Origin of the sequence: Streptomyces sp. NBC_00873 (genome assembly GCF_045207415.1) — a bacterium.
Lineage (GTDB): Bacteria > Actinomycetota > Actinomycetes > Streptomycetales > Streptomycetaceae > Streptomyces.
The window spans coordinates 5,039,346-5,097,016 of the sequence record NZ_CP108803.1 but is presented as its reverse complement, the minus strand read 5'-3'; the positions used below and the strand labels follow the sequence as shown (position 1 = coordinate 5,097,016).

The 57,671-nt window shown below is 70.4% G+C and carries 44 protein-coding genes, 1 tRNA gene and 6 pseudogenes (2 of these 51 cut by a window edge); 20 read left to right on the top strand and 31 right to left on the bottom strand.

All coding sequences use genetic code 11. The features are described from left to right. On the top strand, positions 1-815 hold the 3' portion of the coding sequence (locus OH809_RS23480) for a threonine/serine exporter ThrE family protein (RefSeq protein WP_406425028.1). Its footprint begins 913 nt before the window's first position; 815 of the gene's 1,728 nt are visible here — the last part of the coding sequence; its start codon lies beyond the left edge, outside the window; it ends in the stop codon at positions 813-815. Positions 816-845: 30 nt separating this feature from the next. Here the strand turns inward: OH809_RS23480 and OH809_RS23475 are convergent, their stop codons facing one another. After that, positions 846-1,562, bottom strand: coding sequence for a DedA family protein (locus OH809_RS23475; RefSeq protein ID WP_406420542.1), 717 nt, complete (start codon positions 1,560-1,562; stop codon positions 846-848). A 146-nt stretch (positions 1,563-1,708) separates the two neighbouring features. Between OH809_RS23475 and OH809_RS23470 the strand changes: the two are divergent. Beyond that, positions 1,709-2,112 (top strand): annotated as a pseudogene (locus tag OH809_RS23470) (YbjQ family protein). Between the two features lie 53 nt (positions 2,113-2,165). Here OH809_RS23470 and OH809_RS23465 read toward each other — a convergent pair. After that, a complete protein-coding gene (locus tag OH809_RS23465) occupies positions 2,166-2,924 on the bottom strand; it encodes a MerR family transcriptional regulator (RefSeq protein WP_406420543.1) in 759 nt (252 codons plus the stop codon). 156 nt (positions 2,925-3,080) lie between these two features. On the opposite strand from OH809_RS23465, the gene OH809_RS23460 reads away from it, so the two are divergent. Next, complete coding sequence (locus tag OH809_RS23460) at positions 3,081-4,358, top strand: ion channel protein (RefSeq protein WP_406420544.1); 1,278 nt, start codon at positions 3,081-3,083, stop codon at positions 4,356-4,358. 177 nt (positions 4,359-4,535) lie between these two features. Beyond that, positions 4,536-5,960: a glutamate decarboxylase gene (locus OH809_RS23455; protein ID WP_406420545.1), complete on the top strand. Its 1,425-nt coding sequence runs from the start codon at positions 4,536-4,538 to the stop codon at positions 5,958-5,960. A gap of 17 nt (positions 5,961-5,977) precedes the next feature. Here OH809_RS23455 and OH809_RS23450 read toward each other — a convergent pair. From OH809_RS23450 to OH809_RS23430, 5 genes and pseudogenes are all read right to left on the bottom strand, one after another. Then, positions 5,978-6,073, bottom strand: a pseudogene (locus OH809_RS23450) (ABC transporter permease); the annotation flags it as partial. 49 nt (positions 6,074-6,122) lie between these two features. Beyond that, the gene (locus OH809_RS23445; protein WP_406420546.1) at positions 6,123-6,764 is read right to left on the bottom strand and encodes a PadR family transcriptional regulator; all 642 of its coding nucleotides are present in this window, start codon (positions 6,762-6,764) and stop codon (positions 6,123-6,125) included. Positions 6,765-6,782: 18 nt separating this feature from the next. Continuing rightward, the gene (locus OH809_RS23440; protein WP_406420547.1) at positions 6,783-7,334 is read right to left on the bottom strand and encodes a DinB family protein; all 552 of its coding nucleotides are present in this window, start codon (positions 7,332-7,334) and stop codon (positions 6,783-6,785) included. Between the two features lie 103 nt (positions 7,335-7,437). After that, the gene (locus OH809_RS23435; protein ID WP_406420548.1) at positions 7,438-8,895 is read right to left on the bottom strand and encodes an aldehyde dehydrogenase family protein; all 1,458 of its coding nucleotides are present in this window, start codon (positions 8,893-8,895) and stop codon (positions 7,438-7,440) included. A gap of 54 nt (positions 8,896-8,949) precedes the next feature. Further along, positions 8,950-9,831, bottom strand: a complete 882-nt coding sequence (locus OH809_RS23430) for a helix-turn-helix domain-containing protein (RefSeq protein WP_406420549.1) — start codon at positions 9,829-9,831, stop codon at positions 8,950-8,952. A gap of 306 nt (positions 9,832-10,137) precedes the next feature. Here OH809_RS23430 and OH809_RS23425 point away from each other — a divergent pair, with 306 nt between their 5' ends. Further along, positions 10,138-10,662, top strand: coding sequence for an ATP-binding protein (locus tag OH809_RS23425; protein WP_406420550.1), 525 nt, complete (start codon positions 10,138-10,140; stop codon positions 10,660-10,662). A 60-nt stretch (positions 10,663-10,722) separates the two neighbouring features. On the opposite strand, the gene OH809_RS23420 is transcribed toward OH809_RS23425, so the two are convergent. Then, positions 10,723-10,965, bottom strand: a complete 243-nt coding sequence (locus OH809_RS23420) for a DUF397 domain-containing protein (RefSeq protein ID WP_406420551.1) — start codon at positions 10,963-10,965, stop codon at positions 10,723-10,725. A gap of 261 nt (positions 10,966-11,226) precedes the next feature. On the opposite strand from OH809_RS23420, the gene OH809_RS23415 reads away from it, so the two are divergent. After that, positions 11,227-11,700 carry a hypothetical protein gene (locus OH809_RS23415; RefSeq protein WP_406420552.1) on the top strand — a complete coding sequence of 158 codons (474 nt, stop codon included), beginning with the start codon at positions 11,227-11,229 and terminating at the stop codon, positions 11,698-11,700. Positions 11,701-11,722: 22 nt separating this feature from the next. On the opposite strand, the gene OH809_RS23410 is transcribed toward OH809_RS23415, so the two are convergent. Together OH809_RS23410 and OH809_RS23405 are read right to left on the bottom strand one after the other, a co-directional pair. Continuing rightward, the gene (locus OH809_RS23410) at positions 11,723-13,852 is read right to left on the bottom strand and encodes an FUSC family protein (RefSeq protein WP_406420553.1); all 2,130 of its coding nucleotides are present in this window, start codon (positions 13,850-13,852) and stop codon (positions 11,723-11,725) included. An 85-nt stretch (positions 13,853-13,937) separates the two neighbouring features. Further along, entirely contained in the window at positions 13,938-15,104 is a 1,167-nt protein-coding gene (locus OH809_RS23405) for a DUF2786 domain-containing protein (RefSeq protein WP_406420554.1), read from the bottom strand. A gap of 106 nt (positions 15,105-15,210) precedes the next feature. Here OH809_RS23405 and OH809_RS23400 point away from each other — a divergent pair, with 106 nt between their 5' ends. The 3 genes from OH809_RS23400 to OH809_RS23390 all read left to right on the top strand — a co-directional run bounded on the left by OH809_RS23400 (position 15,211) and on the right by OH809_RS23390 (position 20,072). After that, complete coding sequence (locus OH809_RS23400; RefSeq protein WP_406420555.1) at positions 15,211-15,993, top strand: ABC transporter ATP-binding protein; 783 nt, start codon at positions 15,211-15,213, stop codon at positions 15,991-15,993. After that, positions 15,987-18,140: an FtsX-like permease family protein gene (locus tag OH809_RS23395; RefSeq protein ID WP_406420556.1), complete on the top strand. Its 2,154-nt coding sequence runs from the start codon at positions 15,987-15,989 to the stop codon at positions 18,138-18,140. The genes OH809_RS23400 and OH809_RS23395 overlap by 7 nt, the downstream gene beginning before the upstream one ends. A gap of 237 nt (positions 18,141-18,377) precedes the next feature. After that, complete coding sequence (locus OH809_RS23390) at positions 18,378-20,072, top strand: bifunctional 3'-5' exonuclease/DNA polymerase (RefSeq protein WP_406420557.1); 1,695 nt, start codon at positions 18,378-18,380, stop codon at positions 20,070-20,072. 6 nt (positions 20,073-20,078) lie between these two features. Here OH809_RS23390 and OH809_RS23385 read toward each other — a convergent pair whose 3' ends face one another. Together OH809_RS23385 and OH809_RS23380 are read right to left on the bottom strand one after the other, a co-directional pair. Further along, positions 20,079-20,366 (bottom strand): hypothetical protein, encoded by a 288-nt coding sequence (locus OH809_RS23385; RefSeq protein ID WP_406420558.1) that lies wholly within the window; start codon positions 20,364-20,366, stop codon positions 20,079-20,081. A gap of 270 nt (positions 20,367-20,636) precedes the next feature. After that, complete coding sequence (locus tag OH809_RS23380; RefSeq protein WP_406420559.1) at positions 20,637-20,876, bottom strand: hypothetical protein; 240 nt, start codon at positions 20,874-20,876, stop codon at positions 20,637-20,639. A gap of 171 nt (positions 20,877-21,047) precedes the next feature. On the opposite strand from OH809_RS23380, the gene OH809_RS23375 reads away from it, so the two are divergent. Beyond that, entirely contained in the window at positions 21,048-21,728 is a 681-nt protein-coding gene (locus tag OH809_RS23375) for a phosphotransferase (protein ID WP_406420560.1), read from the top strand. Positions 21,729-21,967: 239 nt separating this feature from the next. Here the strand turns inward: OH809_RS23375 and OH809_RS23370 are convergent. Beyond that, a pseudogene (locus OH809_RS23370) lies at positions 21,968-22,339 on the bottom strand (ATP-binding cassette domain-containing protein); the annotation flags it as partial. Between the two features lie 1,191 nt (positions 22,340-23,530). Here OH809_RS23370 and OH809_RS23365 point away from each other — a divergent pair. After that, complete coding sequence (locus OH809_RS23365) at positions 23,531-23,692, top strand: hypothetical protein (RefSeq protein ID WP_406420561.1); 162 nt, start codon at positions 23,531-23,533, stop codon at positions 23,690-23,692. Positions 23,693-23,785: 93 nt separating this feature from the next. Here the strand turns inward: OH809_RS23365 and OH809_RS23360 are convergent, their stop codons facing one another. Both OH809_RS23360 and OH809_RS23355 read right to left on the bottom strand, forming a co-directional pair. Beyond that, on the bottom strand, positions 23,786-26,365 hold the full coding sequence (locus OH809_RS23360) for a DUF6397 family protein (protein ID WP_406420562.1): 2,580 nt from the start codon (positions 26,363-26,365) through the stop codon (positions 23,786-23,788). A 598-nt stretch (positions 26,366-26,963) separates the two neighbouring features. Further along, a complete protein-coding gene (locus OH809_RS23355; protein WP_406420563.1) occupies positions 26,964-28,415 on the bottom strand; it encodes an ATP-binding protein in 1,452 nt (483 codons plus the stop codon). Here OH809_RS23355 and OH809_RS23350 point away from each other — a divergent pair. Beyond that, positions 28,348-28,761, top strand: a complete 414-nt coding sequence (locus OH809_RS23350; protein ID WP_406515498.1) for a DUF2326 domain-containing protein — start codon at positions 28,348-28,350, stop codon at positions 28,759-28,761. The genes OH809_RS23355 and OH809_RS23350 overlap by 68 nt on opposite strands. Before the next feature lie 105 nt (positions 28,762-28,866). Here OH809_RS23350 and OH809_RS23345 read toward each other — a convergent pair. Both OH809_RS23345 and OH809_RS23340 read right to left on the bottom strand, forming a co-directional pair. Then, positions 28,867-29,088: pseudogene (locus OH809_RS23345) on the bottom strand (TrmO family methyltransferase); the annotation flags it as partial. Continuing rightward, complete coding sequence (locus OH809_RS23340; protein ID WP_406425030.1) at positions 29,058-29,402, bottom strand: hypothetical protein; 345 nt, start codon at positions 29,400-29,402, stop codon at positions 29,058-29,060. The gene OH809_RS23340 and the pseudogene OH809_RS23345, both read right to left, overlap by 31 nt. Positions 29,403-29,746: 344 nt before the next feature. On the opposite strand from OH809_RS23340, the pseudogene OH809_RS23335 reads away from it, so the two are divergent. The 6 genes and pseudogenes from OH809_RS23335 to OH809_RS23310 form a co-directional block, all read left to right on the top strand. Continuing rightward, positions 29,747-29,821 (top strand): annotated as a pseudogene (locus tag OH809_RS23335) (DM13 domain-containing protein); the annotation flags it as partial. 538 nt (positions 29,822-30,359) lie between these two features. Next, positions 30,360-33,098 carry an ATP-binding protein gene (locus OH809_RS23330; protein ID WP_406420565.1) on the top strand — a complete coding sequence of 913 codons (2,739 nt, stop codon included), beginning with the start codon at positions 30,360-30,362 and terminating at the stop codon, positions 33,096-33,098. Positions 33,099-33,455: 357 nt separating this feature from the next. Continuing rightward, positions 33,456-33,650, top strand: coding sequence for a hypothetical protein (locus OH809_RS23325; protein ID WP_406420566.1), 195 nt, complete (start codon positions 33,456-33,458; stop codon positions 33,648-33,650). A 125-nt stretch (positions 33,651-33,775) separates the two neighbouring features. After that, positions 33,776-34,582 carry an HlyD family efflux transporter periplasmic adaptor subunit gene (locus tag OH809_RS23320; protein WP_406420567.1) on the top strand — a complete coding sequence of 269 codons (807 nt, stop codon included), beginning with the start codon at positions 33,776-33,778 and terminating at the stop codon, positions 34,580-34,582. Further along, the gene (locus tag OH809_RS23315; RefSeq protein ID WP_406420568.1) at positions 34,567-36,843 is read left to right on the top strand and encodes an NHLP family bacteriocin export ABC transporter peptidase/permease/ATPase subunit; all 2,277 of its coding nucleotides are present in this window, start codon (positions 34,567-34,569) and stop codon (positions 36,841-36,843) included. The genes OH809_RS23320 and OH809_RS23315 overlap by 16 nt, the downstream gene beginning before the upstream one ends. A 46-nt stretch (positions 36,844-36,889) precedes the next feature. Beyond that, positions 36,890-39,706 (top strand): NHLP bacteriocin export ABC transporter permease/ATPase subunit, encoded by a 2,817-nt coding sequence (locus OH809_RS23310; protein WP_406425032.1) that lies wholly within the window; start codon positions 36,890-36,892, stop codon positions 39,704-39,706. Here OH809_RS23310 and OH809_RS23305 read toward each other — a convergent pair. Then, entirely contained in the window at positions 39,606-40,400 is a 795-nt protein-coding gene (locus OH809_RS23305) for an integrase core domain-containing protein (RefSeq protein WP_406420569.1), read from the bottom strand. The two genes, OH809_RS23310 and OH809_RS23305, sit on opposite strands and share 101 nt — an antisense overlap. A gap of 334 nt (positions 40,401-40,734) precedes the next feature. On the opposite strand from OH809_RS23305, the gene OH809_RS23300 reads away from it, so the two are divergent. Further along, on the top strand, positions 40,735-41,226 hold the full coding sequence (locus OH809_RS23300) for a hypothetical protein (RefSeq protein WP_406420570.1): 492 nt from the start codon (positions 40,735-40,737) through the stop codon (positions 41,224-41,226). Between the two features lie 194 nt (positions 41,227-41,420). Here OH809_RS23300 and OH809_RS23295 read toward each other — a convergent pair whose 3' ends face one another. Then, a complete protein-coding gene (locus tag OH809_RS23295) occupies positions 41,421-41,912 on the bottom strand; it encodes a hypothetical protein (protein ID WP_406420571.1) in 492 nt (163 codons plus the stop codon). Between the two features lie 715 nt (positions 41,913-42,627). On the opposite strand from OH809_RS23295, the pseudogene OH809_RS23290 reads away from it, so the two are divergent. Next, a pseudogene (locus tag OH809_RS23290) lies at positions 42,628-43,107 on the top strand (tyrosine-type recombinase/integrase); the annotation flags it as partial. Positions 43,108-43,154: 47 nt separating this feature from the next. On the opposite strand, the gene OH809_RS23285 reads toward OH809_RS23290, so the two are convergent. The 12 genes from OH809_RS23285 to OH809_RS23230 all read right to left on the bottom strand — a co-directional run. Next, positions 43,155-43,228 (bottom strand) — tRNA-Thr (locus tag OH809_RS23285). Positions 43,229-43,354: 126 nt separating this feature from the next. Continuing rightward, positions 43,355-44,884 carry an alpha/beta hydrolase gene (locus OH809_RS23280; RefSeq protein ID WP_406420572.1) on the bottom strand — a complete coding sequence of 510 codons (1,530 nt, stop codon included), beginning with the start codon at positions 44,882-44,884 and terminating at the stop codon, positions 43,355-43,357. 87 nt (positions 44,885-44,971) lie between these two features. Further along, complete coding sequence (locus OH809_RS23275) at positions 44,972-46,177, bottom strand: DNA polymerase III subunit delta' (protein ID WP_406420573.1); 1,206 nt, start codon at positions 46,175-46,177, stop codon at positions 44,972-44,974. Positions 46,178-46,296: 119 nt separating this feature from the next. Then, complete coding sequence (tmk, locus tag OH809_RS23270) at positions 46,297-49,395, bottom strand: dTMP kinase (RefSeq protein ID WP_406515497.1); 3,099 nt, start codon at positions 49,393-49,395, stop codon at positions 46,297-46,299. 152 nt (positions 49,396-49,547) lie between these two features. Further along, positions 49,548-52,403, bottom strand: coding sequence for a type I DNA topoisomerase (gene topA / locus OH809_RS23265; RefSeq protein WP_406420575.1), 2,856 nt, complete (start codon positions 52,401-52,403; stop codon positions 49,548-49,550). A gap of 334 nt (positions 52,404-52,737) precedes the next feature. After that, complete coding sequence (locus OH809_RS23260) at positions 52,738-52,935, bottom strand: hypothetical protein (RefSeq protein WP_406420576.1); 198 nt, start codon at positions 52,933-52,935, stop codon at positions 52,738-52,740. Positions 52,936-53,096: 161 nt separating this feature from the next. Further along, positions 53,097-53,945 carry an ABC transporter permease gene (locus tag OH809_RS23255; RefSeq protein WP_406420577.1) on the bottom strand — a complete coding sequence of 283 codons (849 nt, stop codon included), beginning with the start codon at positions 53,943-53,945 and terminating at the stop codon, positions 53,097-53,099. A gap of 57 nt (positions 53,946-54,002) precedes the next feature. Next, the gene (locus OH809_RS23250; protein ID WP_406420578.1) at positions 54,003-54,806 is read right to left on the bottom strand and encodes an ABC transporter permease; all 804 of its coding nucleotides are present in this window, start codon (positions 54,804-54,806) and stop codon (positions 54,003-54,005) included. Next, complete coding sequence (locus OH809_RS23245; protein ID WP_406420579.1) at positions 54,803-55,219, bottom strand: DUF4162 domain-containing protein; 417 nt, start codon at positions 55,217-55,219, stop codon at positions 54,803-54,805. Before OH809_RS23245 ends, OH809_RS23250 begins: the two co-directional genes overlap by 4 nt. Next, entirely contained in the window at positions 55,180-55,833 is a 654-nt protein-coding gene (locus tag OH809_RS23240) for an ABC transporter ATP-binding protein (RefSeq protein ID WP_406420580.1), read from the bottom strand. The genes OH809_RS23245 and OH809_RS23240 overlap by 40 nt, the downstream gene beginning before the upstream one ends. An 80-nt stretch (positions 55,834-55,913) precedes the next feature. Further along, positions 55,914-56,780 carry an ArsR/SmtB family transcription factor gene (locus OH809_RS23235; protein WP_406420581.1) on the bottom strand — a complete coding sequence of 289 codons (867 nt, stop codon included), beginning with the start codon at positions 56,778-56,780 and terminating at the stop codon, positions 55,914-55,916. Positions 56,781-56,958: 178 nt separating this feature from the next. Then, positions 56,959-57,671 carry the 3' portion of a methyltransferase gene (locus OH809_RS23230; protein ID WP_406420582.1) on the bottom strand. It continues 799 nt past the right edge of the window, so only the last 713 of its 1,512 coding nucleotides appear in the window; the start codon falls outside the window, past its right edge; its stop codon occupies positions 56,959-56,961.

Sequence of the window (57,671 nt, the reverse complement as noted above, 5' to 3'; positions counted from 1 at the left end):
GGCTCTGCGCCGGGCGCGGGCTGCCGGAGTTCTACCAGTTCGTGGTGGCGGCGATGCCCCCGGCCGCGATGGGGGTCGCGCTGACCCTCACCCACTCGACGGACATCCGGCCGTCCGCCGTCATCACCGGTGGTCTGTTCGCGCTGCTGCCGGGGCGGGCCCTGGTGGCCGGTGTGCAGGACGGGCTGACCGGCTTCTACATCACCGCCGCCGCCCGTCTGCTCGAAGTCATGTACTTGTTCATCGGCATCGTCGTCGGTGTGCTGCTGGTCCTGTATCTCGGGGTTCAGCTGGGCGCCCAGCTGAACCCCGAAGCCAGGTTCATCGCCCACGACCGTCCCGTGGTGCAGATCCTGGCATCGATGGCGCTCTGTTTCGCCTTCGCGATCCTGCTCCAGCAGGAGCGGTCCACGGTGCTTGCGGTGACCCTCAACGGCGCCGTGGCCTGGGTGATCTACGGAGCGATGGCCAGGACCGGCAACATCTCGCCGGTGGCGGCGACAGCGACGGCGGCCGGTCTGGTGGGCCTGTTCGGGCAGCTGCTCTCGCGCTACCGGTACACGTCGTCGCTGCCGTTCATCACGGCGGCGATCGGCCCGCTGCTGCCCGGCTCGGCCACGTACTTCGGTCTGCTGGGCATGGCACAGGGCAATGTGAACGCCGGGCTCGCCTCCCTGTCGACCGCGGTGGCGACGGCGCTGGCCATCGCGATCGGGGTGAATCTGGGAAGCGAGATCTCCCGGCTGTTCATGCGGGTGCCCGGAGCCGTCGGCGGGGCGAACCGCCGCGCGGCCAAGCGGACGCGCGGCTTCTGACCCGGGTACGGGCCCCGTATCGAGCAGCGGTCAGCGCTTGGCGTGGCGGCCGCGCTGGCCCGTGGACGGGGCGCCACCGCCCGCGATCGGGCCCCGGTCCTCGCTGTCCCCGGCGGCCGCTTCCTTCTTCGACTTGCTGCGGGCGCGCAGGAACTCGACAGCGATCGGCACCACCGAGATCAGCACGATGAGGATGAGCATCGCCTCGATGTTCTTGCGGACGAGCTCGATCTGCCCGAGCCCGGCGCCGAGCAGGGTGACCCCGACGCCCCAGAGCACACCGCCGATGATGTTGAACGTGATGAACGAGCGGTAGTTCATCCGGCTCACACCGGCGATGATCGGCGTGAACGTACGCACGACAGGCACGAAGCGGGCCAGGATCAGTGACTTCGGCCCGTACTTCTCGAAGAACTCGTGGGCCTTCTCGACGTTCTCCTGCTTGAAGAGGCGGGAGTCGGGGCGCTTGAAGAGCGAAGGCCCGACCTTGCGGCCGAAGAGATAGCCCACCTGGTCGCCGATGATCGCCGCCAGCGCCACCAGGACGCAGACCAGCCACAGCGGGGTGTGCAGCTTGTCCGTCGTCACCAGCAGACCCGTGGTGAACAGCAGGGAGTCGCCGGGCAGGAAGAAGCCGATCAACAGCCCGGACTCGGCGAAGACGACGACCAGCACACCAAGCAGTCCGAACTGCCCGATGAGATGGTCCGGGTCCAGCCAGCTCGGTCCGAGCGCAAGCGTATTCAAGGGTCCGGGCTCCAGGATCGGTCGATGGCAGCTGCGTGGCCGCCCAAAGCTATCAACGCCGGAGGCCAGCTTCGGGTTCCAGTGGACCGCGCGGGGATGCACACCGGGTGAACCGGGACAAAGCTGCCCCCAGGAGGTGCCACACGATGGGCATTGAGGATTACGGCGGCGGGCAGACGGCACAGTCCGATGTCCTGGTCGTCACCACGAACGACGCCCCCGGGTACCGGGTGACCCGGGTGATCGGTGAGGTGTTCGGTCTGACCGTGCTTCCCCGAGCTCTCGGCTGCGCTCGAGCAGGGGAGACCCCATTCGTCACCTCGGCAGCCAGATCGGCGCCGGGCTGAAGTCGATGATCGGCGGCGAGCTGAAGGGGCTGACCAAGACCCTCGTCCAGACTCGCAATCAGGCCATGGAGCGGCTTGTCGAGCAGGCGAGGGCGCGCGGCGCCAACGCGGTGCTGATGATGCGGTTCGATGTGACGGAGGCGGCCGACGCGGGCACGGAGGTCTGCGCGTACGGCACGGCGGTCGTCCTCGAGAAGGCCTGACCGTCCCGACGGGCACCGACGGGGCCGAGGCGCTCTCGCCCCCGTACCTGGAGTTACGCCCGGCGCTCCGCATTGGCATTGATCGCATCCCGCAGGTGTTCGGCCAGGCCGGGCCCGATCGACTCGTAGTAGGCGCGGAACTGCGGGTCGCTGACGTACATCTCGCCGAGCCCACGATGGATCTCGTAGGTGCACTCGTAGAACCATGTGGAGATGTGGAGCCGGTGTGCCTCGGCGAGCTCCATCGCCCGCTCCCCGGTGGCGGGTTCGCCCGCCTCCATCACCGCGGTGTACGCCTCGCTCCACTCGGCGACCTCGGCCTGCATCCGCTTCCAGTCGTCCTTGGTGTAGCGGGCCACCCGGCGCTGCGACTCCGCGTACGTGGCGGTGGAGCCCCAACGGCGCTCCGCCTCCTCCGCGTGCTCCTCCGGGTCCTTGGCCCCGAAGACCTCGAACTTCTCCTCGGGCGTGAGATTGATACCCATCTTCCGTGCCTCCATGGCTGTTTCGACGGCGGCGGCCATCTTCTGGAGTTCGGCGATCCGGCCGGACAGCAACGCGTGCTGGCGGCGCAGGTGGTCCTGCGGATCCGCTGCCGGGTCGTCGAGCAGCACCGCGATCTCTTCGAGCGGGAAGCCGAGTTCCCGGTAGAACAGGATCTGCTGCAGCCTGTCGAGGTCGGCGTCGCTGTAACGCCGGTGACCCGCGTGGCTGCGCCCGCTGGGCGAGAGCAGTCCGATCCCGTCGTAGTGGTGCAGGGTGCGCACCGTGACTCCGGCGAACCCGGCGACCTGTCCCACGGAAAAGACCACGGCTCTCCGCTCCCTTCTGCTTTCGCTCCGTACGTCGGTGCGTCGGTACGGACCCGAGCCTGAGCCCTGACGTGACGTGAGGTGCAAGCCCGAATTGCCCTCACACCCCGATGCCATGGGTGGGTTATACGGCTTTTGCGTAGTTATGGTGACCCGATGGCCTCCGACTCCGTCGCTCTCGCCCGGATCACCCCGGCGCGCCGGCTGCTGCTCCTCATCGTGCCCGCCCTGGTCGTCGGGATGGCCTCGGCCCTGATCCTGCTCGCTGTCAGCCTGCTCGCCGAGCAACTCCAGGCCGTGCTCTGGAAGACGCTTCCGGACGCGCTCTCCATCGGCCGCTACTCCTCGCTGTGGATGATCGTGACGCTCACCGCGACCGGCCTCGCCGTCGGGCTGGTCGTCCGCACGGTGCACGGCCACGCAGGCCCCGATCCGGCCACCACCGGGCTGGTCGATCCACCCCTGCCTCCGGACGTCATCCCCGGACTGCTGGTCGTGACGGTGCTGGCACTGGCGGGCGGGGTCAGCCTGGGGCCCGAGAACCCGATCACCGCCGCCAATATCGCGCTCGCCTTCTGGCTGGGCCGCCGGGCCGCCCCGGACAGTACGGCCGGCCTCTGGATCGCGCTCGCCTCGGCCGGGACGATCGGCGCCCTCTTCGGCACCCCGGTCGCCGCGGCCCTGATCCTCACCGAGTCGCTCACCGAGGGCCGCGGCGAACCGGGCGCGCTCTGGGACCGGCTCTTCGCCCCGCTCGCGGCAGGCGCCGCGGGGGCGCTCACCATGAAACTGCTGGCCCATCCCAGCTTCGACCTGTCCCTGCCGGCGTACCCGGGAGCGCACTGGGTCGATCTGCTCTCGTCGACCGTGATCGCCTCGGCGGGGGCGGCGCTCGGTCTGGCGGCGGTGTACGCGGTGCCGCACGCGCACCGGGCGTTCCGCGCGCTGCGGCATCCGGTCCTGATGCTGACCGCCGGTGGTCTGCTGCTCGGGCTGCTCGGCGCGCTCGGCGGGCATCTCACCCTCTTCAAGGGGCTGGACGAGGTGAAGGAGCTCAGCGCCGATCCGAGCGGCTGGTCGGCCGGGCAGTTCGCCACCATGGCCGTGGTGAAGACGGCCGCCCTGGTGATCGCCGCGACCTGCGGCTTCCGGGGCGGGCGGATCTTCCCGTCCGTCTTCGTGGGCGTCGCGCTCGGCATGTGCGCCCATGCGCTGGTCGACGCGGTGCCGTTGGCCCTCGCGGTGCCGACCGCGGTGCTGGGGGTCCTGCTGGCCGTCACCCGGCAGGGCTGGCTGAGCCTGTTCACGGCGGCGGTGCTGGTCAGCGACTCGGCCGTACTGCCGCTGCTCGCCTTCGCCTCACTGCCGACCTGGCTGCTGGTGACCGGACGGCCGCAGATGCAGCTGCGCGCGGACGGCACACCGCTGCGGTGAGCCGGAGCCCCTCCCGGTCCCGTCCGACGCGCCGGTCACGGCAGTTGTCCGTATCGTCGCATTCATATGGTCATGCCTCGCTTGCCCCACGGCGACGGCCTCGCGGCCGGGAGCTGCCCCCGGGCACCGAGCAGACCACCGCCAGAACCACCACCAGCTGAGAAGGGCTCTCCGCCGATGCCTCTCCATCAGGGTTCGAACCACGGCAGGGAACCGTCCGCGGAGCGCCGCAGGCTCGCCCTCAACCCCTTTTTCGGGGAGGCGGACCCGACTGCGGGTATGACGTCCGCACCGCCCAGGCATCAGCTGCCCGACGGTCCGCTGCCGCCCTCCACCGCGTACGGACTCGTCCATGACGAGCTGATGCTCGACGGCAACTCCCGGCTCAATCTCGCCACTTTCGTCACCACCTGGATGGAGCCCGAGGCCGGGGTGCTGATGGGCGAGTGCCGGGACAAGAACATGATCGACAAGGACGAGTACCCGCGCACCGCCGAGCTGGAGCGGCGCTGTGTGTCGATGCTCGCCAACCTGTGGAACGCCCCCGACCCGTCGACGGCCGTGGGCTGTTCGACCACCGGATCCAGCGAGGCCTGCATGCTCGCCGGCCTGGCGCTCAAACGACGCTGGGCGGCCAGGCACGCCGACCGCTACCCGGCGACCGCCCGGCCCAATCTGGTCATGGGCATCAATGTGCAGGTCTGCTGGGACAAGTTCTGCAACTTCTGGGAGGTCGAGGCCCGGCAGGTCCCGATGGAGGGCGGCCGCTTCCATCTCGACCCGCAGGCCGCCGCCGAGCTCTGCGACGAGAACACCATCGGTGTCGTCGGGATCCTGGGCTCCACCTTCGACGGTTCGTACGAGCCCATCGCCGAACTCTGCGCGGCCCTGGACGCGCTGCAGGAGCGCACCGGGCTCGACATCCCCGTCCATGTCGACGGTGCGTCCGGGGCGATGGTGGCGCCGTTCCTGGACGAGGACCTGGTGTGGGACTTCCGGCTTCCCCGCGTGTCGTCCATCAACACCTCCGGGCACAAGTACGGCCTGGTCTACCCGGGCGTCGGCTGGGCGCTGTGGCGCTCGCCCGCCGAACTCCCCGAGGATCTCGTCTTCCGGGTCAACTACCTGGGCGGCGACATGCCGACCTTCGCGCTGAACTTCTCCCGGCCCGGCGCCCAGGTGGTGGCCCAGTACTACACCTTCCTGCGGCTGGGGCGGGAGGGCTACCGGGCCGTTCAGCAGGCGTCCCGTGATGTGGCGAGCGCACTCGCCGCCCGGATCGAGAAGCTGGGCGACTTCCACCTCCTCACCCGGGGCGACGAGTTGCCCGTCTTCGCGCTGACGACCGCGCCCGATGTGCGGGCGTACGACGTCTTCGACGTGTCACGCCGGCTGCGCGAGCACGGCTGGCTGGTGCCCGCGTATACCTTCCCCGCCAACCGGCAGGACCTGTCGGTGCTCCGGGTGGTGTGCCGCAACGGCTTCTCCTCGGACCTCGCGGAACTGCTCGTGGAGGACCTGCGGCTGCTGCTGCCCGACCTGCGCTCCCAGCGCCATCCGCTGAGTCACGACCGGGACGTGCCGACGGCGTTCCATCACTGAGTCAGGGGGCGGGGGTTCTACCGGCCGAGCCGGGCGAACCTCCGCACCGCCAGCGGGAAGAACACCGCGATCAGTGCCGACGGCCACACCAACGCGAGAAGTTCCGCATGATCGCGTCCGCCACCCTCGCCGCACCCTCTCGTCGCCACCGGGGCATCTTGATTAGTCGAGGTCCCCGGGATCCGGGACACCGGTCGCGTACGGGTTCTCCTCACCCTCGGCGAGCACCCCGACGAACGGATCGCCCTCCCCTGCGAAGGTGTACGCGCCGCCCTCGATCCGCTCGATCAGCCCCCGCGTCCACTCGGCTCCCGCGTCCGCCGAGTGGACCCACATGTTCATGATCTCGCCGATGTGACCGAGCGACTCGGGCCCGCCCTCCGGCGTGTAGTACTCGGTGACCGACGCCCGCCAGGCCGCCAGCCCCGCCACCCGCTCCTTGAGCAGCGCGACCGCCTCGGACCGCTCCAGGTCGACGATGAAGCCGATGCCCGCCGACAGCACGTCCATCTTCTGGTCGTACGAGGTCAGCGCCGCACGTAGCAGGGCGAGGTACTCCTCGGTACCCTTCTCGGTGATCTCGTACTCGGTACGGGGCGGGCCGCCCGCGGTGCTCGGGGCGATCTCATGGGCGATCAGCAGCCCTTGCTTCGCCATCTGCTTCAGGGCGTGGTAGACCGAGCCCGGCTTGGCGTTGGACCACTCGTGGGCGCCCCAGTACTCCAGGTCGTTGCGGACCTGATAGCCGTGCGCCCGGCCGTGCTGACGCACGGCACCGAGGACCAGCAGCCGGATCGCGGACATCCCACCCACCCTTCCTATTCAACTTTGACTAGGGTAGCCCGCCTCCTCGGCGACCAGTTCGAACGCGGTCCGGCCGTCCAGGGACTCCCGGATGATGTCCGCGTGCCCGGCGTGCCGGGCGATCTCCTCGACGAGATGGACCAGCAGCCAGCGCATCGAGCAGCGCTCGTCCTTCGGGAACCAGGGCGCCTCGGGCAGCGGGAACGTGTCGCTCATGCTCTCCACCGAGTGGATGAACTCCTCGGTCTCCGCCGCGACCTTCGCCCAGAACTCCAGCATCTGCGGGACGGTCTCGTCCCCGACCAGCCGGAAGCTGTCCGCCCACGTCTCCTCGGTGCGGGCCTTCTCATTGGGCCGCTGCTGAGCGAGACGCAGCCAGTTCAGCTCGGTCTCGGCGACATGCTTGAGCAGCCCGGACAGGGAGAGTTCGCCGGCGCTGGGCCGACTCGCCGCCTGCTCCTCTGTCAGCCCGATCAGCGAGCGCCGGATCGCGCCGCGCTGGGCCTCGACGAAGGAGAGGAGCGCGCCGCGCTCGTCGCCGTGGGCCTCTGCGGGAACGTGAGTGACCATGATGTCCGCCCTTCGGAACTGTTCGAGCCTGCGCTCGGTGTCTTCCTGACACCGACCAAGCTACGGACCCTTGCGGACAGCTTCCGTCCTCAACAGGCGGGCATCAGAGCGAGAATTCGGTCCGGCCGTGCTGGATCGAGATCCACTTCTGCGTGGTGAACGCCTCCACGGTGGCTTCGCCGTTCAGCCGCCCGGTCCCGGAGAACTTCTCTCCGCCGAACGCCACCATCGGGTCGTCCGCGATCGTGGCGTCGTTGACGTGGAACATCCCGGTGACGATGCGCTGCGCGAACCGCACCCCGCGCTCGGCGTTCCGGGTGTGCACGGCACCGCTCAGCCCGTACGGGGTGTCATTGGCGATCCGCACGGCCTCCTCCTCGCCGTCGAACGTCATCAGCAGCGCCACCGGGCCGAAGATCTCCTGGACGAGCAGCGGCGAGTCGTCCGGGAGCCCCGCGAGGACGGTCGGCTCGACGAGATTTCCACGGGTACCGCCCCGCACGAGTGCCGTGGCGCCCTCGGCGACTGCCTGGTCCACCAGCGCGGTCAGCGCGTCGGCCTGGAAGGTGTTGATGACCGGGCCGATCTGGGTGGCGGGGTCGCGCGGGTCGCCGGTCCTGAGCGCGGCCACCTTGGCGATGAACTTCTCGGTGAACTCGGGTGCGACGGAGCGGTCCACCAGAATGCGGTTGGCGGCCATGCAGACCTGCCCCTGGTAGACGAAGCGGCTGAAGACGGCCGCGTCGACCGCGTAGTCGATGTCCGCGTCGTCCAGCACCACCAGGGCGCTGTTGCCACTGAGTTCGAGGATGGCCCGCTTGAGGAGTCCGCCCGCGGTCGCACCGACATGGCGGCCGACCCGGTCCGAGCCGGCGAAGGAGATCACCTTGGGCACAGGGTGCGCTATCAGCGCGTCGCCGATCTCGGCGATGTCGGTGACCAGGACGTTGAGCAGTCCGGCGGGCAGCCCGGCGTCCTCGAAGATCTTGGCGATCAGCCCACCGCCGACGACGGGAGCGTTCTGGTTGGGCTTGATGACGACCGCGTTGCCGAGCGCCAGGGCCGGTGCGACCGACTTCATCGTCACCAGGAAGGGGAAGTTGAACGGGCTGATCACGCCTATGACGCCGACGGGCAGCCGGTAGACGCGGTTCTCCTTGCCGTCCAGCGGGGACGGCAGGATCCGCCCCTCGGGGCGCAGCGCCTGCTGGATCGCCTCGCGCAGGAAGTCCTTGGCGCAGCGGATCTCGAACTCCGCCTTGAGCCGGGTGCCGCCCAGTTCGTCGATGATCGCCCCGATGATGTCCTCGGTGCGCTCCTCGGTGATCCGCAGGGCGCGTTCGAGGACGAGGCGCCGTTCGTACGGGTTGGTGGTGGCCCAGACCCGCTGGGCGCGCTCGGCGGCACGGTAGGCCTCGTCGACCTCCTGCGCGGTGGCGACGGTGATGGCGGCGAGCTTTTCCCCGTTGTACGGATTGAAATCGATGATGTCCCACGAGCCCGTGCCGGTCCGCCACTCACCGTCGATGTACTGGTTGGCCAGCTCGTTGAAGAAGGACATGCGATCCCTTACTGCAGGTGCAGACTCCTGTTGATACGTCATCGTACTGATGAATCAGGACAGTTGGAGAAGGCCGCGGAGCAGATCACGGCTCTCTTCGGGGCCCGGACTGTCGTGGTGGAGCCGCGTCATCGCCTTTTCGTACTGGGCGACTTCCTCGGCCTTGTCCAGATAGAGCGCACTTGTCAGCTGCTCCAAATAGACAATGTCCGACAGGTCGGATTCCGGGAATCGCAGCATTGTGAAGGAGCCGCTCTCTCCGGCATGCCCGCCAAAACTGAAGGGCATCACTTGAAGCGTGATGTTCGGCTGTTCCGACATTTCGATCAGATGCCGCAATTGTGCGCGCATCACCTCGCGTTCGCCGTACGGGCGGCGCAGCGCCGCTTCATCCAGCACGGCATGGAAGCTCGGAGCGCGTTCGGAGACGAGGACCTTCTGCCGCTCGAGCCGGAGTGCCACCCGGCGGTCGATCTCGGCGGCGGGGGCGCCGGACATGCCGCGGGAGACGACGGCGTGCGCGTAGGACTCGGTCTGCAACAGGCCGTGGATGAACTGGACTTCGTAGATCCGTATGAGCGAAGCCGCCCCCTCCAGACCGATGTACGTCTGGAACCAGCCGGGCAGCACGTCTCCGTAACTGTGCCACCACCCCGCCACGTTGGCCTCGCGAGCCAGGCCGAGGAGCGAGTCGCGCTCCGCCTCGTCCGTGACCCCGTAGAGCGTGAGCAGGTCCTCGACGTCCCTGGCCTTGAAGCTCACCCGTCCCAACTCCATGCGGCTGATCTTCGATTCGGAAGCACGGATGGAGTAGCCGGCCACCTCGCGGGTGATGCCGCGCGAGTCGCGCAGCCGCCTGAGCTGAGAGCCCAGCAGGATGCGCCGCACCACGGATCCACTCGACTCGCCTGCCGCCACTGGTCCAACCCTCCCCATCGCTTCCTGGGCATCGGGGCACCCCCGGAACCCCAAGAGCCGGATTCTGCCATCAAAATGCTTCAGCCCGTACTCATTCGATTACGGAAATGAGACGACTTCCGGAACGCCATGAAACTGTGTGCAGGGAGAAATGAGCAAGAACCGGCACGGGGTCGGACAGGTCCGGCGCGTGCACGTGCATCTGCCCTTGCATCTGCTCAGCGCATTCGGAACCATGGGCCCCGCGCACCTGCGTGCTCGTTCGTGTTGTGCCGCTGTACCACCGCAGTACCGCTACAGCCGCGAATCCCGGGAGTGCCTCGCATGGGGACGAATGGATCGACGATGCTCGGGCCGTTACGGCAGGGGCTTCCCCCCATTGACCCCTCAGCCGTCTCCGGATCGGCCACCTGCACCCTGCCGGTCCGGTACGAAGCCGTCGGCGGGGCCCGCCAGTTCACCAAGGCGACGCTGGCCCGGTGGGAGTTGAGCAACCGTTTCGACGACGTCGCCCTGGTCGTCTCCGAGCTCGTCACCAACGCGCTGCGGCACGCGCTGCCCGATGACGCCCCGAGAGACCCTCAGGAGGCTCCGGTAAGGCTGCACTTGATGCGCTGGTCCTCACGTCTGGTGTGCGCGGTGCGCGACCCCAGTCAGGCGAGTCCGGTGGCATCCGAGGCGGCGGACTCGGCGGAGTCGGGCCGCGGTCTGTTCCTGGTCGAGTCGTTCAGTGACGGCTGGGGCTGGCACCCGTCCCCCGCACTGGGCCCGGAGAATCCGCCCGCGGGTTCGCAGGCGCAGCGCGGCAAGGTGGTCTGGGCGCTGTTCCGGCTCTCCGACACCGTCTGACGCACGCGGCCCGGCGCGGCGCTCCGCGCGCACAGCCTGCGCTTTCCGCCCGTACGGCGGTCAGCCGCCCGCTACCAGGTGATCGAACTCCCCGTCCTTCACGCCGAGCAGCAGCGCCTCTATCTCGGCCGGCGTATAGACGAGGGCGGGCCCGTCGGGGTCGCGTGAATTCCGCATCGCCACACCCCCGTCGGGCAACTTGGCGAACTCCACGCAGGATCCCTGGGAGTTGCTGTGCCTGCTCTTCTGCCAGACGACTCCGCGAAGCTCTGTGGCGGTCATGCCGTTGTACACGTGGTGCACAGGACGCTCCCCGAGTTGCAAGGTGCAAGTGTCAACTGGGTCGGATCATAGCTGTGTTCACATGCCGATGCATGAGCAGATGCACGTGCACGCGGGGTGTTCTCTTGATTACAGCTTTGCCTTCGCCCGCCCGCCCGCTCGCACGGAGAGATAGACGAACGGTGCGTCTATTTGGCTCCCGGCAGCATGAGTTGCCCCGCAAATTGATCGGCACGCCCTGGTAACTTTGGGCGGTCTTTCGTCAACCAGGGGGAATTCCAGGTGCACCCACTCGTACGAACCGGCGCCGTCGCCGTCGCGGGTCTGGCCGCCGCGGTCGCACTGACGGGCTGCGGCAGTGACAGCGGGAAGAGCGACTCGGACACGGGCGCAGCCGACGGGTCCACCTCGGCACCCGCCGACGGCAGCGACAGCGGTTCCGCGGGAGACGCCGCGGCGCTCGACGGGACATGGGCCGGGGTGAGCGACGGCAAGGCCGTCGCCCTGTCGGTCACCGCCGGCAAGGCCGCGCTCGTCGCCGACGGCCACGTCTGCTCGGGCGAGGTGAAGGACATGGGCAAGGTGATGCTGGCACTGAAGTGCACCGACGGCGACACCACCCGCACCATGGGAGCCATCGCGTCCAACAACGGCAAGACGATCGTCGTTCAGTGGGACGCCGGCGGCAAGGACACGCTGGCCAGGACGGAGCCGGGTGCGCTGCCGACGGGACTGCCGGGCCTGCCCACCCCGTGACGCGGGAGCGCTGCCGGACCGTTCAGCTCCGTCCGGCACCGCTCGTCCCGGGCCGGGCGCCCGCGCCGCCGTCCAGCGCCCGGGAGAACTCCTCGAGGGACTCCAGCAGCAGATCGGCCCCGTTCCGTACGACCGGGTCGGATGTCCGCCCGCGCCGCCGGTCCTCCTCGTCCCACCGCTCCAGCGCCTCACGGACCGCGTCCCAGCGCGGTGCGCGGCGCTCCCGCACATCCTTCGCGCCCTGCTCGGTGGCCCGGCGCAGCGCGTCGGCGAGTTGCGCGGCGGGGACGGGAGTGGCATCGCCCTCCGGCAGGTGCGCCTCCATCAGCATCGCGGCCCGGCCCAGCTGGGCGAGGGTGTGCTGGGCGTCCTCGGCGGCCGTGCGGGAGAGGCCGCGGTGGCGCACGGGTTCGTGCTGGGCCCTCGCGACCGCCTCCTGCCAGGCCACGCGGGCTTCGCGGGAGGCGAGAAGCGCGGCGCGGACGTCCTCGGCGCCGCGCTCCGCCGGATCCGCGTACTGGTCGACGACGGCGGCGGCGTACCGCCCGCCGGCTGCCAGCCAGTCGCCGAGCCGGTTGCGCAGCCGAGGGGTTTCCCAGGCCGGGTAGACGGCGTACGAGATCATCGCGAGGAGCCCGCCCACCAGGGTGAGGACGACGCGTTCGGCCACGGTCTGCGACCAGACGTCGCCCGCCATGCCGAGCAGGAAGACGACGTACGCGGAGACGCACGCCTGGCCGACCACGTACCCGGTGCGCATCAGCAGGTACATCAGCAGGGCGCAGCCGACGGCGAGCGCGGCGGCGGGACCGACACCGGGATGGATGGCCCGGACGATGGCGGTGGCGACGAAGACCCCGACGATCGTGCCGCCGAACCGGCCCGCGGCTCGGGCGTACGTCTGGGAGAACTCGGGCCGCATCACCATGATGGCCGCCATCGGCGCCCAGTAGCCGTGACCGAACGGCAGGGCGGCGCCGACGAGATAGCCGACAGCGACGACGGCAGTGACCCGGACGGCGTGCCGCAGGATCGGCGAACCGGGGCGCAGTTCGGCGCGCATCGCCCGCAGGACGACGGGGACCAGCCGCAGCAGGGTGGGGCGGCGGCGGTGCGGGGTGATCGTGTCGGCCGCGTCATCGGCCTCCGCCCGGTCCTCCTTCGTCCCGTCGCCCTCGGCGGTCTCGATGACATCGGCGAGCAGCGCGCTGAGGCGGCGCGCGGCACGGCGCGCGGCTCCGGTGAGGATCGCCTCGGTGTCGGGGGTCTTCAAGGCGGCGACGGCGGGGGCGGGGAGGCGCACCGGGGTGCCGTGCCGGATGGCGCGGGCCGCGGCGTCCAGTACGGAGGCTGCGGCGGCGAGGAGTTCGCAGACCCGGCCGCGTTCCGGACCTTCGGCGGGGGCGCCCACCGCCGGGTCCGCGAGCGAGGCGAGCACCGGCCTGATCCGTTCGGCGACGCCGCGGGAGCCATGCAGTTCGGCGGGGCGGTGGCGGGCCTGGCGCGGGGTGACGGCGGCGGCGCTGCGGGCGGTCATCAGCGGGACCGGGTCGAACGCTGCGACCGGGTCCTGGCGCAGCCTGCGGGCGTAGTCGGCCTCCGCCGCCAGCGCGTCGGCGAGGGCGTCGCGCTGGGCGCCCCATCTGCGTACCGGAAACAGGACGATCAGCGCCGCCTGGACGACTCCGCCGAACGCGATCATCACAGCGTGTACGGCCGCCTCGGCAACGGAGGTGGGGAGGGTGATCGTGACCAGCATGATGCCGACATTGGATGCGGCGATGATGCCGCCGGTCGGCCCGGCCGCCCAGGCCAGCCCGGCCAGGAACGTCCAGAGGACCAGCAGGGCCATGAACAGCGGGAGATGGGCGCCGGTGAGATAGCCGAGGAACGTCGATACCGCGAGACTCGCACCGGAGACCAGGGCCAGGACGGGCCGGGGGCGCCAGCTGCGCTGGAAGGTGGCGATGGCCGCCTGGAACGCACCGAACGCGGAACTGGCGGCGACCACCGGCCCGAAGAAGGCTAGGCCGACCCCGATGACCAGGGCGAGTCCGGCCGCGCCACGGATCGCGATGAGCGGTTCGAGGCGCCGCCGCTCGATCGTCAACCCCGAGCGGGCGGTCTCTCTCAGCGCCCGGAGCCAGCTCATGGACCGAGCCTAGTCGGAATGCCCCTTATGCGGACTTTCCGGTCATTCGGTCGAAGGGGGGCGCCACCTGCTCGCGTACGCCCCGCTACCGGGAACCGTCGATGCCCGGCCGCCGCTCGCCCATCCGGGCCCGGTCGGCGGCGGCCGTGCCGTGCGCCCAGCCCTCGCCGTCCGTCACTCCGCGCACCCGGGTGCTGGTCGTCCGAGGGAACATCCGGTCCGCGGCGTCCGTGACCGCCACATCCCGCGCCGCCAGGACCGGCAGCAGATCGCCGTCGGCGGCGACTCCCTCCGAGACCGAGGCCGCGGTCACCCGGGCGGTGTCGGACGCCAGGCGCGCGCCCAGCCGCTGGACGTACGCCATCAGGAAGGACTGACGGAACGTCTTGGTCCGATTGCGCCCGCCGGCCCGCTGGCCCGCCTCGGCCTTCGCCATCGCCGCCGTGCCCTGGACCAGCAGGGAGGTGTACAGCAGCTCCACGGCCTCCAGGTCCGGCTCGAAGCCGACGACCGTCGAGAAGCCGAGCTCGCTGTTCCACACGGCACGGCAGCGGTTCGCGGAGGCGACGGCGTCGAGCAGGATCGCCTTCGCCGTCTCGTACGGGGCATCGACCCCGATCCGGCAGGCGCCCGGCGCCTCCTTGCTGTGCGTACGGGCGGCGAGGAGGGCCTCGTCGATGGAGTGCCGGGCCATCAGCTCCTGCGCCTTGGTGGTGAGGGCCTCCGCTTCCTCCGGGAACCCGGTCGCCTCCGCCTTCGCGAGCAGCGCGCGGATCCGGGTCAGCATGCGGGGTTCGTCGTGCGCGGGCGGCAGATCGAGCCGGCGGCCGGGGGCGCCGGGCGGCGGGCCGACCGGCTCGATCGAGGGGAGCCGGAGCAGCAGCCGGTAGAGACCGAGGAGGGCGGAGGCGTACAAGAACCGGTCGGGCCGGTTCCGCGGCGGCGGCGCGGGCAGCTCGGCCAGCTGGGACCGCCAGCGGGGCGGCAGCTGCTCGTACCGGCCGGTCTCCGCGGTGATCAGCGCGGCGGCGAGCCCGGCCCCGGTCTCATCGAGTTCGCGGCGGACGATCCGTACGACATCGGCGGGCTGCCAGCCACGCTCCCAGGCCCGGCGGACGAACTCCTCTCCGCGCCGGACCAGTTCCGCGTCGGCCGCCGGATCGGCGGCGAGGAGGGAGGCACCGGTGTCGAGACCGGCGTCGCCGTCCGAGTAGAGGGCTGCCGCGAATGCCTGGTCGATCACCGGTTCCATGAGGTCAGGGTAGGCAGGGCGGCGCGGCGGGGTAGGCCTGGCCCCACCCCGGAGACGGGTTCTGGTGGTCGTGTCCGGAGGTTCCGCGCGCGGTTCTATCGAAGACATGACCCCCACTGCTGCCGCCGACGCGGTACGGCTCCGCTCCGTACGACGCTCGTACGGGAACCTCGACGCCCTCGGCGGCGTCGACCTCACCGTCCGCCCCGGCACCTTCACCGCCGTCATGGGCCCCTCCGGCTCCGGCAAGTCGACGCTCCTGCACTGCGCGGCCGGGCTCGACCGGCCTACGTCCGGCACGGTCGAGGTCGGCGGGACGGCGCTGACCGGGCTCAGCGAGCGCCGGCTGACACTGCTGCGCCGGGACCGGATCGGTTTCGTCTTCCAGTCGTTCAACCTGGTCCCCTCGCTGACCGCCGCCCAGAACGTGGCGCTGCCCCTGCGGCTCGCGGGCCGCCGCCCGTCCCGTACGAGGGTGCGCGCCTCGCTCGCCCGGGTCGGACTCGCCGACCGGGCGGACCACCGGCCCACCGAACTCTCCGGCGGCCAGCAGCAACGGGTGGCACTGGCGCGGGCCCTGATCACCCGGCCCGCGGTGCTCTTCGGGGACGAACCGACCGGCGCACTGGACACCGCGACGAGCCAGGACGTGCTGGTGATGCTGCGGGAACTGGTGGACCGGGAGGGACAGACGATCGTGATCGTCACGCATGATCCGGTGGCGGCGTCGTACGCGGACCGGGTGGTCTTCCTGGTCGACGGGCACATCGCGGACGACCTGACCGGACTCTCCGTGGAACGGATCGCGGCCTGGATGACCGCAGCGCGCGCGAGCGCGGCCCGTACGGACGCTGCGGTCAGGGATTGCGCGGAGGCGGCCTCGTGCTGACCGTCGCCCTGGCCGCGCTGCGGACCCGCTGGACCACTCTCATCGGCACCTTCGTCGCGCTCGCGCTCGGCGTGGGGCTGATCGCGACCATGGGGCTGGGACTCGCCTCGACCTTCGACGCCCCTGACCGGAAGCCGCAGCGATTCGCCGCGTCGCCGGTGGTGGTGAGGGGCATCGACACGCTGACCGTGCGGGTGCGGCGCGGACCGTCCACCGCTCATGTCACCAGGAGACTCGCTCATCCACACCCTGTGGATATCAAACTTCTGCGCGACCTGACGGCGCTCGGCCCGGTGGCCCGCGACGGACAGGACGTCGGCGGCGGCCCGGACGCCGTGGGCGTGGACGCTCCCGTCGCCGAGGTCCGCCGCGTCGTGGGCGACCGCGCGGAGGTCCTCACCGGCGACGAACGCCGCCGCGCCGACCCGGTGACCGAGCGGGACGCCGAGGCGCTGCCGGCCGTGAACGCGCTGCTCGGCACGGCGGGCTCCGTCACCGCGTTCGTCTCGGTCTTCGTCGTCGCGTCGACGTTCGCCTTCGCGGTGGCGCTGCGCCGACGGGAGTTCGGTCTGCTGCGCACGGCGGGCGCCACCCCCGGCCAGCTGCAGCGAATGCTGCTGGTGGAGGCGGCCGTGGTCGGTACCCTCGCCTCGGCGGCCGGATGCGCACTGGGCGACCGGTGCGCACCGCACCTCGCCCGGCTGCTGGTCGACGGCGAGATGGCGCCCTCCTGGTTCGCCATCCGCCCCTCGGCCTGGCCGCTCCACGCGGCGTTCTGGACCGGTCTGGCCGTAGCGCTGACCGGCGTCTGGGCGGCGTCGCGACGGGCTGGCAGAACGGGTCCGGCCGAGGCGCTGCGCGAGGCCGACGTCGATACGGGCGTGCTGCCGCCCGTGCGTCGGCTGCTGGGCTTCGCACTGCTCGTGGGCGCCGTGTTCCTGATGACGAAGTCGCTGGTCACGGACCCGTCCGGGCTGCTGAAGCGGAAGACGTACATGACACAGCCGATGGTGCTGATCACCGGCGTCGCCCTGCTCGCGCCGCTGCTCGTACGCCCGTTGACCCGGCTGCTCCGGCTTCCCGGGGCGACCGGAATGCTCGTACGGGCCAATGCGGCGGCGTCCTTGCGCCGTACGGCCGCCGTGGCCGCTCCCGTACTGATCGCAGTGGCACTGGCCGGCTCGTTGCCGGGTTCCGCGATGACGGTGGCGCGGGCGAAGGGCGTCGAGGCGCGCGAGCACACCCGGGCCGATCTGGTCGTGACGGGCGCGGACCTCGAGGTACGGCCGGTCCCCGGGGCGACGCTGTCCGCGTCCGCGTCGACCGCGGTCTTCGTGCGGGAGGAGGGCACCGCGCTCATCGAGACGGAGGCGCGGGCCGTCGACGACGCGAAGACGCTCGCGGCCGTCGAGCGGCTGCCGGTGGTGGCGGGCGACGTCCGTGACCTCGACGACCGTTCGATCGTCGTGAACGAGGAGTGGGAGCAGCACACGGTGGGCGCGACGGTACGGGTATGGCTCGGCGACGGCCGCCCGGTGTCGCTGCGGATCGCGGCGGTGCTGGCCATCGGCACGGGGAACAACGGCGCATACGTGACGGCGGCGAACGCACCGACGGCTCCGGTGGACCGCATCGACGTACGCCTCGCCCCCGGCGCGGACAGGGCGGCGGTCGCCGCCGCACTGCACGGCACCGGCGGCACGGTCCGGTCGACGCAGCAGTGGCTGGCCGCCACGCATCCGCGCACGAGCCCGCAGACGCGGCTCGGTCTGCTGGTGGTGCTGGGCATCGCCCTCGTCTACACGGCGATCGCGCTCGCCAACACGCTGCTGATGGCGGGATCCGTACGGTCCGCGGAGCTGGGCGCACTGCGGCTGGCCGGGGCGACCCGCACGCGGGTCCTCGCGATCGTCGCCGGGGAGACGCTGCTCGCGGTGGCGCTGGGGGCGGCGCTCGGCATGGCCGTGACCGCGGTGAACCTGGCAGGACTCGGCGCCGCACTCGCCGCGCTGTCCGCACCGGTGACGGTGTCGGTGGAGTGGCCGGTGGTGGGGGGTGCGGCCGGGGCGTGCGCGGTGGTGGCGGTTGCGGCGGCGATGCTCCCGCGGGCCGTACGGCACCGGAGCTCGGGGCAGCGCGGGCTGTGACTGCCCATCTGACCCGGGCGCGCGTGCCCCTCATCGACCTGCACGAGGCGCAGAACCCCGGGCCCACCGAACTCCTCGAAAACGATTGCTTCCCTCGTGCACGGCTCCTGGGTACCTGCCCTCGGCTCGGACGGTCCGGCGTCGGTACTCACGGCTGTGAACGAACCCGGCCATCGGAACCCACGCCCTCCATGCGACCCCACCCCACTGTCAGTCCCACCTGCCAGACTCACACACATGACCGAACGCTGGGCTCTGGCCACCACAGAGACCGGCGGCGCCCGCCTCACCCCCCTGACTGCCGGCGGCCTCCCCGCCGCCCCGGTCCTGACCGAACCCGACCTCGTGGAGGCGGTCCGTTCCCGCCCGGACGTCATCCGCTGGGTCTGGCGGTCGACCGCCGAGATCTACCCCCGCCTGTTCGCCGCGGGCGTACGGATCGACCGCTGCTACGACATCGAGGCAGCCGAATCCCTCCTCCTCGCACACGAGGGCCGGCTCGGCGAACCCCGCTCCGCCGCGGCCGCCCACGCCCGCCTCCGTAACGCCCCCGTACCCCCCGATCCCCCCTCCCGCGCCGCGGAGCCCGGCTCGCAGTCCTCCCTCTTCGAGCCGCAGTCCGGCACGGACATCCCTTTCGAGGCGCTCCTCCAGGTGTACGCGGAGCAGCTCCGCCGCCACGACGCCACCGCCCACCCCGGCCGCATGCGTCTGCTGACGGCCGCCGAGTCGGCCGGCATGCTGGTCGCCGCCGAGATGAACCGGGCCGGCCTGCCCTGGCGGGCCGACGTGCACCGGGAGCTCCTGCACGACCTGCTGGGCGAGCGGTACGCCGGCGGCGGCGAACCCCGCCGACTGGCCGAGCTGGCCGAAGAGGTGTCCACGGCGTTCGGCCGTCGGGTCCGCCCGGACCTTCCCGCCGATGTGGTCAGGGCGTTCGCACAGGCCGGGATCAAGGTGAAGTCGACTCGCCGCTGGGAGCTGCAGGAACTGGACCATCCGGCCGTGGAGCCGCTGATCGAGTACAAGAAGCTGTACCGGATCTGGACGGCGCACGGCTGGAGCTGGCTCCAGGACTGGGTGCGGGACGGCAGGTTCCGCCCCGAGTACCAGCCGGGCGGCACCGTCAGCGGCCGCTGGACCACCAACGGCGGCGGGGCGCTGCAGATCCCGAAAGTGATACGGCAGGCGGTCGTCGCCGACGAGGGCTGGCGGCTGGTCGTCGCCGACGCCGACCAGATGGAGCCGAGGGTTCTGGCCGCGATCTCCCGCGACCCCGGCCTGATGGAGGTCGCGGGCCATGACGGCGACCTCTACACGGCGCTGTCGGACCGCGCCTTCCACGGCGACCGCGACCACGCCAAGCTGGCGCTGCTGGGAGCGATCTACGGCCAGACCTCGGGCGACGGCCTGAAGAACCTCGCGGCGCTGCGACGACGCTTCCCGCTTGCCGTGGCATATGTCGACGACGCGGCGAAGGCGGGCGAGGAGGGCCGTCTCGTACGGACCTGGCTGGGCCGGACCAGTCCGCCGGCGGCCGGGAGCGGGGACTACGACGAGGCCGGTATCCCGCAGGAGAGCGACGAGCAGCCGTCCGGGGAGGGCGAGTTCACGCCGGGCTACGCCTCGTCGAACGCCCGGGCGCGTGGCCGCTTCACCCGTAACTTCGTGGTGCAGGGCAGCGCCGCCGACTGGGCGCTGCTGTTCCTGGCCGCACTGCGTCGGTCCCTGGCCGCCGCCGGTCTCCGGGCCGAACTGGTCTTCTTCCAGCACGACGAGGTGATGGTGCACTGCCCCGAAGAGGAGGCCGAGGCAGTCGTGAAGGCGATCCGGGCCGCCGGTGACCTGGCGGGGCGGACCGCCTTCGGCAGGACGCCGGTGCGCTTCCCTTTTACGACGGCGATCGTGGAACGCTACTCCGACGCCAAGTAGCAGAGCTCACCCGTCGGGGCGCTCGGCCGCCTCCGTCCCGGGCTCGCCCTTCCGCAAGGGCTGCGTCGGCTGCGTGGGCTGTGTCGGCTGCGTGGGCTGTGTCGGCTGCACCGTCTCCGCGGGCGGAACGACGCGCCCGGTACCCGCACCCGGCCCGCCGAACCCGGCCAGCCCGTGATCGTAATGCACGGCCCGCAGATGCCGGTGCCGATGCCGGGAATTGAGCAGATGGATGACGTACGCCGTCAGCGCGATCATCGCCAGGACGACCGCCGCGGTGATCAAGGTGTCCATGAGAGACGGCCCCCTTCGCGCGCGCAGGCCGAGACTTCTCCAGGCTACTCCGCGAGCCCTCCGCACAGGTTGCCGGCCGAACGGGGAAAGCGGCCCGGACCAGGAACGTTTCCGTTCCGGCCCGGACCGGGGCGCGGCCCGCACCCTGGGTGCGGAGGCATCCGGGGCGCCCGCGCAGCGGTGGTGCGCGACTGCTGCGTGTCATGCAGTACGCGTCACCGACCCGCAGATCGGTGAACGTCCGCGGCTTCTCGCTCGCCCGACGCACCGTCACCACGTCGTGCCCGGATCCGGCGACGGCGAGAAAGGCCTCGCCCACGGCGGAACCGACCACCCGGGCCCGGCTCCGGCCCCGGTGATGCGGCGCAGTCCGCGGGCGTCGGTGGTGGCGACGGCCGGGAGACGGGGGGCGGGATCGGCGGAGACGGTGCCGGTCGTCAGCCCGGCCGGCGCGAGCGCGGCGGTGGCCACGGTGGCAGTACAGGCGGCCCGTACACGTCTATGAAGCACGGATCTCTCCACTCGCCGACCGCACCGACCAGTGCTTCGGCCACTACAACGGCCGGATCAGGGACGCCCGGGGCCAGGACATCGTCGTCGAGCAGCTCCTCGGCTGGGCGCAGGACGTCCATATGCGCTGGTGATCTCCCCGGCATCCGCCCACGGCAGTAGGTTCCCCTCATGCGAATAGGCCACCTGCTGGGCACGGGACGATCTGCCGATGTGTACGCGATGGACGAGGCATGGGTCCTGCGCCGCTACCGCGACAGCAGTGACGCCAGACCGGAGTTGGCCGTAATGTCCTACCTCTCGGCCTTCGGCTACCCGGTCCCCCGCCTCGGCCCGAGCCCGGCCGCCGCCACCCCCTCCGACCTCGTGCTGCAACGCCTGACCGGCCCGACCATGCGGGAGTCCCTGCTCTCCGGCGCACTCACCGGGGACGAGGGAGCCGCGATCCTCGCCGGTCTCCTCACCGACCTGCACACGATCCCGGCCAGGCTCTCCCCGGATCCCGAGGACCGGATCCTCCACCTGGACCTGCACCCGGACAACGTGATGCTGACGCCCGACGGCCCGGTGGTGATCGACTGGCGGACCGCCGCTGAGGGGCCTCCCGCCCTGGACCGGGCCATGTCGTCACTGATCCTGGCCCAGGTGGCGGTCGACCGCACCTCCCCGCAGGCAACGGGCGCCCGCTCCCTGCTCACCGCTCTGCTCCCCCGCCTCGCCGACCGGGGCGGCATCCCGGGCGCCCAGCTGGCCCAGGCGGTCTATCGCCGCGCGGCGGACCCGAACCTGACGCAGGACGAACGGGAGTTCATCGACGAAGCGGCGGACCTGATCAGCGAATGGGCAGGATGAGGACCGATCCGGCGACCGGTCGGTGATCAGCTGCACGCACGAAAGCAGCGACATCACCCGGTGCCCGTGGGGCAGGGTGGTGTCGCTTACCCTGCGCGCGAAGTTGCCGAAGCCCATCACCGAAGGCCATTCGGTCAGCAGCAGGCCCTTCTCGTCCTACAGCGGTCGCGCGAATGTCTCCTCGAAGACCGCAGTGATCAGGCTGCGGACGTCCTCGGAGACAGGCGAGCAAGATCTCCCCGCACGATCCGCTCGGCCGCTGCCTGGTCCCAGCGCGGGTTGAGCTCCTGCCCCATCCTGAGCGTCTCGGCGACGGTGAAGCGCTTGAACAACGCCTTCTCCTGGCCGAGGAAGGCGTATCGCGGCATGACGCCGGGCGAGTCCACCGACACCCCGAACATGCGCAGTTCGCCGACCGTGCCCTCCACCAGTCGGGTCGCGATGCCCAACAGGGTGCTCCTTCCTGCCCCGTTGGGCCCCACCAGTCCACAGATCCGCCCGGCGGGCAGCCTGAACGAACAGTCCTGAAGTGCCCATCCGCGCCGGTACTTTTTCCCCAGCCCTTGCGCCTCAAGGGCCCATGGGCTCCCGGCGGTGTCCGGAGTGGTCATGTCGGGCACACCCTCCCCCAGACTCAACTAGTCACCTAGTGGAATTACGGTCTTGGCCGCTCGTGGCTGTCAAACGCCGCCGGGCCGGACCCCGCGGCCGGCTCCGCATGCGCCCGCGCCCACGGACGCCTCAGCCCCGGCCCCCGAGACGGGTACCGATCTTGAGGAACGTGTCTGGCGCAGCGGCGCCCGACGCACCGAAGGCGACATGGCCTGGCAGCCGAAACGCACGACGCGGTCGAGCCCCGGCGGGACGAAGAGGCGCCGCCCGTGGATACCGCCGGCCATGAAGGAGCCGTACGGATCATTGGGGATCCACGACAGGTCGCGGTACGAGAGGGTGGCGGGCGCCGCGCACAACTGCCCCCCTCGTCCGGACAAGGAACAACCCCAGGTCACGGTGAGTGAGTCCTGGGGTTTCCCCGAGCCGTCTCCGGGATTCGAACAAGGGCCACGGACGCGCTGCCGGAGATCAGCTGACCAGCCAGTTCGGGGCGTCACGCGGCGTTTCGTCGGCTCATACAGACCGGGGCCGCACATACGGTGGCTCCCGGTGCCCCATATCGACCCGTCACCGTCAGTCGTCGCCGACGACTCCGATGTCGATACGTTGCTCTGCCGGGAGCCTAGCCAGTGGCCGAGGTGGGTGTCACTCGGGTCGATGGACGTCTCCATCGGCGGTGCGGCTCTCACCGGTTGCCTGGTGTATTAGTTAGCTTCCTCCTTATTTGCCCGTAGTCAAGAGAAGAAGCGGAAAAAATTCACCGCAGATGAGCGGACCGGCCACCGCACGCGCCGACGCACCCCGAAAAAAGCAAACGCCCCAGATCACGGCGAGTGAGTTCTGGGGCTTCCACAGAGCCGCCTTCGGGATTCGAACCCGAGACCTACGCATTACGAGGCCGCTGGGGATCGTGCCGGGCTATGCCGTGCGATCACGCCAAATCCCGTTTTCCCAGATCAGAGCGCATGCCGCGGTCCATCTGTTCGCGCCTCGTGTTTCACCGTCCAAAGGCGTCCGCGCTCCCCTTGCGCTCCCCCGGAAGGTCAGTACGGGGGCAGCGGCCACGATCGCCTGCCGTCAGCAGCATGCGGGCGGTCAAGTCGTGACGACGAACTGCTCGCCCGCGCGGGGGCGGGTAAGTCCGTGGTCCCGCTGTCGTCACGGTGGCATTCCCTCCGCAGCCTGCCGTGCCGGCCATTCCCCGATCTGTCCTCGCCGACGCTCTCGCCGACGTGACCAGGAACCCGGTGCCGCCGAAGGTGTGGCGCAACTGGCTCACCCTCGGCGCCGCCAGCCTCCAGCTGGGTCTGGGGCCGGACGGCCGCCGGTACCCGTACGCGCAGGAGTAGAGCGGCTGGTGGCCCTGCGAGCCGACGGAGACCGACCCGTTGATCGCGCTCGCGAGTGCGGAAGAAACGGGAGTGGCCAGAGCCGTACCGCTCTCACCAGTCGAGCCACCCGGTGTCATGGCGGGAGAAGCGGGCGGAGTGGCAGGCATCGCAGTGTGTGTACCAGGGAGCGCAGGGTTCGCCGCAGGAGGCGCAGCTGCCATGCGTGGCCAGTGGCCGGGAGGCGGCGACCAGTTGGTTGATCCGTTCGGCGGCCGCCTGCTCGCAGGCAGCCACTTCCTCGGTGCTCAAGCCACCGCATTCACGGCCGAAGGCCAGGACGGCGATGCGCAGGTCCCGCATGGTCGCGGCGTACTCCTCGGCTTGGGGCAAGGTCATTCGTTCGATGCCTGTGAGCGGACGGGTCAGGTGGTGCAGGGCCACGCCACGCAGGACCGCTCGGCAGATGGCCGGGTAGGCCGGGCGGTCCGCGTCGATGGGCAGGGTGATCAAGCGCCAGACGGTGTGCCCGTCGCGTGGCCAGCAACCGTCGACGTCCGGCGGTGCCCCGACGGCTTGGCGTGTTGCCAGCAGCTTGGCGTGGACCTCGTCCACGGGCATCGGCCGCAGCCATGAGCGCTCTTGGGTAGCCGTACGGGCCGCAGCGGTCCAGCCGGCCAGAGCGTGCGGGATCTCTCCGGGCTCCGGATGTCCGAGGTCGGCCCAGGTGGGGCGCAGCCGGGCCGTCGTGACGCAGAGGCCACCGGACCGCGCTCCATTGGCTGCCTGAACGGCGTGGTCCAGAAGCCGGGCCGTGACGGTGAGGCCGGGCAGTCGGCTGCGGTAGGCGCCCACGAGCCCCTCCCCCGCCTCATGGCCCCGTCGGCCGGCCCGGCCAGCAATCTGGGCGGCCTCCCAGACCAGCAACTCCCGGCGGGATCTGCCGTCGTACTTGCTCGTTTCCGCGAACGCCACAGCACGCAGCGGAAGGTTGACGCCGTGACCGATCACATCCGTGGTGACGATCACGTCGACCTCGCCCTCGGACAGACGCCGGATCTGCTCGCGGCGGGCCACGGGCGGCATCGCGCCGTAGAGAACTGTCGCCGATCGGCCCGCCCCGAGTAGTTCGCGGTGCAGAGCAAGAACGGCTTTGCGGGAGAAGGCCACCACCGCGCTTGCCGTCGGGAGGGTCGCAGCCCGGAACTCCTTCGTCCGGCTCAGTGTGCCGTGCCGGGTGTGGCGGACCACGGTGATGTCCGTGCCCAGGGCGAAGAGCTTGCGCAGCAGGTCTTCGGCTTCCGGTGCGGCACAGACGTGCACGTCGGTTTGGGATCCGCCCAGCAGCAGGCCGGTCCAGGCGTGGCCGCGGCCTTCGTCGGCCAGCCAGTGCGCTTCGTCGACAACCAGGAAATCGCTGACGGTGGGCGCCGCCTCAGCTGTGCAGCACAGCACCGGCGCGTCCGGATTGAGATGCTCCTCACCCGTGCGCAGACCAACCCGCTCCGCACCGAGCCGGGTGCGCAGCCGTTCGTAGATCTCAAAGGCAAGCATGCGTAGTGGCGCCGCGTACACGCCGGTCCGGCCGGCCTCGGCGTGGGCGGCCAGCAGAGCAATGGCGTCATGCGTCTTGCCGGAGTTGGTGGGGCCCAGGTGGAGGGTCACTCTGGGGACGGCTGTCCGTTCCGGGATATGGGCGCGGGCACGCGCGGCGGCTGCGCGCTCGCGCTGCTCGCGCAGCCGATTCGCGGCCCGTTCGGCCTCCCGGGCCGCGTGCCGCTCGTCCTTCCGACGCTGGACGACCTGCCGTGTACGCGCTTCCGCGACCCGCGCGGGGGTGGGCACCGTAGCCAGGCCGTCGGCCACGCTCTGCTCGAGTAGATCTACGGGGACGCCGCGGTCACGGTAATCGTCCGGGATCCGCTCCACGGTGCAGCCCAGGCGTGCCGCCGCGTCGGAGGAGGCGACGAGCTCGGGCGCCGGGCGGCTGCGCCTGGCCCTGCGTAGCGCGGTCGCAAACTCCCGGGCGGCTTCTGCCTGCTCCTCGGGGGTGACAGGATTCGTGTGCGAGCCCAGCGCATCCCTCAGCCTCTCCTCCACCGCACGCCTGGCGAGATGGACCACCTCGGCCTGGCTGATCTCCGTGTGGTCGATGGACGGCTGCGCGAAATGCAGCCAGTGCGACCAAGCGGCAGCTCTCGTCCAGGGGTCATGCAGCATGAGCAACGCCTGGGCACGGAGCCGCGAGCGGTAGCCCTCGGCCCGGCGGTCGGCGCCGGACGCCAGTTCGACCAGGAAGGGGCCGGGCAGCCGCGTACCGAGCAGTTCGGGACAGCGCTCGGGCAACTGGCGGGCGTCGGCGGCCGAGTACTGCCAGACCTCGGCGTGATAGCGGTTGGTGTACGACCGGACCGGGCGGATGACCCCGGCACGCGCCAACTGGTCGAAGCGGTGCCTGCTGATTCCCGCGAGCCCAGCGGCCTCTGCCGCGTGCACCAGGCGGGTGAGCTCGGCAAGTTCACCGGGGCTCGCGCACCACCGGGCCACCTCGCCTGCTCTGATGCACAGCTCGTCCCCGCTCCAGCACGTACGGATCACGCCGTGCTCGATCCCCAGACCGAACTCGTCTTTCCACAGGCCGAGTTCCCTACGCGCCGCTTCGAGCGTGAGGTGCTTTGCCGTCGTACTGGCCATGCTGTTCCTCCCCCGTGGTCACCATGCTTCACACTGTGACACGAGGGTCTGACAATCGGTGATCGAGCCGTCACCGGAGGTGAGCTGATACAGCGCCGCAGTCATCGCGGCCTTCCGGCCCACAGGTGATCCGGAAGGGGAACCAGCGATATTCCACCTCTCCTGACATCACATCCAGCTGCGGCCCATCCGCCCGTTGCCAGGATCCGCTGTCCCGGGCCGAGCCCGACGCCCGGCTCACCCCAGCCCGGGGCCGCCGCGACCGGTGATCGAGGTCCGGTCCGCAAGACCCGGCTGCTGCCTGCCCATTCCAGCCGCTCCAGTGCCCGTCCAGCCGACCCACCGCAACCGGCTCAACGAGCCGTGGCCCGTTCCCACCCTTTCGGCTATCCGCGGGCTCCGGAGGACCCAAGGGCGACTTCCGGCGCTGACCGGCACTCCTGCGCCGCTGCCCACCCGACGTTCGCCGGAGCCATGCCGCAGGAATGAAGACCTGGACCCTTCGGCCCATGCGCCTGCAGGGAAAACGACGACCACAGAGAGGCCCGGCGGTTCGCCGATAGAGGCGAACCGCCTCCCCCGAGTTGCCGAACGGCAGTCATTCTCCGTGGTAGAGGCGGGGCAGGTCGATCAGTTGGATCGTGCGGTCGTCCTTCGCGAGGTAATGCAGTTCATCGGTGAAGCCGGTGCCGCTGAAGCAGTGCAGCCGGGTTGCCTCGGTGGCCGCACCGCGCGTGGTCAGGAGAGAGCGGATGTGCCGGAGGCGTTCCAGTTGGCCGACCCCCATCACGTCGTTCCACTTCGCTTCGCCGATGGCGAGCAGCGCCTGGCGGCCCTCGTGGGTCTCGCCGTGGACGGCGACGTCGACTTCATGGCTGGCCTTGGCGGCGGGGTCGTTGACGGTGCCGCCGGCGACCCGCGTGACGTGTCCGCCGTGGGTGTCAGGCGCCGCGTGCCAACGAGCCCATTCCCGGCAGACCTGCTCGAAGTGCGGGCCGACGACTTTGCTGCGGAAGGTGGACTGGGCGCGGCGCCATACGGCGGGCGCCCGCCCAGGCCGTTCCAGGTCACCCCAGGCCGGGCGAATGACCGCGTGGTAGAAGGTGACGAGTGGTTCGGCAATACGGTAGGCGGAGCGGTTGCGGCGAAAGGCGTCCGCTTCATGGGTGATCATGCCGACGTCCTGGAGAACGCTCAGCGGGTGGGCGAGGTCGGTGGACTTGCGCCCGAGGTAGTCGGCGATGCCGCCACGGACGGCGTTGCCCGCGGCGATGGCGGCCAGTACCGAGTGGTACAGCGCGGTGTCGTGGAGTTCGGGCTCTTCGGCGAGAAGGTAGCGCGCTTCCCGGAAGAGCGGGCGCGCCGGGTTGAGGACGGCGCGGATGACCCAGGCGTCGAAGTCGTCCGGCCCGGCTGGGGTGTCGCCCTGGGTGAATTCACGGCGGTATGCAGGTGTACCACCGACGATGGCATTGGTCAGCAGCGCGGTGCGCAGGTCGGCGATCTGCCAGAACTCGGCCGCGAGGCGGAAGTCCAGGGTGGGGACGACGAGTTCGAGGCCGGCTCGGCCGCGCAACGGAGCGTTTCCGGACAGCAGTTTGCCCATGAAGAACAGTGCGGAGCCGCACAGCAGCAGACGTACGGGAGTGTTGGTGTGCTGGGCGGCAGGGTCCAGGGTGCGCTGGATGATCGAGGGCAGGGAGGGGGAGGCCTTGGCGAGGAAAGGGAACTCGTCGATGACCGCCACGGTGGGGCCGCCCGCGTCGGCGATGCGCATGAGTTCGGTGACGGCCTCGTCCCAGTGCGCGAAGCGGAACGGGGTGGGCTGGCCGCGATAGCGGGCCAGTGCCTCGCCGAACTGTCGCAGGGCGTCGGCTTCGGTGGTCTCCGTGACGGTGTACATGAAGCCGCCACTGGCACGGGTGACCGCATCGAGCAGGAAGGTCTTACCCTGCCGGCGGCGGCCGGAGACCACGCCGAGCGTGGCCCGCGGGCCGGGCAGGGTGGCGAACCGGGTCAGCTCGGCCGGGCGGAGCAGTCTGAAGATCACGCCGAAGATCAGCAGCGACGTGAGTCAGGGCATCAACAAGATGTCGATCTTCTGTTTCGACCTCACCATGGCGGTCATTGCCCACCGAGAAGGGCGTGCGCCCGACTTCCTGGTCCATGACAGTCACATCTTCGATGGAGTCGATGACCGTCAGCTGACTCGGGCGCTCGAGATCGCGGTGGACGTCACGGCGGCGGAAGGCATGCAGTACATCGTCACAATCAATGAGGATGACCTCGCCAAGGCCCGCAACCTTGGTTTCAACCCGGCGCCTTACCTCATTGAACCGTTGCTCACCGATGCCTACGAGGGCGGAGGGCTTTTCGGGTTCCGGTTCGAACGGTAGATGACTTGGAGACCGCCCCTTCATGAGGACCAACCTGTCCGGCCTGGGGCAACGCCTCCGTACGGCAAGCGGCTCGAACAACTGCCGCCCTCCATCGGCACCGGCTCAGCGCTCGCGCGCATCCCTCCAGTAGTCCTGGAGCATCTCGGTCGGCCACGAGGGCTGTGTGACAGGGCCGCGAGGGAGTATCTCCTTGAACACGGCCACGAAGTCGATGATCGGTGTGCCGTCGACGGCGTCGAGGTCCGTCACGTGGAGGTCGCGTCCGTCCACTTGGAGCAGCCGCGGGAACGACGTCACAATCCGGGCGGGGCGCCGGAGGTTGCGGGGGCGCGTTCGGTGGATGTGTGTGTGGTCGCGACCCAGCTGCGGAGCAGGTCGAGGGCGTCAGCAGAGGCGGTACCGGCGTCGGTGAGGTAGGTGACGATCCGGACGTCGGGGGTCGAGTCGAGGGTCAGGGTCTCGTAAGCGACGGTGAGTTCGCCGACGACGGGGTGGCGGATCGTTTTCGTTCCGGCTGTGTGGATCGTCACCGTGTGTCCTGCCCACCAGGTGCGGAACTCGGGGCTGTGGGTGGCGAGCTCGCCGACGAGGGCCATAAGGGCGGGATCGGAGGGGTCGCGGCCGGCGATGAGGCGCATGGCGGACACGACGTGGCGGTGTGCCGGACCCGGAGAGGTGGGGTCCGCTGCCGGATGAGGGGATGCTGGGTATCTGGGATCTTCCGGCAGCAACGCAGACCGGCTCCGCTGCTTCGCCGACACACACGACGCCACTGCCAAGACCCTCGAGGAGGTCCTCACGTGAACTCGCTTCCGGTCGCCTTCCCGTACGGATTACCGGCCGCAGCGCCACGGTGTCCGCTCGTCGATCCTGCCGGGGGCGGTCTCCCTGCCCCTGATCACCGGGTCCAGCAGATCGACGGCGCCGAAGCCGGCGAGCTCGGGCACCGCCACGTCGGCCAGGTCCTGCGCGGTCTGTCGACCGGTACGGCAGGGTGAGCATCTGGTGTGACCGCTTCGACGTGTCTTTCGGCGCCGCCGCGCTCAACCGGGTCTGAGCAGCGCAGAGTTTCCCTTCCGGACGAGAATGGCCCACGCTCGCCTTCTTCGCATCAACGACTGATTCGCGACGGCGACCTGGAGTCCGGACGGCGGACCGGCCGTCGGGGCTCCTGCCCGCCCCCGTCTCCGCATGCGGTCCGATGAGCATTAGTGTTACCCACGGGCGGAGGCCCCAGAGGCCCCAAAGGGCCCCACAGTCCCCGCAGACCCCTGACCCGTCCACTGATACGCGGTGTGTGAGCGATGGCACGACCCGGCAACAGGTGTCGAAGACCCGGCCCGGAACCTTCACGCCAGGCTTGTCCCTCAATCAATCGGGGCCGGGGTGGCGGCGTGGACGACCAGGTGGCATGGTCCGGGGCTCGCGTGGCCTAGTGCCGTGACCGGCAATGTCTGCCCGTAAGCGAGCGTGCGTGCTGGGCGGCGCGCGACAGGGCAAAGCTTGCCGGGAGGGGGCACTGGCCCGCCGTTCCTGCTGACGACCGCTCGTCATCCGTCCGCGTCATGACACCCGGCCGCGGGAACGGGTATCGCATGAAGACGGCTCCGTCGGAACTGTTCGGCCGCGACAGGGAGATCGCCGAGATCGAGGCGATGCTGGCCGGTGCGGCTGAGCACGCCGGGCGCGTGGTGGTGGTCAACGCCGGTGCGGGGACGGGCAAGACGGCCGTACTCGAGGCCGCGGTTCACCGGGCCCGGCGCAGCGGGTTCACCGTGCTGACGGCCCGGGGCAGTGCACCCGAACGGGCCCTGCCTTACGGCCTGGTGAGCCGATTGTTCGCGCCCGTGGTGCCGGAGTTCGCGGAGCTGCCGTTCGCCGGGCCGGCCGACGAGCCGTCGCTGGCCGAGCTGTGCGCTGTGCACCGGGCGCTGTCGCAGCTGGCATCCCAGGCCCCGGTGCTGGTGGCGGTGGACGATCTGCAGTGGCTGGACCGGCAGTCGCTGCGCTGGCTGAGTACCCTTCCGCAGCGCGTCGATCAGGCACGGATCGCGGTGCTGCTGACCATCTGCCCCGGTGAGCCGTGCGCCGATCCCGACGTCCTCGACGAGCTGCTGGCCGTCAGCGCGGTCGAGCTCCGCCCGGCCGAGCTGAGCGTCCCGGCCACCTCAGCGCTGATCGAACGCACCCTCGCCGCCACCCCGGACCGGTCCTTCGTCGCCGCGGTCATGCGGGAAGCGGGAGGCAACCCGCTGTACGTGACCGAGCTGGCCTCGGTGTTGAGGGACCAGGCGGTCACGCCCACCGCCGACTCGGCGGCAGTGCCCGGCAACACCGCCGTGTCCAGGCTCGCTTCCGGGGTGCACGCCCGCCTGCGCCGGATATCGCCGTACGCCCTCGATGTCGCCAGAGCCGTCGCCGTGCTGGGCGCCGACGCGGACCTGCCCCGCGTCACCGGAGTCTGCGGTGTCGAGCCGCCGGTGGTCATGGAGGTGACAACGGCGCTCAGCCGGGCCGGACTGCTGCGCGTGTCGGATCAGTCCGTGGCCCTGGCACAGCCGATGCTGCGCAACACGGTGATCCAGCAGGTGCCGTTCGCCGACCTGCAGACGCTGCGCACCAAGGCGGTCCGGACCCTGCGGGCCACCGGAGCTCCCGAGTGCCGGGTGGCCGAACAGCTCGTCGCCACCCCGCCGCTGGCCGAACCCTGGGTGGTCGCCCGCCTGCTCGACGCGGCCGCAGCCGCCATCGGCCGAGGCGATCCCGACACGGCCATCGCCTACCTGGGCAGGGCTCTGCACGAGCCCGTGCCGGACGCCCTCCGGACGCGGCTCCTGACGGAGCTGGGCCGGGCCGAGGGGTACGTGGACCTCGGCGCGGCGATCCGCCGGCTGACCACGGTCTCGGAGCGGCAGGCCGGCGTCGTACGGGAACTGGCAGAGCACCTCGCCGTGGCCGGGCGCCACCAAGCCGCCGTTGAGCAGCTGGACGCCGACGACCAGGCGCTGTGCTCGGCGGAGCTGCAGTTCGACAGCGAGGCGACCGCGGGAGCCGCGGCGGCGCTGCTGACCCGCCTGCCCGCGCCGGTGAAGGGCAGGGCGGACGAAGGGCGCCACCTGAGCCTGCTCGCCATGCGCACCGCATGGGCCGGCCGTTGCCGGAGCCGGGCCGTGGCCCTGGCCAAGGAGGCGCTGGCGGTGCTCCCGGTCAACCCCGACGCGATGCGGCCCACCCTGCGCGCTGTGCTGGTGCTGGCCCAGGCCGGGCGGACCGAGGAAGCCCACGAACGCTGCGACGCCCTGGTGGGCCATGCGCTGCGCTGGGGCCACCGGCCGTCCCTGGCCGCGGCCCGGTCGCTGCGCGGAGTCGTCGCCCACCGGCTGGGCCGGATGCCGGCCGCGGCCGAGGACGCCCGGAGCGCGCTGGAGCTGCTCATCGGCTGCGGGGCGCCCCGGCAGCGGGGCGCGGCGGTGGAGTTCCTGGCCCGGCTGGTGGAGATCCTGGTCGACCTGAGCGACCACGACGAGGCGGCGGGCCTGCTCGAACGGTCGGAACTGTGCGGCGATGTGCCTCGGACCTGGGCCGGCACGGCCCTGCTGCTCGCCCGGGGCCGCCTGCGGGTCGCCGCCGGAGTGCCGGCCGAAGGGCTCCGGGATCTGCTCGGCGTAGGCGATCGGCTTCCGTCCTGGAAGGTGGAGAATCCCGCGGTCGCCCCGTGGCGGTCCGAGACCGCGACGGCTCTGCTGGCGCTCGGTGAGACGGCCGACGCCCGCCGCCAGGCCGCGGAGGCGGTGGAGCAGGCGCGCCGGTGGGAGGCGTCCGGCCCGTTGGGTGCCGCGCTGCGGACGCAGGGCGTGGTGACCGGTGGCGCCCAGGGACTGACCACGCTGGAGCAGTCGGTCTCCGTTCTGGAACGGTCGGCCGCCAAGCTCGACCTGGCACGCTCCCTGAGCGAGTACGGTACGGCGCTGAGCCGGGCCAAGCGCTCGGTTCCGGCTCGCCGGGCGCTGCGCGGTGCGGTCGAACTCGCCGAGGAGTGCGGCTGCGCGGATCTGGCGCGACGTTCGCGTATCGAGCTGTCCGCGTCGGGTGGCCGAGCGCCGAAGTCCGCCGGCGCGGAGGGAGTCGCCGTACTGACCGCCGCCGAGCTGCGCACCGCGATGCTTGCCGCCGAGGGCCGGACCAACCGGGAACTGGCCGACATCCTGCGGGTCGGGCTGCGCACCGTCGAGGTCCATCTCACCAACGCGTACCGAAAGCTCGGTATCGAAGGACGCGACCAACTTGCGGCCACCCTGCACGGCCATGTGCCGGCCCGCACCGGGTCGCGATGAGCAATCCCGCACATGGTGCACACACAAGGTGCACACGAGGCTGACCGGATCGCGGCCGGCCGGATGCCCGGAAGCCTTTACCGCAGGTATGTCCCAATCGGCGTCGGCGACGGAACGTTCCGCTGAAAATCAGCCGTTGAAATTATGTGAAGAAGTGGTCATCGTTCACTGGGTAATGCTGCACAGCAGCGTCTTGCGGTACCGAAATGTTGACCGAAAGAAACTGGGGCCGAGGTGGCCTGTCGACCCGTCGGCGTACTAGCGTCTTGCCCGAACCGAAGTTATGAAAATGTGTTCGGTTTATTTTCGAACGACACTTTTCAAAAACCCCCAAGCCATTGAAGAGGAGCGCAATTCATGCGTAACTTCATCGAGACCCGCGAGATCGCCGACAACGACCTGGACAACATCTCCGGTGGCATCAGCGCTGGAGGCGGTGTCTACGCCGGCCCGATCGACGTCTCCGGCGGTGTCGCTGTCGACGGCGTCGAGGGCCTCATCGGTTCCACCGCCTCCCTGGTGCCCGTCCCGTCGGCCATCGCCGGCCTCTGACGGTCTCATTTGCCGCGAGGCGTAAAATCCATGGGCCCCGGAACATTTGTTCCCGGGCCCATGGATGCTGTGGGTCGGCGGCCGTCGGCTGTAGCCACGATGAATGCAGTTGAAGGAATACCTCCGTGCAGTTCCGGCAAAAGGCGCTTTCCAAGCTGCAATCGCCTGAAGAACTCGACGTACCGGTGCGCTTCGCCCGGCCGCAGGGCTGGCTCGTGCTTGCGGTAACGGCCGTCGTCATGGCCGGCGCGTGCTTCTGGGCCGTGACCGGCTCCGTGTCGTCCAAGCTGACCGCGGCCGGGATCCTGACCCATGCGGAGGGCAGTTACATAGTGCAGAGCCCGGTCGCGGGTCAGGTCACCGCTGTCTACGCCGATGAGGGCGACATGCTGCCGGCCGGCGCCCGGCTGCTGAGCATCCGCACGGACCAGAAGGTCGAGACCGTACACGCGGTGGCCGCGGGCCGGTTGAACGCCCTGCTGGCCAAGATCGGTGCGGTGGTGGCCACCGGGGCGGATCTGGCGACCGTGGAACGTATCGACGCCACCGACGACCCGTTGGTGGCGGTGTTGTACGCGCAGGACAGCAGCGCATCGACGATCCCCATGGGTTCGTCGGTGGACCTCACCGTCCAGTCCGTGCCCGCGCAGCAGTACGGGGTGTTGCGGGGCCGGGTCCTCGGGGTCGGCCGGACTCCCCAGACGCGGCAGCAGATCACCAGCTTCCTCGGGGACAGCCAGTTGGGCGAGCAGTTCTCGCAGGGCGGCCAGCCGCTGGCGGTCGTGGTCCAGCTGGACCGGTCGGCGGGCACGAAGTCCGGGTACGCGTGGTCGTCGACAGACGGCCCGCCCTACACGATCGACTCCACGACGCTGGTCAGCGGCGCCATCCACCTCGCGGCGCAGCGCCCGGTCGAATGGGTCCTCCCGTGACCGCGCAGCACGATCCCGCCGGGCGCGGGAGACACCGCCCCAACCACCCCAACCGCCCGGCCCAGCAGCCCGATCGCCGACGGCGCAGGCACGAGCCGAAGCGGAAGAAGCAGAGGACCGTCCGCAGCCCCACCGTGCTCCAGATGGAAGCCGTGGAGTGCGGCGCCGCCTCGCTGGCGATGGTGCTCGGCCACTACGGCCGCCATGTGCCCCTCGAGGAACTCCGGATCGCCTGCGGGGTGTCCCGCGACGGCTCCAGGGCCAGCAATGTACTCAAAGCGGCACGCGGCTACCGCCTGAACGCCAAGGGCATGCAGATGGAAACGGCCGCCCTGGCCGAGGTACCCGCGCCGGCCATCCTGTTCTGGGAGTTCAACCACTACGTCGTCTACGACGGGATGGGGCGCCGCTTCGGCCGGCGCGGCGTGCACATCAACGACCCGGCCAGGGGCCGCCGGTTCGTCCCGACGGAGGACTTCGACACCAGTTTCACCGGCGTCGTGCTGACCTTCGAGCCCGGCGATCGATTCCGCCCGGGTGGCCGCCGGCCGGGGATCATGGGCGCCCTGCCGGCGCGGCTGCGCGGCACCGCGGGCACGATGCTGGCCGCGGTGATCGCCAGCTTCCTGCTGGTCGTGGTGGGCATGGCGGCGCCGGCTCTGAGCCGCGCCTACATCGACATGTTCATGTTCGGCAACGAGACGTCCCTGCTGCCGCTGATCTTCTCGTCGATGGCCGCCACGGTGGTGCTGACCGCCGTGCTGGTCGCAATCCAGCAGGCGAACCTGCTGCGCGGGCGGATCATCTCCTCCACACTGAGCAGCGCCCGCTTCCTGCGACATCTGCTCAGGCTGCCGGTCACCTTCTTCGCCCAGCGCAACCCCGCCGACCTCGTCCAGCGGCTGCAGTCCAACGACTCGGTCGCCGAGACCCTGGCACGGGACCTCGCTGCCGCCGGTGTGGACGCCGTGGTCGTGATCCTCTACGCGGTCCTGCTGTGGAGCTACGACCCGCAGCTGACCGTCATCGGGGTACTGATCGCGCTGCTCAACGTGGCGGCGCTGCGGATGGTGACCCGGATCCGGGGCACCGGCGTCCAGAAGCTGCGGGCGGACAGCGCCCGGCTGACCAACACCTCGTACAGCGGCCTCCAGCTGATCGAGACGATGAAGGCCACCGGAGGCGCAAACGGGTACTTCCGCCGCTGGGCCGGGCAGCACGCGACCACGCTGGACGGGCAGCAGCGGCTCGGCGTGCCGAGCGCGGCGCTGGCCGTCGTCGCGCCCACGCTCGCGGCACTCAACAGCGCGCTGATCCTCCTGATCGGCGGGGTGCGGGCGGTGGAGGGCCATATCTCGATCGGTCTGCTCGTGGCCTTCCAGTCGCTGGTGACCAGCTTCACCGCGCCGGTCGCCCGGCTGAGCGGGGTGGCCGGCCGGATCCAGGACTTCGCGGCCGACGTGGCCCGGCTCAAGGACGTCGAGAGCTTCCCGGTGGACCCGCTGTACTCGCAGGACCGGCCGGCCGCGAGCACCCGCAGGCTCAGCGGGCACGTGACGCTGGAGGGCATCACCTTCGGGTACAGCCCGCTCGACAAACCGCTGCTCACCGACTTCTCGCTGTCGGTCGGACCAGGCCGGCAGGTCGCCCTCGTCGGCGGCTCCGGCAGCGGCAAGTCCACGGTGTCCCGGCTGATCTCGGGCCTGTACAAGCCGTGGGAGGGCGAGATCCGCATCGACGGGCAGCGGCTGGACGAGATCTCCCGCAGCTCGCTGTCCGCCTCGGTCTCCTTCGTCGACCAGGATGTCTTCCTCTTCGAGGGCACCGTCCGCGACAACGTGGCGCTGTGGGATCCCTCGATACCCGACGAAGCCGTGATCGCCGCCCTCAAGGACGCCGCAGTCCATGACGCCGTCGCCCGGCGGCCCGGCGGCATCCACAGCCGGGTGGAGCAGGACGGCCGCAACTTCTCCGGTGGTCAGCGGCAGCGCCTGGAGATCGCCCGGGCACTGGTCCGTCGGCCCAGCGTGCTGGTCCTGGACGAGGTGACCAGCGCCCTGGACGCCGAGACCGAGCAGCTGATCATCGACAACCTGCGGCGGCGCGGCTGCGCCTGCGTCGTGATCGCGCACCGGCTGAGCACGGTGCGCGACAGCGACGAGATCGTCGTCCTCGACCACGGAACGGTCGTGGAGCGCGGCCGGCACGAGGACCTGGTCGCCGCCGGGGGCCCGTACGCCGAGCTGGTCAGGGAGCACTGACGTGACGTCATCCGTACACGACACCGTCGACGTGGTGGTCGGCGCCATGGGCGGCCTGGGCCTGCCGGTCGACTCCACGAGCACCCGCAGCCTGTCGCTGGACGGGCCGCACGTCCTGTGGCTGGTGGTGGACGGCGCGATGGACCTGTTCGCGGTCGACGCCGTCAGCCAGGGCCGCTGGCACTTCCTCGGCCGGCTCGAAACCGGCACCCTGCTGCTCGGCCCGGTCGAGGGCCCGCAGCACACACTGGTCGGCAGGCCCCTGGAGGGGTGCCGGGTGCGCCGAATACAGCTCCGGGAGCTGTACCGGCCCGAGTACGGATACGAGCACGGCTACGGCTACGGTGACCAGCAGGTCAGCCTCAGCCCGCTGGAGGACGCCTTCGCCCGCGGGGTCGGCCGCAGCCTGCGCGTACTGTTCGAAGGCCCCCTCGACGGGCAGCTGGACGGCCAACTGGACGGCCAGGCCGAGCCGTACGAATCGGGTGACGACAACATCCTGTGGATGCCGGTGGCCCCCGGCAGCGTGCAGTACGGCGCCGCGTTCAGCACGGAGGCGGCCGCCGACCTGCTCATCGACGGTGCGATGTGGCAGCAGATGGTCAACCAGCAGTCCCGGCTGCTGTTCGCGCTGGATCGCTGGATAGAGCGGCTGGAGCGCGCTCACGAGGACCGGACGGCGGCCGGGATCAAGGCCGGCGAGGCCGTACGCGCACAGGCCGATCAGGCGCTGCTGGCCTCCATCAACAGGCCCTCCGCCAACCGGCCGGGAAAGACCGCGGCCGTTCCGGCCGACGGGATCGACGACGCCACCCTCGCCGTCTGCCGGCTGGTCGCCGACGCCGCCGGGGTCACCGTCTCGGCGCCCCTGGAGGGCGGCGACCTGACCGACCGGATGAGTCCGGTGGAGCGCATCGCGGTGCACTCACGGCTGCGTACCCGGGTGGTCAGGCTCACCGGGCGCTGGTGGCGGGAGAACTCCGGTCCCCTGGTGGGCCACCGGGGAAAGACCGGAGCGCCGGTCGCGCTGCTGTGGCGCCGTGGCGGGTATGAGGCGGTGAACCCCATCACCGGCGCACGGATGAGGATCAGCAGGGCCAACTTCGACGAACTCCAGCCCCGCGCCATCATGTTCTACCGCCCGTTGCCCGAACAACCGGTGTCCGCCTGGCACTTGCTCCGCTTCAGCGTGCACGGCACCGGGATGGACATGCGCAACCTGGTCCTGGGCGGGCTGGTCGCGGTCGGCCTCGGGACGCTGGTACCGATCGCCACCGGACAGGTCCTCGGTGTCTACGTACCGAACGCCGAGAACAGCCTCATCGTCTCGACCTCCCTGGCGCTCGTGGCCACCACCGTCGTCTCGACCGCCTTCATGCTGCTGCAGAACATCTCCATCCTGCGCATCGAAGGACGTGCCGAAGCAACCCTGCAGCCGGCCGTCTGGGACCGGCTGCTGCGGCTGCCGACGAAATTCTTCGCCGAGCGCTCCACCGGAGAGCTCGCGAGCGCGGCGATGGGCATCAGCGCCATCCGCCGCGTACTGTCCGGCATCAGCTCGGTCACGCTGCAGGCCGGCATGGTCGGCGCGGTGAACCTCGTCCTGCTGCTCTGGTACAGCGTCCCGCTGACGCTGATGGCGCTGGCCATGCTGGTGGTCGTCGCCGCGGTGTTCCTCGGGCTCGGCCTGTCGCAGCTGCGGTGGCAGCGCCGGCTGATCGTGCTCAACAACAAGCTCAACAACCAGGCCTTCCAGACGCTGCGCGGCCTGCCCAAACTGCGCGTCGCCGCCGCGGAGAGCTTCGCCTACGCCGCCTGGGCGCGGGAGTTCGCGCACAGCCGCGAGCTGCAACAGCGGGTGGGCCGGCGCAAAAACCTGATCACCGTCTTCAATGCGGTCTACCTGCCGTTCTGCACCCTGGTGATGTTCATGCTGCTCGCCGGGCCGGCCCGCGGCACCCTGTCGGCGAGCGGCTTCCTCACCTTCAACACCGCCGTGACGATGATGCTGACCTCGGTCACCCAGCTCACCGGCGCCCTCATCTCGGCCGCCTCCGTCCTGCCGCTCTTCGAGCAGGTCAAGCCGATCCTCGACGAGGTCCCCGAGGTACGCGGGGGCAGCACGGCCCCCGGCACGCTGTCCGGCGCGATCGAGGCCAAGGGCCTGTCCTTCCGGTACGCCGAGGACGGGCCGCTGGTGCTCGACAACGTGTCGTTCCAGGTGCGGCCGGGCGAGTTCGTCGCGATCGTCGGAGCCAGCGGCTGCGGCAAGTCGACCCTGCTCCGGCTGCTCATCGGCTTCGACCGACCGGCCTCCGGCAGTGTGCTCTACGACGGTCAGGACCTGGCCGCCCTCGACCAGGCCGCCGTACGCCGTCAGTGCGGAGTCGTCCTGCAGAACGCCCAGCCCTTCTCCGGCTCGATCCTGGACTGCATCTGCGGCGCCGAGCTGTTCAGCCTGGAAGAGGCCTGGGCGGCCGCCGCGATGGCAGGCCTGGCCGAGGACATCAAGCGGATGCCGATGGGCATGCACACCGTGCTCTCCGACGGCGGCGGCGCCGTCTCCGGCGGGCAGCGGCAACGCCTGATGATCGCCCAGGCCCTGATCCGCCACCCGCGCATCCTCTTCTTCGACGAAGCCACCAGCGCGCTGGACAACGAGACCCAGCGCGTCGTGATCGAGAGCACCCGCGCGCTGCGCGCCACCCGCATCGTGATCGCCCACCGGCTCTCCACTGTCATGGACGCCGACCGGGTCATCGTCATGTCGGACGGCCAGGTGATCCAGCAGGGACCGCCCGCCGAACTGCTCGCCGACACCAGCGGCCTCTTCCACGAGCTGGTCCGCCGGCAGGTACGCTGACCCGCTTTTGCCGCTCCTCAGTATGGGAATCACCGATCATCCCCATAGCCGAGAAGGAGTCGCGGTCCCCGCGATGGACGAACCTCCCAGTACCTGCCGTGTCAGCCCGCATGAGATCCCCGAGCACCTGGGGAGCGGGACGGGGGTGACACGGTGATCGAAGTACTCCTTCTGCTGCTGGCCCTGTTGCTGACGCTGTCAATCCCCTGGAAACGTAGAGGCGTTCCTTACGCGGCTTGGTGCTTCTGAGGGTGCTCGGCGCGGGCTTCGCTGATGGTGCGTTCGAACTCGTTCGGCGGTAGGCCGGCGCCCCCGCTGTGGCGGCGGCACTGTAGAAGTCCGTGATCCAGCGAGCGATCTTCAGGCGGGCCTCAGCCCGGGTCGCGAAGCGATGCCGGTGGATGAACTCGACCTTGATCAGCGAGTTGAACGACTCGGCGGCGGCGTTGTCCAGGGCCGATCCCACCCGCCCCATGGACTGCACCACGCCCAGCCTGTCGCACAGGCTGTTGTATGCCTCGCTGAGTCGGCGACACCCAGTCAACTTCCGACCTACGCATTGCGATGCGTAGACCGCAAGTGTCCGATTGGCCCGACTTCCAAGGTCGACCAAAAGAAAAAACCGCAGGTCAGAGGCCTGACCTGCGGCTTTCCATGGAGCCGCCTTCGGGATTCGAACCCGAGACCTACGCATTACGAGTTGTCCGATCTCGGTCCGCGGGTGCCCACCGTCGTCCGCCGTGTTGCCCGCATGGCTGGTCAGGGGGTGATTCGTACTGTCACGGACGGTGGCGGACCGCTCCGGATCGGTCGGCTATCGAGACCACAACTGAGACCGGCGCGCGCACGCCAACCCAGTCAGTCCGCCGAGGCAGAGTGGAGCAAACTCCCTGGCCACAAGTTGGCCACGGGCAGTGATCCGGATAGCTGAAAACGAGCAGCAGCCCGTATGCGGTCTCGGGCACATGGGTCACGGATCTGCCCAACGTGGCTGCCTCTCGGTCCGGGCTCGGCTCAGAATGCTGCCCATGGTCGACAAAGAGCGTAATGAGACAGAAGCACCCACGTTCCTGTCAGCTGCAGTCGAGGTGGCTCGGCTGATGGACCTCGACAACGCGGCCAGCGTGCCGGAGGACCAACGTGCGCGGCACCTGGCGCATGCAGTGCGCAAGCCGCTGCTCGAACGCGTCAGCCTGCCCGAGGAGTTCTTCTCATCGTTGATGACTGCAGCCGTCTACGACCCTGACCCCAGCTTCTGTCGGTGGTTCATCGAGCCGGCGGTCTACGTATTCGGGCGCCGTCGGGTCATGACAGCACTGCTCAACTATGCACAGACAGGCACAGACGCTGAGCAGGCGGGCGCAAGGCGGGCCTGGTACTGCGCCCACGTACCGTTGCGCGCGGACCGGTCTCCGGCATACGCACCTGGTGGAAGGCGCGATCCTGCCCTGGACGAGTCCCACGACGTGGTGGACAAGTGGCTGGAGCATGCAGCCTCACTGGACCGCAGCGAAGCCTGATCCAGCACACAGGATTACGGGACAAGTTTTAGGCGTCGCGGAAGTCGCCGTCCAGGTTGGCCGAGCACACCTGTCGACGACCTCTTCGTCCCGAAGCAACTTGGGTGGGAGCTCTGCCTGGGGCCGGCCAGCTCCTCACCTGCGCCGATGGTCCGCAGGCGTCCGCGCTCGTCCGCTGTCGTACGTCGGCGTTGTCACGCAGTACCGGGCTGCCGTACCGATGAATAGAGGTACTGGCCCTTCCCCAGGGGTTGCTCCGGAACGCGCCCTCGCCACAACAGGACCCCGTGACGTCTCTCCCAATAAATCCCGTACGCCCCCTTGATGAGCCGCTCCGGCAAGAACAGCAGAGACCACAAGGCCATGACGGGCACCCATATCAGGGAAAAGACCAGACCGAACAACATCGCGAAGACAACGAAGCCCCAGTCAAAGCTGCGACGGAAAGACTCCCGGGGCGTGGGCAATACCGAGTCGGGGTTCGCCAGGGGAACCGCATCCTCGAACTCCCGTTTCTCACCGCCCAGCCACCTCAAACGGGTACAGGCGAGCACCCCGTTTACAGCGCTGAACGCTGCGAGGAGCGCAAGACACCACCATTCGCCCTCGTCCCTGGGAACGCCACGCACACCGAACACCACGGGCGCGGTGACAACCGTCGCGCCCACCGCCTCGGCGGCGGCCATCAGCTCATGGTGGACATACCTGCGCACGCCTCTCCCCCTAGGCCCCGCTCCCCACGGCTGCCTGCCGCACCCCAACTATCCACACGGTGCTCACCCCGACAAGCGCCTCGCCCGCAGAACCCCCAAACCGGCAGCTGCCATTGGCCTCCCGTTCATACAGTCCTGGATCCGGAACCGATGATCGATGGGCGGCCCTCCCACGCCCTGGCGGAGGTGACAGGCCTTGAACTTGTGGCCTCATCCTTATCAGGTCGATCACGGGGAGCCGTCAACGTCGGCCAACTGGCTGGAGCCCCCGGCTGGTGGTCCGTCCAGGTTCGGCGCTGACCGCTGCTGTCCGCGCCTGTTGGTGTCAGACGTTGATGTCAGCTGTTGAGTGCGGGCTTGACACGATCGTCGCAGGCCGGTCAGCGAATCACCTACTGTTGCTCGCACCTGCGCGCTTCCCGGCGGTCCCGGGCCTGCCTGTTGTCGTCCTTGATGGCCTGGATCTCTCTCCAGACACGGAGAGCGAAGCAACAAGCAAGTATTGCGACGGACACGCAGCCGATCACCAACGAAACAACTGAAGTCGTGTCGCGAAGGGCCACCCACGCCTCGATGCCCAGAAAGATGACACCGAACTGGGCAAGCCGCCGCTTCATGGGCCTCCTCCTGGTCAGCCTCCTGTCGGAGACCGAGGACGTACATGCTCGCAGGTCGTGCTCCGACGTGCCGGAACGCCGTCCCGATCCCGCCTGTCTTCGTCCCGTTCCTCCGTGACCACAGGGCTGCGCAGGAGAAAATGCGGGCCACAGCCGGCGAGCTGTGGGAGGAACACCACGTCGTCTTCTCGCGGCCGGACGGACGCCCGCTCGACCCGCGTGCCGACTACGAAGAGTTCACGGAACTACTCACGGAGGCGGGGATCGACGACCGCCGTCTTTACGACGGGAGCCGCCACACAGCCGGAACGATCCTGAACGAGTTGGGTGTCGACATGCCCACGATCATGGAGATCCTTCGGCATACGCAGATCAGCCAGACGAGGCGGTACGTGAAGGGCAGATCACACCTGTCGAAGGACGCGATGCGGCGCATGGGCGAGTTCTTCCTACCCGACCCGGCGGAGCCGGTGCCGAGCCCCACTGAGACCAGGACTGAGACCACCGGCAGTCGGGCGGCCCGCGCCAAGCGCCGCCGCCGTATCCAGTAAAAGCAAAAGCCCCAGGTCACGGCGAGTGAGTCCTGAGGCTTCTACAGAGCCGCCTTCGGGATTCGAACCCGAGACCTACGCATTACGAGTGCGTTGCTCTGGCCAACTGAGCTAAGGCGGCACGCCCTGTCGCACTATGGTGCGAGCAGCAGCGTCGCTAAGTTTACACAGTTTCGGAGGGTGCTCCGCACCACCCGCCTCCGGAGCAGAATGCGCAGGTCAGGGGGGTGGAGGGAGCCGCGGGAGGTCAGGAGCACTTCGTGCCGTCGGCCGGCGGGGCGCCGTCCAGGAGGTACGTGTTGATCGCCGTGTCGATGCAGTGGCTACCGCGGCCGTACGCGGTGTGACCGTCGCCCTCGTACGTGAGGAGCCTGCCCGAGGAGAGCTGGGCGGCGAGGGACTGGGCCCACTTGTACGGGGTCGCCGGGTCACGGGTGGTGCCGACCACGACGATCGGGGACGCGCCCTTCGCCGTGATGCGGTGCGCGGTGCCGGTGGGCGCGGCGGGCCAGTGGGCGCAGTTCAGGGCAGCCCAGGCGAAGGCTTTGCCGAAGACCGGGGAGGCCTTCTCGAAGCTGGGGAGGGCCTGCTCGACGGCGTCCGGGCCGGTGAAGGCCGGGGGCGCGTCCAGGCAGTTCACCGCGGCGTTGGCGAACATCAGGTTCGCGTACGTGCCGTTCGGCTTGCGCTCGTAGTAGCTGTCGGACAGGGCGAGCAGGCCGGACCCGTCGCCCGCCCGGACGCCGGCGAGGGCGCTACGGAGCTGGGGCCAGGTCCCCTCGTCGTACATGGCGGCGATGACACCTGTGGTGGCGAGGGACTCGCCGAGCTTGCGGGAGTCGCCGGCGGGGACGGGCTTGGCGTCGAGGTCGGTGAAGAGCTGCTTCAGCCGGGTCGCGGCGTCCGCGGTGGAGATGGTGCCGAGCGGGCAGTCCGACTTCTTCACGCAGTCCGCGGCGAAGGCCTGGAACGCGACCTCGAAGCCCGCCGTCTGGTCGCGGTTCATCTCCAGCGACGGAAGCGACGGGTCCATCGCACCGTCGAGGACGAGACGGCCGGTCCGGCCGGGGAAGAGTTCGGCGTATGTCGCACCGAGGAAGGTGCCGTACGACGCCCCGAGGTACGTCAGCTTCTCGTCGCCGAGCAGGGCCCGCAGGATGTCCATGTCGCGGGCCGTCTCGACGGTGGAGACATGCGGGAGGATCGTGCCGGAGCGCTGCTCACAGCCGTCCGCGAACTTGTCGAAGGCGGTGCCCAGCTCCGTGACCTCGGCACGGTCGTCGGGAGTCTGGTCGACCTGGGTGTACGCGTCCATCTGCGGGCCGGTGAGGCATTCGACGGGCTCGCTGCGGGCGACGCCGCGCGGGTCGATGGCGACCATGTCGTAGCGGGCGCGGACCGGGGCGGGGTAGCCGAGGGCCGCGTAGCCCTGGAGGTAGCCGATGGCCGAGCCGCCGGGGCCGCCCGGATTCACCAGCAAGGAGCCGATCCGCTTGCCCGGACCGGTGGCCTTCTTCCGGGAGACGGCCAGCTTGATGTCGCCGCCGTCCGGCTTCCGGTAGTCGCGCGGCGCCTTCATCGTGGCGCACTGGAAACCGGAGACGCCGCAGTCACGCCAGTTCAGATGCTGCGCGTAGTACGGCTGGAGCGCCGCGGGTGCGGCGGGCGTCGTGCCCGGCGCGCTCGTTGTCGAACTGCCCTTGCTGCAGCCGGAGATGAGTAGGCCGGTCGTGCCGAGCACGGTGGCGAAGGTACGGAGCAGACGCCTGGTATCCATGCCCGGAGCGTAGCCCTCAAGGGGCGACTGGCCCGATTCGTTACCCATTCGGATGAATCGGCGGTGCGCGACGAGGACGTGGACGGATCAGCCGGCGCGCAGAACCATCGTCATCGCCTCCACTGCGAGCAGCGGCGCCACATTGCGGTCCAGCGCCCGGCGGCAGGCGATCACCGCCTCTATCCGGCGCAGGGTGCGCTCGGGCGTCGAGGACCCGGCGATACGGTCGAGTGCGTCCCGTACATCGACATTGGCGAGGGCGATCTGCGAGCCCAGCTGCAGCGCCAGTACGTCGCGGTAGAAGCCGGTCAGATCGGTGAGGGCGAGGTCGAGGCTGTCGCGCTGCGTACGGGTCTTGCGGCGCTTCTGCTTGTCCTCCAGCTCTTTCATCACCCCTGCCGTGCCGCGCGGCATCCGGCCTCCGGCAGCCGCGCCGAGTGCGGCCTTCATGTCCTCCGTCTCCTTGACGTCCACCTCCTCGGAAACCTGCTTCGCGTCCTCCGTGGCGGTGTCGATCAGCTCCTGGGCGGCCTTGAGACATCCACCGATGTCCTCCACCCGGAGCGGAAGCCTGAGCACGGCCGCGCGGCGCGCACGGGCCTTCTCGTCGGTGGCCAGGCGGCGGGCCCGGCCGATGTGCCCCTGAGTGGCACGAGCGGCTGACGCGGCCCGCTCCGGTTCGATTCCGTCACGCCGGATCAGCACATCGGCAACGGCGTCGACGGGGGGCGTGCGCAGGGTGAGGTGACGGCAGCGGGACCGGATGGTGGGCAGCACATCTTCGAGCGAGGGTGCGCAGAGCAGCCACACCGTACGGGGCGCGGGCTCCTCGACCGCCTTCAGGAGCACGTTTCCCGCGCCCTCGGTGAGACGGTCGGCGTCCTCCAGGATGATCACCTGCCAGCGGCCCACGGCCGGGGACAGCTGGGCGCGGCGGACCAGCTCACGGGTCTCCTTCACGCCGATGGAGAGCAGGTCCGTACGGACCACCTCGACGTCGGCATGCGTCCCGATGAGGCTGGTGTGGCAGCCGTCGCAGAAACCGCACCCCGGTGCGCCGCCCAGCGCGCGGTCCGGGCTGGTGCACTGGAGGGCGGCGGCGAAGGCGCGGGCAGCGGTGGACCGCCCGGAACCCGGCGGTCCGGTGAACAGCCAGGCGTGGGTCATCTTCGACCCCGGCGGCACCTGATCCCCCGCGGAAATGGCGGTGACCAGCGCATCGGCGTCCCGGGCGGCGGCACCGAGCTGCTCCTGCACCCGGTCCTGGCCGACCAGGTCGTCCCATACGGTCATCGGTCACCGCCCTTCCGGTGGTGGTCTACGGCTCCGGCTTCCCATTGTGGGGGAAGGGTCTGACATTCCCGGCGATCCGGTCCGCCCCTCACCCCCAGGGCCACCCGCCGCGGCCGCTCTCAGCGGCGCGGGCGGCGGCCCCGTCCGGAGGTGCCACGGCCCTCGTCGTCCCGGTCGTGGTCGCCGAGCAGCTCGTCGGCCAGGGTCGGCAGATCGTCCAGCGGAGTCTCCTCGGCCCACTCCGGGCGACGGCGGCGGCCCCGGCCCGGACGCCGGTCCTCGGCTGCCTCCGGGGCGGCGTGCGGATCGCTGACCTGCGGCAGCTCCCGGGTGCGCTCGTTCTCGCCCTCCGGTACGGCGTCCGCCGGGCGCTCGTCGCGGAAGATACCCCGCGGAACCCGGTCCACCGGCTGCTCATCACGTACGTCCCGCACCGGCGGGAGTACCGCCGTCTCGTCCGCGGAGCCCGGAGCTTCCCGTACCGCAGGCCGCTCGGACGGATCGGTGATCCTCGGGATCATCGCCGTCTCGGCCTGGTCCGAAGGCGTGTCGACCGGTGACGGCACCGGCTGCGTCACCTCGTTCGGGCTGACGACCGGCGTCGGCACCGTCAGCTCGTTGTCCGGGACGGAAGCGGACGCGGCCGCCTCGGCCTCGGCCTGCCGCCGGGCAGCCTCGGCCCGCAGCAGCGCCTCCTCCGCCTTGCGCTGCTTCTCCAGCCGTCGCGCCTCGGCCTCCTTGCGCAGCCGGGCCTCCTCCTGGGCCTGCCTGCGCAGCCGCTCCTGCTCGGCCTCGCGCGCCTGCTCCTCGGCCTCGCGCCGGACCCGCTCCTCCTCGGCGACCCGACGGGCTTCCTCGGCCTGCCGGCGGGCCTCCTCCGCCTGCCGCTCGGCCTCGCGCTGCCGCGCCTCCTCCAGCTCGCGGCGCTTGCGCTCCTCCTCCTCGGCGCGGAGCTTGGCGAGCTGCTCCTTGCGCTCACGCTCCAGCCGCTCCTCCTCCGCCTTGCGCGCCGCCTCTTCCTCGGCCTTGCGCCTGGCCTCTTCCTCGGCCGCCTTGCGCGCCTCCTCCTGGGCCTTGATCTCGGCCTCGGAGAGCGGCAGGAGCTGGTCGAGCCGGTGGCGTACGACGGTGGTGATCGATTCCGGTTCCTGGCCGGCGTCCACCACCAGGTAGCGGGTCGGGTCTGCGGCAGCCAGCGTGAGGAAGCCGGACCGTACCCGGGCGTGGAACTCGGGCGGCTCGGACTCCAGCCGGTCGGGCGCCTCGGTGAACCGTTCACGCGCGGTCTCCGGGTCGACGTCGAGCAGCACCGTCAGATGCGGTACGAGTCCGCTCGTCGCCCACCGCGAGATCCGGGCGATCTCGGTCGGGGAGAGATCGCGGCCCGCGCCCTGGTAGGCGACGGACGAGTCGATGTAGCGGTCGGAGATGACGACCGCGCCGCGCTCCAGGGCCGGACGGACCACCGAGTCGATGTGCTCGGCGCGGTCGGCGGCGTAGAGCAGTGCCTCGGCCCGGCTCGAGAGCCCGGCCGACGACACGTCGAGCAGGATCGAGCGCAGCCGCTTGCCGACCGGCGTGGCGCCCGGCTCGCGGGTGACGACGACCTCGTGGCCCTTGGCCCGGATCCACTCGGCGAGCGCCTCGACCTGGGTGGACTTGCCGGCCCCGTCGCCGCCCTCCAGCACGAGGAAGAAGCCGGTGGCGGCGGGGGCGACAGCCGGTTCGCCGCCTCGCAGGGCCTCGCGCAGGTCACGGCGGAGCGGCACTCCGGAACGGTCGTCCGTCTTCGCGAGGACGATCGCGGCGACCGGCAGCAGCAGGGCGCCGATGAGCATGAGGGCGAACGCTGCGCCGCCGTGCGCGAAGACGAAGTCGCCGGCCGTCAGCCGGTGGGTCCCGATCGCTGCGGCCAGCAGCGGTCCCGCGACCGCGCCGAGCGCGATCAGGACCCGGACGACTGCCTGGAGGTGCTCGGTCGCCCTGGCCCTGCGGGACTCCTCGGTCTCCTGGTCGACGAGCGTGTGGCCGGTGTTGGCCGCGACACCCGCCGCGTAACCGGCGAGGACCGCGAGGAACACCACGGTCGCCGTGTCCGGCACCAGACCCATCGCGAGGAGCGCGACCCCGGTGACGGCGGTGGCGATGGCGAGCAGCCGGCGCCGCGACAGGGTGTGCAGCACCTTCTCCGCGGTACGGATACCGGCGCCTGTGGCGCCCGTCAGAGCAAGGATCAGCAGGGCGAACGTGGCCGGTCCGCCACCGAGGTCGTAGGCGTGCAGTGCGGCGACGGCGGCTGCGGCGGCGATCGCTCCGGCGACGGCCGCGCACGCGCCGACGATCAGCGGGACTGCGCCGGTGCGGCCCTTGTCCGGGCCGCTGCCGGTGGACGGCCGTCGCAGACCCTCCAGGGGCGAGCGCGGGCGGGGCGTCGGCGAACCGGGGAGTTCGAGGAAGTAGAGGGTCGAGATCGAGGCGGAGAACAGCCCGGCCGCGACGTACGAACCGAGAGCCGCCTGGTGGAAGGAGAACCACTCAAGACCCGAGGACAGCAGATTGCCGATCAGCGTGGCGATCAGCAGAACGGCCGCGGCGGCGGGGACGGCGGCGAAGTCCGTACGGAGGGAGAGCCTGCGCAGGGCGTCGAGGTGGTCGGGCAGCGGGCGTACCGCGGCGCCCTCGGGGGGCGGGGAGGGCAGCAGCGCGGGGGCGGCGCTCTCCTTCGCGACCGTCCACAGCCGTTCGCCGGCGCCGGTGACGAAGACGGTGATGAGGATCATCATGAGCGCCCTGTCGGGCATCCAGTCGATCCACAGCGGCGCGACGACGAGCAGCGCGAGCCGCAGGCCGTCCGCCCCGATCATCAGCCACCGCCGGTCCACCGGTCCACCGGGCGCGGTGAGCGTCGTCAGCGGCCCCAGGAGTACGGCTCCGAAGAGGAGCGTTGCAAGGATTCGGGCACCGAACACGGCGGCGACGGCAAAGGCCGCCCCGCGGTATCCGGATCCGAATGAGCCCTCAAGGACCGCCGCTTGCAGCGACAGCAACACCAGCACGAGAAGGGCGAGTGCATCGCCGATACTGCCGACGAGCTGGGCGCTCCACAACCGCTTCAGCGGGGGGACACGCAACAGGGCTCGTACGGCGCGCTCGCGTGAGTCTGCGGCAAGTGTGTCGGAGGTGGGGCTCACGACCGTTGGCTGCTCGGCTCGCGTCATCCGCCCAGCCTATCCGGAGTGGTGCGGTCGGTGACGGCCCCGTCCGAACATATGGGCGCCCGAGCGGGGTGCGGACGTGCTCCCCCGCACGCCGGAGGGGCTGGAATGTCCAGCCCCTCGGGTGTTCGGGAACGCGCTGACCGCCGGTGCGGTCAGTCCTCCACGGACGACGCGGTCGCCTTCTTCGCCGCCGCGGTCGTCTTCTTCGCGGCGGTCGTCTTCTTGGCCGCCGTCGTCTTCTTGGCCGCCGTCGTCTTCTTGGCCGCCGTCTTCTTGGCCGCCGTCGCCTTCTTCGCGGGCGCCTTCTTCGCCGGGGCCTTCTTCGCCGTCTTCTTCTTGGCGGGTCCCTTGGCGCGCTTCTCCGCGAGGAGTTCGTAGCCGCGCTCCGGCGTGATGTCCTCGACGCTGTCGCCGGTGCGCAGCGTCGCGTTCGTCTCGCCGTCGGTGACATACGCGCCGAAGCGCCCGTCCTTGACGACGACCGGAGCGCCGCTCACCGGGTCCGTGCCCAGTTCCTTCAGCGGCGGCTTGGCGGCGGCGCGCCCGCGCTGCTTGGGCTGGGCGTAGATCGCGAGGGCCTCTTCGAGCGTGATGTCGAAGAGCTGGTCCTCGGACGTCAGCGACCGCGAGTCCGTGCCCTTCTTCAGGTACGGGCCGTAGCGGCCGTTCTGCGCGGTGATCTCGACACCCTCGGCGTCCTCGCCGACGACCCGCGGCAGCGACATCAGTCTGAGCGCGTCCGCCAGCGTCACCGTGTCCAGCGACATCGACTTGAAGAGCGACGCGGTCCGTGGCTTCACCGCGTTCTTGCCGGTCTTCGGCGTGCCCTCGGGCAGCACCTCGGTGACGTACGGACCGTACCGGCCGTCCTTCGCGATGATCTGGTTGCCGGTGACCGGGTCCGCGCCGAGCTCGTAGTCGCCGCTCGGCTTGGCCAGCAGCTCCTCCGCGTACTCGACCGACAGCTCGTCGGGCGCCAGGTCCTCCGGCACGTCCGCGCGCTGGTGGCCCTCGGCCTCCTTCTCCCCGCGCTCGATGTACGGGCCGTACCGCCCGACGCGGAGCTTGATGTCGTTGCCGACAGGGAAGGAGGAGATCTCCCGGGCGTCGATCGCGCCGAGGTCGGTGACGAGCTCCTTGAGACCGCCGAGGTGGTCGCCGTCGCCGTTGCCCGCGGCGGAAGCCGCGCCACTGACGGCGTCGTCGCCCTCGCCGAAGTAGAAACGCCTCAGCCACGGCACGGACTGGGCCTCGCCCCGCGCGATGCGGTCGAGGTCGTCCTCCATCCGCGCGGTGAAGTCGTAGTCGACGAGCCGGCCGAAGTGCTTCTCCAGCAGGTTGACCACAGCGAAGGAGAGGAAGGACGGGACGAGCGCCGTGCCCTTCTTGAAGACGTAGCCGCGGTCGAGGATGGTGCCGATGATCGACGCGTACGTCGACGGGCGGCCGATCTCGCGCTCTTCCAGCTCCTTGACCAGCGAGGCCTCCGTGTAACGGGCCGGCGGCTTGGTCGCGTGGCCGTCGACCGAGATCTCGTCGGCGGACAGCGCGTCGCCCTCGGCGACCTGCGGCAGCCGGCGCTCGCGGTCGTCGAGCTCGGCGTTCGGGTCGTCGGCGCCTTCGACGTACGCCTTCATGAAGCCGTGGAAGGTGATCGTCTTGCCGGACGCGGAGAACTCGGCGTCGCGTCCGTCGCTCGCCCGGCCGCCGATCTTCACGGTGACCGAGTTACCGACCGCGTCCTTCATCTGGGAGGCGACGGTCCGCTTCCAGATCAGCTCGTAGAGCCGGAACTGGTCACCGGTCAGACCGGTCTCGGCGGGTGTGCGGAAGCGGTCGCCGGAGGGGCGGATCGCCTCGTGCGCCTCCTGCGCGTTCTTGACCTTCCCGGCATACGTACGCGGCTTGTCCGGCAGGTAGTCGGCGCCGTACAACTGCGTGACCTGCGCCCTCGCCGCGGAGACCGCGGTGTCGGAGAGCGTCGTGGAGTCGGTACGCATGTAGGTGATGAAGCCGTTCTCGTACAGCTTCTGTGCGACCTGCATGGTGGCCTTCGCCCCGAAGCCCAGCTTCCTGCTCGCCTCCTGCTGGAGGGTCGTCGTACGGAACGGGGCGTACGGGGAACGACGGTACGGCTTCGACTCGACGGACCGAACGGCGAACGCGGAGTCGGCGAGCGCGGCGGCCAGGGCCCGGGCGTTCGTCTCGTCCAGGTGCAGCACCTGGCCGGAGCCGGATTTCAGCTGTCCGTCCGGACCGAAGTCGCGGCCCTGGGCGATCCGGCGGCCGTCGACCGCGCTGAGGCGGGCGGTCAGCGTCGACGGGTCGGAGGCGTCACCGGTACGGCCGGTGGCAAAGGCGCCGGTCAGGTCCCAGTACTCGGCGGAACGGAAGGCGATGCGCTCGCGCTCCCGCTCGACGACGAGTCGGGTGGCGACGGACTGGACCCGGCCTGCCGAGAGCCGCGGCATGACCTTCTTCCACAGGACCGGCGAGACCTCGTAGCCGTAGAGGCGGTCGAGGATACGGCGGGTCTCCTGGGCGTCGACCATGCGCTGGTTCAGCTCGCGCGGGTTGGCGACGGCGGCCTGGATCGCGTCCTTGGTGATCTCGTGGAAGACCATCCGGTGGACCGGGACCTTGGGCTTCAGCACTTCCTGCAGGTGCCACGCGATGGCTTCGCCCTCGCGGTCCTCATCGGTGGCGAGGAAGAGTTCGTCTGACTCGGCCAGCAGCTGCTTGAGCTTCCTGACCTGCGCCTTCTTGTCCGCATTGACGACATAGATGGGCTGGAAGTCATGCTCGACGTCGACGCCGAGCCGACGGACCTCGCCGGTGTACTCGTCGGGGACCTCTGCGGCGCCGTTCGGCAGGTCGCGGATGTGCCCGACGCTCGCCTCGACGACGTATCCGGGGCCGAGGTAGCCCTTGATCGTCTTCGCCTTGGCAGGCGACTCGACGATGACGAGTCGGCGGCCGCCCTGTGCGGTCTCGCTGGTCGGGGACAACTTCGCTCTTCTCTCCGGTCGACACTCAGTGGGCATCCGGGCAGCGCGATGACGCTGCCGACGGTGCTGTCGCTGCGGAGTGTGACGGTACAACCCGCCCCCGTGTCAAACGGCAAAAGCCCGCAACGGCCACTCGAACGGTAACCCGACTTCCGCCATTCCTGCCGCCCGGAGTGCCCGATACGCGGCGCGCGCGGTCGCTGCCTGCGGGTTTCGCGGCGCCGTGGCGGTGCTGCGGCCGCCGGAGGAGAGTGGCGGGACAGCCGGGCGTGTTCACGCCCCGGGCCGGGTGATCACACGGCGGCCACGCGGGTGGCGAGGCGGCAGCCGTGGATCAGATGCGGCTGAAGCACCCCACACCGAGGACGAGGAAAAGTACGCCGAACAGAGTGGCGAGTGTGGCGGAGACAACGGGGCACACCCCGTACGCCACCGGCGCGCGGTGTGCGACGCGCGCCCCCGTCCACACCAGCAGGGCGGTCCCGAACAGCGCGAACGTCGTTCCGGCGAATACCGCAGGTCCGCTCTCCATGCCCGTACGCCTCTCCGTGACCGCCCGGCCCGGGGCCGATGCCCGCGTCGAGTCAGGGGGAGGCTGTCACTCGGGGGCGACACCGGTGCGAACCCCGGGTGAACTCCAGTGCCGCGGTCCACGGGGGCGCGCTCCGCCCGGACCGCCCCTCGTGGGCGGGATCACATCAGGTCGAGGGTCGCGCGACGCCGGCTGCCACGTTCGAACACCGCCAGCAGGACCACGGCGAGCACCGCGTATCCGGCCCCCGTCGCCAGCTCGGCGCCGAGCCGTCCCCGGTCGAGGCCACCACCTGCGGACAACTCCCGGGCGGCCTCGGCGGCATGGGTCAGCGGAAGAACGTCCCCGACGGCCCGCATCCACTCCGGCAGGGTCACGCGCGGCACATTCGCGCCGGCCAGCAACAGGAGTACGGAAGCGGCCACATTGGACACCAGGAACACATCGCGGAAACGCAGTCCCAGCGCCCCGAGGGCGAGGCCGAAGACGGAGCACCCGGCCGAGGCGGCGAGCAGCACTGCGGCAAGACCGGGCAGCGCCCCAACCGGAATCCGCAGACCCAGCAGGAGAGTGGCGGCGGTGAGCGTGAAGACACTGATGAGGAGGCCGTTCAGTACGTACGGCAGGGCGCGCCCGAACCAGAGCGGAACCCGGTGCCGAGGGCTCAGCAGCACCGCGCCGAGCGTGCCGTAGCGACGCTCGTTGGCGACGGCCATGGTGCCGCCGTAGACGCAGGCGGTGGAGGCGGTGGAGGCGGTGGAGGCGGTGGAGGCGGCGACAACGGCGTTGCCCAGCAGGTAGAAGCGGTCGTCGGCGACCCCCAGTTGCCGTCCGAGGAAGACGAAGAACAGCAGTTGCAGCAGCGGGCCGACCAGCAGGGTGCCGATGAACATGGGCGGCGTCGTCCAGTTGAAGAGTGCTCGGTGGGAGATGGCGCCGCCGACCACGACGAGTCGCAGCGTACGGACGATCCTCCGGGTGAGGGCGCGGGAGAGGGTGAGGAAGGACATGCGGGAACTCCAGGGCTTCGGGGCTGTGGGGCCGACCGGCCGTCCGGCCGTCCGGCTTCAGGCGAGGGAGAGCGTCGCCGCGGCCCGTGCCCGGCGTTCGACCCGCCCCAGGACCAGCACGGCGATCAGCGCGTAGAACAGGCCGAGGGCGAGGGCCACGGCCATCGGGGCCAGGACCTCACCGGCGGACGGGCCGCCGGAGGTCGCCGCGTGCACGGCCCGCGAACCCCAGGTGGTGGGCAGCGCCCAGGAGACCGGACGAGTCCAGTCCGGCAGCACGGTGATGGGCACGAGCATCCCGGACAGCAGCCACACGGGCGCGTCCAGCGGGTTGGCGAGGGCGTTGGCGTTGCGCAGCAGCACGAACGTGGCGGCGAGGAGCAGCCCCATCATCCCGAGCGACAGGACGCACACCGGTACGGCCACCAGGAACAGCAAAGGGTGGGCGGAGTCGAGGGGCACATCGAAGAGCACGGCGCCCCAGATCACGGTCGCACCCATGGCGTACGTGCCGATGACGGCCGTCGCGAGCGTGATCGGCAGAAGGACGAGGGGGAGCGGCGTGGGCGAGCTGACCAGCGTCTCCAGGGTGCCGAGCCAGCGCTGGTTCTGTACGGCTCCGCCCGATCCGAAGAGCACCGAGGACCAGATGCCCATCAGCCCCGCTCCGACGGCAGCCGTGAGCAGCCGGTCGGGGTCGTCCGCGGCACGCAAGAGGTAGACGGCAAGGGTCGCGTAGACGAGGGGAACGAGGACGGCGAAGGTGATCTCGAGCGGTGAGCGGCTCATGTACGAGACATGGGTACGTACACCGACGGCGGTCAGGCGCAGAACCCGCGGCACGGTCGTCATCGTGGTCATGCCACGACCTCCTCGGACCGGTCGGCCGCCGCGGCCCCGGACGCACGGTCCGCACCGCTCTCCGCCTCCTCGACGATCGCGATGTACGCGTCCTCCAGGGTGGGTTCACGGGTGACGACGCGTCCGATCCGGATCCCGTCGAGCGCGGCCAGGACCCGTGAGTGCAGCCCGGCACCCCGCTCCGTCTGCACCATGACGGCCTGCCGGCTGCCGCGCTCCTCAGCAGCCACTCCGCGCACCCCGGGCAGTTCCCGGATGCGGTCGAGGTGCTCGTCGGCCGCTCCGTATGCCTCGATCTCCAGGATGTCGCGCTCCTGGACCCGGGACTTGAGCCGGTCCGGGGTGCCGAGCGCCTGGATCGTGCCACCCGCGATCACCGCGATCCGGTCGCACAACTCATCGGCCTCGGCCATGTAATGGGTGGTGAGCAGGACGGTGGTGCCACCGGTCCGCAGATCGGCGACGGTACGGCGCAGACGCGCGCCGCCACCGGGTCGACGCCGATGGACGGCTCGTCGAGGAAGAGGACATCGGGCTTGTGCAGCAGGCCACGGGCGATGTGCAGGCGTTGCCGCATCCCACGCGAGTAGCCCTCGACGCGTTCCTTCTCCCGGCCGGCCAGACCGACCAGATCGAGGAGTTCGGCGATCCGGCGCCTCTGGTCGCGCGGTTCGACCCCGTACAGCTCGGCGAAGTAGCGCAGGTTGTCGAGGGCGGGGAGCCGGTCGTACAGGCCTCGGTCGCCGCCGAAGACGTAACCGATCCTGCGGCGTACGGCGACGGGGTCGGACGCCACGTCGTGGCCGAGGACCCGGGCCGTGCCGGAGGTGGGCAGCAGCAGGGTGTTGAGCATCTTGATGGTGGTGGTCTTGCCCGCTCCGCTGGGGCCGAGCAGCCCGAACAGCTCGCCGCGCGCCACCTCGAAGCTGACGCCGCGCACGGCTTCGGTCACAATACGGCGGGGGCGCAGAAAGCCGGTGCGGCTGGTGTAGGTGCGGCGGAGATTCTTCGCCTCGATCGCAAGCATGGCGGAGACGCTAGGCCTGCCCGTACCGCACCGGCCATCAATTCGGGGGCGGCCGAATCGTCGCTCACGCCCCGGTCCGGTCAGGACACGGCGCGCAGCACGTCCTCGCCCGAGAGCAGCGCGAGCAGCGCCCGGCCGGTTTCCGTGAGCTGGTAGTAGACGCTGCGCCCGACCCGGTGGCGGGTGACGACGTCCGCGTCGGCGAGGACGGACAGATGCTCCGAGACCGTACTCGGGGCGAGCCCGAGCCGGTCGGCTATCCCGGCCGTGGTGAGCGGCCCGCCGAGCTGGCGCAGCACCGACGCCCGGCCCCGTCCGAGCAGCACACCGAGCCGGTCGGTGGCCTCCGGTCCCACCCCGGCGGGCTCGCGGAGCGCGCCCGCGCCCCGGGCCTGGAAGGAGACGGCGAGGACTTCGGGATCGTCGGTGGAGTAGAGCCGGCAGCCCTCGGCGAAGACCAGCGGTACCAGCAGGAGCCGCCGCTCGCCCGCCCGGTACTCGGCGTCGATGTGCTTGGTCAGCTCAAGGACGGGCGGCGTCCACCTGGCCCGCGCCTCCAGTCCGGTGAAGAGCGCGTCGATGCCTTCGGTGGCGAACGTCCGGGCGCGGATGAGGACTTCGTCCTCGACGAGGCGCCGAACGGTCGGCCAGTGCGGCTCCATCGCCCCTTCCCAGTACGCGGCGTAGGAATCCGCCGGCCCGGCGCAGGCCGCCTCCGGATCCTCCAGATAGGGCCGGATGCGCGGATGGTCCCCGAGTCCCGGAAAGTGCTCCTCGAACCCGGCCCGTACGACCTCGGGCGGCGTGGCCCTGATGATGTCCAGCTCCATCTCGACGGACGAGGCGCCGACCGGCCGGGGCAGCAGGAAGTCCGGGAAGCCCAGCGGGCCGTCGATTCCGTCGATCAGCAGCCGCAGCGCCGCGGTCCGGTCGTCCTCGCGCAGCACTTCACGGGCCCGCCCGACCCACTTCTCGTACGGCCAGGAGGGCGTACGGTGCGGCCTGGCCAGATGCAGGCTGCAGAAAGCGTCCTACAGCGGGCTGATGGCGATCCGGGTCGCGCCGAGCGCCGCCTCGTCCAGCTCGATCCGGATCACCCGGCGGTCACCGTCCGCTCCGCGCTCATCAGGCCGCCCCCACCGGCTCCAGGAACCCTTCCTCCACCAGCAGCCGGATCGCCTGCGGGGTACGGTCGCGCAGCAGTACCGGGTCCTCGTTCATCAACTGGGCGATCGCGTCCAGGATCCGGCCCGCGGGCAGCGTCCCGTCGCAGACGCCCGCGAAACCGGCGCCGACCGCGTCGACCTTCGTCGCGCGCCGCATGCCGTGGTTCTGACGCAGCACCACATGCTCGGGGTCCTCCGCGCCCGGCATTCCGACCTGCTCCTGCATCACTTCCGGGGCCAGCGTGAAGTGGTCGGCGAGCAGCGCCGCGTCATCGTGCGTCCGCAGATAGTCCTGGCGCGCGAAGTGGGCCTCCACGGCCGCGCCGAGCGGCTGTTCCACCGGATGCGGCCACTCCTCGATCACGACCGACGGATTCCCGTCGGCCGCGGCCACGGACTTCCGGAGCGTGATCCAGCCGAAGCCGACGCCCTTCGTCTTGCGGGCCTCGAACTCGTCCAGCCAGGCGTCGTACCGTGCCGCGTACTCCGCAGGGTCCGTACGGTGGTCGCCGCTGTCGCGCAGCCACAGCTCCGCGTACTGCGTGATGTCCTGCACTTCGCGCTGGACGACCCAGGCATCGCAGTCGCGCGGCACCCAGGAGCGCAGCCGGTCCTGCCACTCCTCGCCCTCGACGTGCTGCCAGTTGGCGAGGAAGTGCGCGTATCCCCCCT

What these genes read in the sequence shown, in the direction of transcription:
- OH809_RS23385 (WP_406420558.1), bottom strand. Translation starts at nt 20,366, where the DNA reads ATGGACACCTTGATCACCGCGGCGGTCGTCCTGGCGATGATCGCGCTG.
- OH809_RS23405 (WP_406420554.1), bottom strand. Translation starts at nt 15,104, where the DNA reads ATGGAACCGGTGATCGACCAGGCATTCGCGGCAGCCCTCTACTCGGAC.
- tmk (WP_406515497.1), bottom strand. Translation starts at nt 49,395, where the DNA reads ATGACGCGAGCCGAGCAGCCAACGGTCGTGAGCCCCACCTCCGACACA.
- OH809_RS23390 (WP_406420557.1), top strand. Translation starts at nt 18,378, where the DNA reads ATGACCGAACGCTGGGCTCTGGCCACCACAGAGACCGGCGGCGCCCGC.
- OH809_RS23280 (WP_406420572.1), bottom strand. Translation starts at nt 44,884, where the DNA reads ATGGATACCAGGCGTCTGCTCCGTACCTTCGCCACCGTGCTCGGCACG.
- OH809_RS23375 (WP_406420560.1), top strand. Translation starts at nt 21,048, where the DNA reads ATGCGAATAGGCCACCTGCTGGGCACGGGACGATCTGCCGATGTGTAC.
- OH809_RS23310 (WP_406425032.1), top strand. Translation starts at nt 36,890, where the DNA reads ATGGGCGGCCTGGGCCTGCCGGTCGACTCCACGAGCACCCGCAGCCTG.
- OH809_RS23460 (WP_406420544.1), top strand. Translation starts at nt 3,081, where the DNA reads ATGGCCTCCGACTCCGTCGCTCTCGCCCGGATCACCCCGGCGCGCCGG.
- OH809_RS23315 (WP_406420568.1), top strand. Translation starts at nt 34,567, where the DNA reads ATGGGTCCTCCCGTGACCGCGCAGCACGATCCCGCCGGGCGCGGGAGA.
- OH809_RS23425 (WP_406420550.1), top strand. Translation starts at nt 10,138, where the DNA reads ATGGGGACGAATGGATCGACGATGCTCGGGCCGTTACGGCAGGGGCTT.
- OH809_RS23260 (WP_406420576.1), bottom strand. Translation starts at nt 52,935, where the DNA reads ATGGAGAGCGGACCTGCGGTATTCGCCGGAACGACGTTCGCGCTGTTC.
- OH809_RS23295 (WP_406420571.1), bottom strand. Translation starts at nt 41,912, where the DNA reads ATGGCCGCCGCCGAGGCGGTGGGCGCGACGGTTGTCACCGCGCCCGTG.
- OH809_RS23275 (WP_406420573.1), bottom strand. Translation starts at nt 46,177, where the DNA reads ATGACCGTATGGGACGACCTGGTCGGCCAGGACCGGGTGCAGGAGCAG.
- OH809_RS23250 (WP_406420578.1), bottom strand. Translation starts at nt 54,806, where the DNA reads ATGACCACGATGACGACCGTGCCGCGGGTTCTGCGCCTGACCGCCGTC.
- OH809_RS23240 (WP_406420580.1), bottom strand. Translation starts at nt 55,833, where the DNA reads ATGCTTGCGATCGAGGCGAAGAATCTCCGCCGCACCTACACCAGCCGC.
- OH809_RS23410 (WP_406420553.1), bottom strand. Translation starts at nt 13,852, where the DNA reads ATGAGCTGGCTCCGGGCGCTGAGAGAGACCGCCCGCTCGGGGTTGACG.
- OH809_RS23325 (WP_406420566.1), top strand. Translation starts at nt 33,456, where the DNA reads ATGCGTAACTTCATCGAGACCCGCGAGATCGCCGACAACGACCTGGAC.
- OH809_RS23430 (WP_406420549.1), bottom strand. Translation starts at nt 9,831, where the DNA reads ATGGGGAGGGTTGGACCAGTGGCGGCAGGCGAGTCGAGTGGATCCGTG.
- OH809_RS23400 (WP_406420555.1), top strand. Translation starts at nt 15,211, where the DNA reads ATGACCCCCACTGCTGCCGCCGACGCGGTACGGCTCCGCTCCGTACGA.
- OH809_RS23360 (WP_406420562.1), bottom strand. Translation starts at nt 26,365, where the DNA reads ATGGCCAGTACGACGGCAAAGCACCTCACGCTCGAAGCGGCGCGTAGG.
- OH809_RS23330 (WP_406420565.1), top strand. Translation starts at nt 30,360, where the DNA reads ATGAAGACGGCTCCGTCGGAACTGTTCGGCCGCGACAGGGAGATCGCC.
- OH809_RS23340 (WP_406425030.1), bottom strand. Translation starts at nt 29,402, where the DNA reads ATGCGCCTCATCGCCGGCCGCGACCCCTCCGATCCCGCCCTTATGGCC.
- OH809_RS23455 (WP_406420545.1), top strand. Translation starts at nt 4,536, where the DNA reads ATGCCTCTCCATCAGGGTTCGAACCACGGCAGGGAACCGTCCGCGGAG.
- OH809_RS23300 (WP_406420570.1), top strand. Translation starts at nt 40,735, where the DNA reads ATGGTCGACAAAGAGCGTAATGAGACAGAAGCACCCACGTTCCTGTCA.
- OH809_RS23445 (WP_406420546.1), bottom strand. Translation starts at nt 6,764, where the DNA reads ATGTCCGCGATCCGGCTGCTGGTCCTCGGTGCCGTGCGTCAGCACGGC.
- OH809_RS23440 (WP_406420547.1), bottom strand. Translation starts at nt 7,334, where the DNA reads ATGGTCACTCACGTTCCCGCAGAGGCCCACGGCGACGAGCGCGGCGCG.
- OH809_RS23305 (WP_406420569.1), bottom strand. Translation starts at nt 40,400, where the DNA reads ATGCGTAGGTCTCGGGTTCGAATCCCGAAGGCGGCTCCATGGAAAGCC.
- OH809_RS23245 (WP_406420579.1), bottom strand. Translation starts at nt 55,219, where the DNA reads ATGGCCGAGGCCGATGAGTTGTGCGACCGGATCGCGGTGATCGCGGGT.
- OH809_RS23255 (WP_406420577.1), bottom strand. Translation starts at nt 53,945, where the DNA reads ATGTCCTTCCTCACCCTCTCCCGCGCCCTCACCCGGAGGATCGTCCGT.
- OH809_RS23435 (WP_406420548.1), bottom strand. Translation starts at nt 8,895, where the DNA reads ATGTCCTTCTTCAACGAGCTGGCCAACCAGTACATCGACGGTGAGTGG.